Here is a 57,671-nt window from a genome sequence, read left to right as displayed (position 1 = left end):
TTTGTATTTTTAACATTAATTTGAGCTTTATTCACATTAATAATAACATTGTTATATTATTATTTTATAGGATTCTTACAAAACTAAACAATAATTTATCCAATAAATTTTCTATGTGCTAATTTTACATTACTTTGGTTTACCATTGCGTATTGCATTGTTGTATCGATTTGCACATGCCCTAATAATTTTTGTACTTGTTCTATTGGCATTCCCTTGTCGATTGCATTTGTTGCCATTGTTCTTCTAAATTTATGGGGATGTACTTTATTGATATTGCATTTTTTACCCAAATCCCTTAGTCTAGTTTCAACTCCGCTGATTCCTAACCGTTCATAGGGTTTGTTTAGTGAAACGAATAATGCGGGATTTTCATCATTTCTTTTTTGCAAGTATTCTATTAAATGTATCTTTGTTCTTGCATCGAAGTATACAATTCTTTCGCTTTCTCCTTTTCCGAATACTATACATTCTCTTTCGTAAAAATTTATATCCTCAATATTTAATCTTACTAGTTCTCCAACTCTTATTCCAGTGGATATTAATAATTCGACCATTGCCAGATCTCTTATTTCTTCACAATTGTCTCTTAATATTTCAAGGTTTTCATCGGTTAATACTTCTTTTACTACTCGTCCGGTCTTTACTCTATGTATTCTTCTTACTGGGTTTTTAATTATGTAGTCTTCATCTTCTAGCCAGGAAAAGAAGCTGGAAAATATTCTTCTAATGTTATCAATTGTGGTTTTTGATGATTGTTTTTCATTTTTGTGGTCAAAAAGATATTTTCTCAAATCATCCGTGTTGATGTTGTATACTTGTTTTTTAATTTTCATCAACATTTTTTCGATTGTGGATTTGTAATATGTGATTGTTTTATCCGAACATCCTTCCACTTGTTTTGCAGATAAAAAAAGGTTTAATAATTTAAAATTATCAATTTCACTCAATTCATTATTCTTGTCAATGATATCTATATCTTGAAGCGAATTTAATAATGAATTTGTTAATTTTAGGTATTGTCCCTGATTTAGGTAAGGTTTCATTTGATTTTGGATTTTTGAGATTATTTTTGTTTTCATGTTTAACACCTCTATTAATCTTATTTGAAGTGTTTTGAAAAAATTAGTAATATAATTTTTAAAATCACAATTTATCTTCGAGACATCAATCTCACCAGACATTAACTTAGGAAGTAAAGTATCTCTCAGTTTTGTCAAATTTGCAATTTCATCAGATATTTTATTTTTATAATCAAATATTGGTGAAACAAATTCATTGAATTTAATTATTAATTCATCATCTGGCATTGTTAATTCTAATGATTTAAATTCAGTTTTATTAAATTTACTTTGTACAGAACCTGCAGTAATTGTACTTATCAAATATTGTCCAAAATTTGATCTGAATAATAAAAACAAATAAAAATTAAGATAAATAGCATCATCATTAGATTTAACTAAAATCATATTATTTCCTAAAGTCATTGGTTTATCTAAGAAAGGACATAAAAATACCGATCCAACATCCCCTACATTTGATATTATTATTTCATTACCATACAATGAAGATTTCTTCAGAAAATTATAGGAATGCTTATTAACAAATTTTTCAAAGCATTTAGATTTTAAATCAGTGTTTCTTATAAAATAAGCATAATCTTCATAATCTAAAATAGATACATTTTCTTTTAAGGATGCAAAACTACCATTTGCCACGTAATCTGTGATAATTAATGGTAATTCCCCAATTTTTTTAATTTTCCAATCAGCATTATCATTGTTAAAATTATCAATGAAATGTTCTTTGAATAATAAATCTAATATTTTATCTAAATTTTTATTTAATGAGTTATTGGTTTCAATTTTTTTATCAATATGCTCTAAAATCCAAACAATATTTTTTAAATCTTGACTGTTAATTGGGACTTTAATTTCATAATCCGCAATTATATCTTTACTTAAATTTTGTTGTACTGATCCATTTGCTAAGAGTTCAATTTGGGGTTGAATTGACAACAAATAATAATAAAGATATTTTGACTTAATTTCTTCATCACAAATCATTGCACAACAAGCTTGATTAGTTGTTGCTTCAAATTTTAATAATCCCACTCTTCCAGCAGTTCCCTTCCCATATAAAGCCATTATCACAGAATTTATTGGTAATAATTTTGCAGAACTATTTTTTAAACCTTCTTCAGTTATATATTCCGAATTATTTAAAATTGCTGAATTATTAATTTCACCAGTTTTTAACCATGGAATTGTCCCATTTTCCCAATATTCTGCAATATTCCTACGAGGTGTGCCTCCATTCTTCATTTCAACAACATATTCCGAAATTTTTAATGTGTCATATTCTAAACTCAAATTTTTTATTAATTAATATAGTCATTTTTTAATAGAGGTTCGTATATAAATTGTATTAATTATGAAAAATTGTTTTCATTTAGAAATATTGATTTAAGCAGGTTTTTAATATGTCAGAAAATAACTTACAAGAAGATTCATTTTATAAATACTTAATTTCTAATGGTTATTATTTTGATAAGGGGTTGATAGAAAATTATCTTTTGTCTTTAAAAGTAAAGCCATTTGAGATATTGACTGGAAATTCAGGGACTGGAAAGACTAAATTGGCACAATTGTTTGCTCAATTTTTATTTATTTCTACTTTTCCGGAAGTTGAAATGTCATTAACTAATTCAGTATGGAATGAGAATTGGGGCACTCTTAAGCGGAAGTCTATAAAAGAGTATATTCCTATTAATGAATTTGGAGGCAATTTTGATATTCTTATTGATGATATGCCGGCAAATGGTAAAGTATACCTTCAAGTTCAACTACAATATGATGATGAAGAGTTAAAAAATTATTTTAAAGAATTGCATAAAAATTATAAGTCATATACTTTTAAAATTAATCCTGAATTAGTAAATAATTTTGTTAATAATGATATTGATGATTTTGAAAGTCCAATAATTGTCTCACAAACTTCAAATAGTTGTTCTTATGATAATAATGGTAAAAAACCTGAATGGACATTAAGTACTGATTATTATAATTACACATTATTCCCAAAAGGTTGGTTGAATGGAGAAATACTTGTCGACGGCAAATTATATTCTGCTAAAATTCGTGTTTTAGGAAAATTATATTATGATAAAGATGAAGAAATACAGGAATATCTTAAAAAAAATGATGGTAAAGATGTGAAAGTTGAAATTAAAGTAGATCCTGAATTATTTAAAAATATCACTCCGAATAAACATTATCCCAATTTAATTTATGAGATTTTACCTGTTGGTGCTAATTGGACAGACAATACAAATATCATAGGTTATCATAATGTTATTACAAATGATTATCAATCAACACCGGCTTATGAATTAATCAAACAAGCTCAAAAAGACTCTGAAAATCCTTATTTCTTAATTCTAGATGAGATGAATCTTTCACATGTGGAGAGATATTTCTCAGATTTCCTTTCAGCTATTGAAAGTGGTGAAGAAATCCCTTTATATGGTAATAATAAAACATTAACACTTCCGAATAACCTTTTCATAATAGGTACTGTTAATGTTGATGAAACTACTTACATGTTTTCACCAAAAGTGTTAGATAGGGCAAATACCCTAGAGTTTGATACATTACTTGCTGAGGATTACATGGCTTCGGATTCAAATGATGATGATTTTGATGGTGATATTAACTATCTCCAATCTCCTCTATTGGATTCGGATATTTCTGAATTAAATATTGAGGATTTAAAAGAAATTTTGGATGATATTTCATATAATGGCAAAAGTTTATGGGATATTTTAGCAAATGAACTTACATTATTCCAAAAGATATTAAAGAACTCAAGTTTTGACTTTGGTTTTAGAGTGATCAATGAAATTTTAAGATTCATGGTTGTTGCATGGAGATATGAAAACTCACCGAATGAATGGAAAAATTGGGAAAGATATTTTGATGCTCAAATAAAGCAAAAAATCCTTCCAAAATTACATGGTTCTGAGAAAGCTATTGGAATTGTATTGAAAGGATTATTCAACCTTTGTTTAGTTGAGAGAAATGGAAATGAATCTCCTAAAAACTTCAACATTAACAATGACAATTCAAGGTATGTAACTTCCGCTTTAAAACTCCAAAACATGTCTAAAGTATTGTCAGATCAAAGATATGTTTCATTTATTAATTAAGATTTAAATGATTGAGCAAAAAGTTATTATTCACTTGACTGATGAAGATTCAAATGAAATTGGAACATTAACAGTCAGTTCTCTTGATTATGTGGGCGATTTCGAATCCAACATTAACATCTCGCAATCATTAAGGTTAGTGAATATTCCGATTGTTGACGAGCCAGACAATATGACTCCAATTCAATATTGTCCGGATATTGGTGCTAATTTCGCTAAGCTAATGTTTTTAGAAGAAACTGAATATCAAATATTATTTGAATCTAAAGATGCCAATGCAAGCTATGATATTTTATATTCGTTAACAAAAATCAATGATAATCATTTTAAACCATTCAGATTCACATTAGGTGATGATAAAAACTATAAAATTGCCGGAACACTTAATTTTAGAAGCTATGTTGGAAAATCATTTTTAGATGTTAGAAAGGATGACATTAACTCAATTAAAATTCCTATTGAAGTTAGATCCAAAAAAATAGACTATTTCAATCAATATTCTGCAATGATTGCTGATTTGTCACAACATGCATTAAGTTTGATTTTTGAAGTCAAATCCCCCTTGTATCAAGAATTTGAGCTTGATTTAAGACAGAAAGAAACCTATTATGAAGATTTCATGTTTTTAGAATATCTTTTCAGACAGGAGAATTTACCATCAATATTTGAATATTTGACTAAAAACTTACATTCACAGCTTAAAAACCATGTGGAAACTGTTCCACTATCATTTGCTTCAAATGTTAATCAGAACACTCTTAAAAATATTGTTTCAAGACCAAATAACTTATTCAAATCAGACGCTGATTTTGAAATTGTTCGCAAATTAAATGGATATATTCCTCGTGAAATAGAACAAATTAAACATGAAGATGTCATTGACATTCCTGAAAACAGATTTTTCAAATATTTTTTAGAATTAGTACGAGATTTAATTGAAAAATTACTTGAAACATCCAAAGAGGGCTACATTAAAGATAAGTTATTGTCATTTGGGGATGAAATCGAATATTATTTGTCCGCTAAGTTTTTCAATCATATTTCGGCAATGGAGTATGTTCCGTTCAATTCACAGATTTTACAGAAAAAAGAGGGTTATAGGGAAATTTTCCAATACTTTTTAATGCTTGAATTCTCATTTAGGTTAAGTTGGGATGAAGTTAATGAGCAGTTTAAAGGATTTGAGAAAAAACTATCTGAATTGTATGAATATTGGTGTTACTTCAAGCTATTGAAAGTCTTAAATGATATGAGTGTTAATAAGATTAATTTTGAAGATGTATTTGAAATTAATAAAGACAATTGGTCAATAAGCATTAAAAGAGGGAAAAGGTCTCGTAAAAAATTCAAATTGTTTTTACATGATCAAGAAATTGATGTTGAGCTATTTTACAATTTAAGATTTTCAGAGGGGTCTGAATATAGGTCGTATTCCCTTGCATTTAGGCCGGATTACACTTTACGTGTTAAAATTGGCAAACATGTAAATTATATTCATTTTGATGCAAAATATCGCTCTGAATTGGAAATTGCTAATTTTTATAGTATTGTTAAATCTGATAAAGAGTTAGATGAAGAAATTGATGAAAGAGATTCTCTTGAAGAAAAAGATTATGTCTTTAAAGATGGGGATATTTATAAGATGCACACATATAAGGATTCTATTCTAAAAACTGAAGGGGCTTATGTATTATATCCTGGAAATAAACCTAAACAATTTTTTGAATCAAATAAAATTATTCCATCTGTAGGTGCATTTTCATTAACTCCTGGAAATGAAGGGGCTGATGAAGATGATTTAGAAAAATTCATTAGAGAAGCTCTTAAGACATTGTTATTTAATAATGGTTTGATTCCTTTGGTGTATGTTAGTGTTAATCCAAAATAAGTTATAATTCTATTAATATTGAAGTTTAGGAGATATGTCTCCTAAAATCAATCATGTTAATTAAATTTTAAAGAAGAGGCCATCTTGGCGGTTTCATTTGCATCGCGAGATCCAACTATAACTAATTTTTTCAAATCATTATTTTTAATAAATGAAACATATACTGGCGCACCAACATCCTCTCCAGTAGTTACAGATTCTGTATACACGATTATGCCATTAATTGTCTGGGATGGAGCGTTTTTATGGGAATTTAGCATGTTATCGAATAAGTTATTTTGTGAATCACTAAATTGACTAAAATCGAGGATATTTACATAAGATTTTCCAGTTCCATTTTCACTACTGTAATAATCGATATGGTAATATGTCTCATTTTTTTCACCTTTTTTCATGAAATCTGTTGCATTAGTTGTGTTGAATGTTATTCCATCAACTGTAATAATATTGTCCTGGTTTCCTTGACTTATTAATGTAGATGCAATTAAACATGCGAAAATAGCAATAATAGCAATCAACACTATAATAATAATTTTATTTTTATCCATTTGAACACCAATTATATATATAATCCTGCTTTTATTTAAATCAAGTATAATCTTTATAACGTAAGCTGCCAAATATTTAACCAAAGGAGAATACTAATGAAAACTTTAAATGTCGTTGCAGCTATTATTAAAAAGGACAATAAAATCCTAGCAACCAAAAGGGGCTACGGTGAATTCATTAACATGTGGGAATTCCCAGGCGGAAAAATAGAAACAAACGAAACCAAAGAGGAAGCCCTAATCCGAGAAATCAAAGAAGAGCTCGACTGCACAATCAAACCCACAAAATTCGCTCTGGACCTTGAATATCAATATCCTACTTTTTATCTTAAAATGTCCTGCTTTGAAGCAATTATTACTGAAGGAACTCCAAAGCTTCTCGAGCACAACGATGCCAAATGGCTCACAAAAGCGGAACTTGACGAAGTCAATTGGATTCCAGCAGACATCAAAGCAGTAGACTACTTAAAGGAAACAATGGAGGATTAAAAAATGCCTGACAATAGAATAAATCTAGCAATAACCAAAAGGGATGAACTTTTGGAAAAACTTGAAAAAGTCAGAGGAACTCCAAGAGAAGAGGAATTCCAACTTCAAATAGACAAGCTAAACGATTTAATCAAACACCTAGAAAACGAATAATATGAACTCGGAAGACATCTTAAATGGGGCAAGGACTGCATTCATCAGCAAGGACACCAACTCAAGCAAGGACTTTCGACCAAAGCTATTGTACAATGACAAGTCCACAAGGGTAGTCAATGCCATCTTGGATGAGCTCCATGTATGTGATGAGTTCGTAATGTCTTCAGCATTCATCACCATGAACGGCCTGATGTATTTTCTTGAGGAATTCAGGACCCTTGAGAAAAACAACATCAAGGGAAAGATTCTAACTACTGATTACCTATTTTTCACAGAGCCTCAGGCCTTAAGGAAGCTTCAGGAATTTTCAAACCTTGAAATCAGATTATACAGCCACAAGAAGGAAGGCTTCCACACCAAAGGGTACATCTTCAGAAAGGATGATACATACAAGGCCATTGTCGGAAGCTCCAATCTGACGGCCAATGCACTTACCACAAACAAGGAATGGAACGTTGAGTTCACTGCATTCGAAGAGGGCGAGATGCTTAAAAACATCAAGGATGAATTCAACAAGCTGTGGGATGAGGCCGACAACTTAGATGAAGTCCTTCCAGAATATGAAAAAATCTATGAGGACAACAAGAACTTCAAACTAATCAGACAAACCACTGAGGAGCTCAAAAAGAAAAGCATCAAGGATTTGACTCCTAATATCATGCAGGAGGATTTTCTTAAAAACCTCCGATCCCTAATCAAGCAAGGTGAAAACAGAGCTATTCTTGTTTCGGCCACAGGTACTGGTAAAACCTATGCTTCAGCTTTTGCAGTTAAGGACTTCAAACCTAAACGATTCCTGTTTTTGGTTCACAGGGAACAGATTGCAAAGCAGTCAATCAACGCCTACAAGAATGTCTTCAAGGACTATGAAAACTTCGGACTATTGTCAGGTAACTCCAAGGACTATGACAAGAACTATCTTTTCTCCACTATCCAGACAATGAGCAAGGATGACGTCTACACAAGATACGACAAGGACCATTTCGACTACATAATCATAGATGAGGTTCACAAGGCAGGTGCATTGAGCTATCAAAAGATTTTCCAGTACTTCCAGCCTAAGTTTTGGCTTGGAATGACAGCTTCTCCTGAGCGTACCGACGGATTCAATATCTATGATCTTTTTGACAACAACATTGCCCATGAAATCCGCCTGCAGGAGGCACTTGAAGAGGATTTATTATGTCCTTTCCACTATTTCGGAATCACCGACGTTGAGTTCGACGACAACACTATCGATGATGATTTCCATGATTTCAATCTTTTGGCATCCGCAAAGCGTGTGGACTATCTGATTGAAAAGTCAGAGTTTTACGGATACTCCGGTGACAGGAGAAAGGCTCTGGTGTTCTGCTCAAGAAAAGAGGAAGCCAGATTATTATCTGAAGAATTCAACAGGAGGGGCTACAAGTCAGTGGTGCTTACAGGTGACGACTCACAGGAAAAGAGACTTGAAGCAATCGACAGGCTTACAAATGATGAAAACCCTGATAAAATCGAATACATATTCACGGTCGACATCTTCAATGAGGGTGTGGACATTCCCGAAATCAATCAGGTATTGCTTGTAAGGCCGACAGAGTCTCCAATCATTTTCATTCAGCAATTGGGAAGAGGCCTCAGGAAATACGAGAACAAGGAATATGTAGTAATCCTGGACTTCATCGGAAACTACAAGAACAACTTCATGATTCCTATTGCCCTATCAGGGGACAGGTCATACGATAAGGACAAGATCCGCAAGTACCTGATGGAGGGAAACAAGATAATTCCGGGAGCATCTTCAATCAACTTTGATGAGATTTCCAAAAAGCGTATATATGAGTCAATCAACAACTCTTCCTTCTCAAAGGTGGCGCTGTTTAAGGAAAAGTACAACAATTTAAAGTACAAGCTGGGAAGGATCCCTTCATTATATGACTTCGCAATTAACGGAGAATTCAATCCTGAAATTATCCTAAATCACAATAAGTTCAGGACATACCATGACTTCCTTTTAGATGTGGATGACGGCTATGAAAGCGAACTTTCAGAGGAGGAGCTTTCAACATTGAGGTTCATCTCCAAAAAATTGATAAAAGGAATAAGGCCGCACGAGCTTGTGATTTTAAGCTGCCTTAAATACAATAAATATTTCACTGTCAGTCAGGTTGAAAGGTACTTAAGCGAGAAGTATGGCCTTGAAAACCAATTCGACTCAATCAGGAGTGCAATCAATGTATTGAGCATGAACTTCTATCGCAAAGAAACAAGCGATGACTATCAGGCGAATACCATACAGTTCATAACCGATGAGGATTTTGACATTGAAAGACTGTTTTTCAATTTCGACAAGTCAGTTTATGAGGATCTTGAAAACAATAAGGATTACAGGTTTGAGGTTTCAGCACTCTTTAAAAAGTGCCTTGCAAATCAAACCTATGTTTGCCACTTGGAGGATTGTCTTAAATATGCATTTTACAAGTATGGCAGCATCTACATTAATGAACAACAGTTCAAATTATATGAAAAGTACTCACGTGAGGATGTATTGAGGCTTATGAACTGGGAACGCTTCATGAACGGCCAGAATATCGGAGGATACAAGATAAAATACGGGACTTGCCCTATATTTGTAACCTACAACAAGAGGGAAGACATTTCAGAAACAATCAACTATGCCGATCATTTCATCTCAAAAGAGGTGTTCAACTGGATGAGTAGAAACAACCGGAGGGTCACAAGCCCTGAGCTCGAACCTCTGATCAATTATGACGGTTTGGATGTTGAGCTGTTCATCCAGAAAAGCAATGACGAGGGCATTGAGTTTTACTACATTGGAAAATTGACTCCATTGTCTTATAAGCAGGTATTCAGGACAATCAATGACAGGGAGCAGCCGATCGTTAATTTCAAGTTCAAAATCCATCAGGAAGTTAAGGATGAGCTTTACTCTTATTTTGTAAATGATTAACTTGTTTTAAAAAGCTAAGGGATTGCAAATCAAAGTCCTGATTTCATAGGAGGGTCATCTTGCTAACAATGTATCATATCGAAATTTTCTCGCTTATTGAAATCCTCTCGTGTTTACAGTTTCATTGTAAACCCTAATGCTGTCAGGGGGATCATGGAAAATTAACACGCACGTTATTGAATGCACAGTTAAGATAACCATTATTCCTTTTTTAATAATAGTTTCTTAAATATGATTTTTTAAATAAATAATTCCATAGTTAACGATTTATGGAGGTTTTTCGTGAAAGCAAAATATTTAGTAATTTTTAGTTTTTTAATTTTTGCCGCATTAACCATTGCTGCGGTCAGCGCTGAAGAGAATGTGACACAAGACACATCCGACAGTGCATTGGCCATTCCAGGCGATGGGGCAGATGACATTCAAACCTCAAAATTCTCTTCATGGGCTGAGGATGACCACCCGGATGAATCTTTAGTTGAGCCATCCATCTTTATGGATGACCAGAATCTTTTCATAGACGATCCGGTCTGTTTTTCAGCACATAAGAGTCTTGACAAGGATTTGAAGGCATACATTGACGGTGATGAAAAGCAGCATAAGAAAATTGATGGCAGCGACATGATGAACTGTTATCAGGTCGGCTCTGGCAACCTATCAATTGGAAAACACATCCTGGATGTCAAATCAAGCAACCTCACAAGGTCTTTTGTGTTTGATGTTCAGCCGATTAAGGTTTATGTGCCTGGTGAGGCAATTCTCAATGAAATGGATTCAAGTATACTCATTGAATTTCCTGAAGGGAATGCAACAGGCAAAATAGTGGTATCAAATGACGGAAAGGAGATTTTGAATACTATAGTGTCTGAAGAGAGGATGTGGGTTCAATTGGATGAGTCAAACCTGAATTTCCCTGCGCCGAACACTACAAACCATGTTGAAGTCAGATACTATGATGAAAGGGATAATCTGATTTACAGCGAGGATTTCAATGTCAGCGTAGGCTTTTCAATACCTCTTGACGATTTGGAAACCGTGGAAAAATATAAGAATTTCTATGATTTTTTCATGCTGGATTCACTTGATATGAATAAGATGACTGTCACAGTGGACGGCAGGAAGTCTGCACTCAAGTTAATCGAATATCTTGAGTGGGACAATTACATCAGGTACGGCGTCGATATCAGCAAGCTAGGCATAGGAAATCACAATATTACAGTCTCATATGCAGGTGACGATAAATTCTACCGGACAAGCTCAAGCGCAACCATATGCATAATGGGAGCCATCGAGCCTTCTAGCGGAAACTGGGCATTCGACGGGAAAAACATCATTTTCCTGAAATTGCCGAAGGATGCTTCAGGCAACCTGACCGTCACTGTTGACGGGAAGGAATTCGCTTCCAGAAAGCTGGTCGACGGCTATGCGGAAATCTCCCTCGCAGGTCTGATAAACTATCATAGAGTATATGCAAATTATTCCGCTGACGATTATCCTGTAAGGCCGCTTCGCGGTGCGGTCGATATAGATGCGTTCAAATTGACTGCAAAGGATGTGACCGGCTATTATGGAAAGCCTGTAGCATTCAAGGTTAAGGTTGTCAATCACAAGAAAAATGTTGTCAAATCAGGCAAGGTGGAACTCTACATAAACGGCAAGTTCATCAAGACAGTCAGGACAGACAAGAAGGGTTATGCAACTTTTAAGCTGAATAAGGTTCCAGGATCTTATAAACTCACTGCAAAACACGGCAACACCAAGATTGCCAAAACCCTGAAGGTCAAGCATGCCGTAACATTGAAGACAGTTAAGGTCAAGAAATCCGCCAAAAGGATAATCTTGAAGGCCACATTAAAGCAGGGCAAAAAGGCCTTGAAATACAAAAAAATAACATTCAAGTTCAAGGGCAAGACCTACAAGGCAAGAACCGACAAGAAGGGTGTTGCAAAGGTTACCATTAAAAAGTCCGTCCTGAAAAAGCTCAAGGTTGGCAAGAAGGTCACCTATCAGGCAACCTATCTTAAGGACACAGTCAAAAAGTCTGCAAAAGTTATGAAATAGGGATTGCTTCCCTATTTTATCCTATTTTTTAAAACAACCATATATTACTATTCTTATTTTAAGAATACTTCTTTAAATACATTTTAGCTATAATATAGTCATGTAATATATCTATTATAAATTAAGGTGTATAAATTGAAGTTTAATAAACTGTTTTTTGCCGGTTTGATTCTACTGGCAATCATAACACTCGGAGCCGTCAGCGCATCTGATGAGTCAGACAACATGACGGCCACCGATATAGGTCAGGATTCTGTAAGTGAATCCGTAGATGAAGTGGAATTAAGCGCTGAGGATGGCGATGTTCTCGGCGGAGATGTGGAAATAGCGGACAAGAACATTAAGGTCAATGCTCCAACCAGCATCAAGGCATGTCAGGAAAATGAAATCCAGGTGAGCCTGCCGAAGGATGCTGAAGGCTACATCACCCAATATGTTGATAATGAAGAGGTTGGGGATACTGATGTCTATGATGGTCAGGCATCCATCGGAATGAGAATTGATGAGTTGGGATTGCACACAGTCGGATTGAAGTATTGGGGCGATGACAAGTATGGTGAGAAGGTAATATGGTCACATGACTACAATGTCAAGGATTTCGTAATCGGCGTTAACGTAGAGGATGCAATTTACGGCGAAGATGGAACAATTGACCTGAGGTTTCCATATTCAGCCACAGGCAATGTCACTGTGAAGCTCAACGGCAAGACATATACAGAAGAGATTGAGAGTATTGACAGTTATGTCTCTATTAGAGTATCTGATTTGAAATACGGGGACAATAAGTTCACCGTCAGCTATTCTGGAGACGCCAAGCACCATGCGGCTACCGCAAATGGGGTGATTGCAGCAAATCCTTCAATATTTCTGCCGGCAGAGGCACCATACAATACTCCGGCAACCGTTAACCTGACTTTGCCAAGCAATGCAAAAGGAACTCTGGTTGTCAATTTCAACGGTAAGAAATACACCGGAAAGTTCACCAAGGGCTTTGCAAGCGTCAGCATTCCGACCAAGTTGAATTTCGGATATTATGACATTGAAGCATACTATGACGGAAGCGATTATGATGTTCCTACAGCTGAAGAATCTATCGGAATTGTCCCAAATATTGTTTTAAATGATTATATGTGGATTCAGGATAACAACAAGATTGTAGTCCAAGGTCCGACAACAGCCAAGGGAACAGTAAATGTCGAGGTTGACAATGAACAGTTTGCAAAAGTGAAAATGAGCAAGGGCAAAGCGGAAATCTCATTGAAAAACCTGGAGGCAGGTGAAAGGGAAATATCAATTTATTACTCTGAAGGAGATTTTGAATATGGAGGATATTCCAATGTCTATATGATTTCCCAAAGTCCTGATTCAGGTTTTGACGTGAGTATAGATGATGCAATCCTGCGCGGTTCCTACTTTGGGGTTTCTCCTGTGATGCCGGAATATGCAAGCGGAGATTTTGCCATGTACATTGACGGTGTAAAGTACGAAGTTGACTTTGGTGAGGATTATTATGACATAAACTCATCATCATTAAGCCTCGGAAAGCACACAGTGAAATTCGAGCTTAAAAACGACCCTTACTATAAGAATTCAACTAAAACATACTCATTCAATGTCTCTGATGTGATCATAAACATTCCGAAGCATGTCGTCATCAACGGAAGGCAGGAATTTGTTGAGATTTTTGTTGCTGAAAATGTCACAGGTAACATCACCATTTTGGCTGACGGCAAGAAATACAAGTTCTTCCCTATTCTCCACTCACATTACTACAGGCCGGGTGAATTGGGTGACGGCTATTACATAAGTATGGCCGAATTGGACATGAAGAATCATAAGATTGAAGTCAAGTATTCCGGAGATAAGCTGCACAAGGCGGTTTCAAAATCCGACAATATAGATATGTCATATGAGTTGTCTTTAACTTCCACCTTTTTCTATTATGATGAGACTATCGAGATGACAGTATTCCTGCCGAAGTATTCAACAGAAAACATCACTGTTGCAATCGACGGAAAGGCCTTCAAGAAGATTGTCTATAATCGTGATGGCCCTCAGAGGGAAGCAGTCCTAAACGTTTCCAAATTGACTCCTGGCAATCACACTGTCAAGATAACATATCCTGGCGATTCAAAATACGCTCGAAAAACAGTTTCCGAAACAGTGGAAGTGTATGAAGAGGTTTACTTCTTAAATGAAATCAGAATGGAATCAAACTCTTACAACCATGGAAAAACACATGTATTTTTAGAAACAGCAAAGGATGCAAAAGGCAAGCTGATAGTTGAATTTAATGGAAAAACATCTAGTGCAGTACTTAAGAACGGATTTGCCAATATAACTCTTGGAACATTGGCTGCTGGACATTATGAGCTAGAGGCAAGATATGACGGCGATGACTATGACATTGATGATTTTTACACAGAATTTGATGTCGGACCATATTATGAATATGAAATGTTCGATGCAAATAATGATGGATATTTCTACATTGAATTGCCGAAAGATACCAAAGGAAGTCTTGCAGCATACATCGACGGCAGCCTTTACAAAAAATTGTCATTATCCAAAGGTAAGGCAAACATGACCATTTCTCCATTGATTGGTGATCATGATATCCGATTTGTTTATGAAGGCTCAGATTATGAGTTCTCATATGATGATTCCACCTATGTGGATTTCTTCCAGAACATGGATGAGCCAGCATATGTGGGTGGTGAATTCAATTTCAATATTCCTAAAAACGCCAATGGCAAGCTGACCGTAATAATTAACGGCAAGGAATACTCTCCTAAAAACGTCAACGGTAATGTCAGCTTCATCCCCTCCAACCTCAAAATCGGTGAAAACTCTTTCATCGTATCCTATGAAGGCAATGATTACGGAAACTTAAATGAAACATATTCCTTCTGGGTTGATCCAAAGGTCACAATTGGAAATGGGGGCCCGGTCACAAAATGGGCAATGGATCTGTTTGATGTATCCCAGTCAGATGTCCTGACCATAGACCTGTCCAAGAAATTCAGCGGAAAATATACTGTTCTAATTGATGATGATTACTTCACCGAAGGTCCAATTACTGGAGGTGTCGGTAAATTCTCATTTAAGGATGCAAAGACTGGAATCCACACAGTATTCATTGACTATGAGTATGAGAAAAACAAGCATGATTCAATCAGCTTCTATGCTTTAATTAAAAAATCCGCAGACCTTAATGTAGAGGTAAGCGATATTAATGTTGGCGATAATGCAACAATCGAAATCACCTCCGCAATCGCAAAAGGCAATGTTATTGTCAGTTTAAACAATGAAAATCACACAGTTGCGATTGCAGACGGCAAAGGTCACTTAAGCATAGGTAACCTTAAGGAAGGCACATATCAGGTCTCTGTCAGATATGCCGGAGACGACCAGTTTGCAGCCCAAGAGGTTTCCGACTCATTCGCTGTCAAAGTGATTCCTCCAAGGATTGTCGCAAAGAACTTGTCCATGTTATACACTTCAGGATCCAAATTCAAAGCGACAGTCTACGGTAATGGAGGCGTCATTGCAGCTAATGTGAATGTTGTCATCAAAATCAACGGCAAAAAGGTCAAAACAATCAAAACTAATGGAAATGGTGTTGCAAGCTATAAGATAACCAATGCTCCTGGAACATATAAGATAACCGCTGAGGCATTGGGTGCAAGCGTGACCAAAAAAGTGACTGTAAAACATATCGTAACCCTAAAGAAGGTTGTTGTAAAAAGATCTGCCAAGAAACTTGTCATGACCGCAACACTCAAGAAGGTCAACGGCAAATACCTCAAGGCCAAAAAGGTCACATTCAAGTTCAAGGGCAAGACCTATAAGGCAAAGACCAACAAAAAAGGTGTTGCAAAGGTTACCATCAAAAAATCAGTCCTGAAAAAGCTCAAGGTGGGCAAGAAGGTCACCTATCAGGCAACCTACCTTAAGGATACTGTTAAAAGAACAGTTAAAATTAAAAAATAGGAAGCAGTAATCTTCCTATTACTTTTTTTATTTTTTATATATCGATTTAGATTAAAATTTCTAAAAGCATATACTTAGGAATCAATCAATTGTCCTTTTTTCAAAAGCAATGTTGTTTAAATAAAAGCAGACTAATTTAAAACGATGTTTATGGGAGATGTTGAATTTATATTCTATTTCAATTAAATTTAAATGACATCATAAATGTCGTGATTTTTACGATTAAAAAAAAGTTGGATGAAAGAAATGAATCTTTCATCACTGTAGTCCATTTTGAAGGACTGCTCCAATGGATTATGGGAATTGTTCACGCCATTTAATCATAGCCTTGAATCTTTCATTGTTGTAGTCTAGTCCGAAGGATTGCACCCAATAGATTACTCCATCAAGCTTGAATCCTGCGATTCCAATATACTGGCTTACCGGATTGAGCATGTTGCGTCTGTGTCCTTGGCCGTCATATGGGTCATTTAATTCTGTCCATGCCTCAATGACTTTTTTGCAGCTGGTATGTCTCATTGCAATGTTTTCTCCGGAAGGATAATACACATCTACCTCATTTGGATAAACAGTCCAGCATGAGTTGCCATCAGGTCTTGTATGGCTGTACTTTTCGACAAGCTCAAGCGCCCTGATTTGTGCGGTTCTTTCAAATTCTGTGTTGACCTCAAGGGCTTCGAGGGCATTTGATGAATTAGTATTATAATATGTTTTTGTCACATCATCTGGATTCCATACCCATACGCCTTTTTCTGCACGGAATGCGTTGAGAAGGTCATATGCCTCTGAAACGTCAACAAATCCGTTGTATGAGTAGTCGGAAGTGCTTCCAAGAACCGGCTTGGTCTTGACAGTAACTGTCTTTTTCTTTGCGGTTATCTTGCATGTCTTTTTGTCAATCTTGATTTTCAGGGTATTCTTGACTGCAGGGTAGTTCTTGTTTCCTTTGAATTTTAGAGTTCCGGTATAGCTTCCCTTTTTGGTCAGTCCCTTGATTTTTATGGTTGCAACGCCTTTGGCATTGGTTTTTGCATAGAAGGTCTTCTTGTATTTCTTGCCTGTGATTGTAAGATAGACATAGACCTTTTTCAATGCTTTCTTGTTGGACTTAAGTGTCACATAATATTTTTTGATGGCTGTCTTCTTTTTGTAGTTTTTTGTCTTGACGACAGTCATTGTGGTTGTCTTTGAAGGCTTGAGTATCTTTGAAACCTTGTGCAGGGTGAATGTTCCGGTCTGGGAGGATGAGTTGTATTCGTCATCGCCGGAATATCTTATTTCCCATTTGTGGTTTCCTGAGTTCAGATTGTAGCTTTCAACATTCACGTACATGTAATGTGTCTTTTTGCTTATTTTCTTTTCGGCCTTAAGTTTGCCGTCGATATAAAGGGATAGGGTTCCGCTCACGTATTTAGGGAACTGTATCTTGAAGTAGTCATTGCCCTTGGTGTCCTGTCCGATGTCATTGGTTGCATTTATCTTGTATATTGAGCTGTCGATCAGGTCCTTGGTGACGATGTATGCCTGCATCTTTGAATCCTTCTTGACAAATGAAGGGTCTGCAGGGTTCAATGTGAATGTTCCGTTCATGACCTTAGGCCTGTGGTCGTCATCTCCGCTGTATCTTATCTTCCAGGTATGATTTCCCTCGGAGAGATTATAGATTTTGGAGTTTATGAATAGGTAGTGGGTTTTTCCGGTTATCTCCCTGGTTGCTGAAAGCTTCTTGTCGATGTAGAGTGATAGCTTTCCGGAAATCCTTTCTGACATCTTCACCATGATGTAGTCGCTGTCATGGTCGTTTACGAAGATGTCCTTGTTCTCATCGATTGCATAAATCTTGCCGTTTTCGTCCTGGCTGACAAATCCGATTTTCAGGTCGGTGTCGTTTTTAAGGTTCAGGGCGAATGTTCCCTTGAGGGTTTTTGCACTGTAGCTGGCATCTCCGGAGTATTTCATCATCCAGGAATGTGTTCCCTCTGTCAGGTTATACTTGACGTCATTTGCAAACAGGTAATGTGTCTTTGCGGTAATGTTCCTGTCTGCCTTGAATGCATCGTCTATGTAAAGGGACAGCTTTCCGCTGACCTTGCTTGGAAATTTCACCCTGAGATAGTCCTTGTTGTAGACGTCTGCAGAGATGTCTTCCTGTTCGTCAATCTCATAGATTCCCTTGTCGGAATCCTGTGTCACAAAGTCGACTGTCATTCCGCTATCCTTTTTGGCAGACAATATGGAATCGTCTGCACTGGATGCTTGCAGTTCATCTTGTGATGCTGATATTGATTCGTCAACATCATCGGCCGCTAGGCTGTCGACGGTAGCATTGTCTTCAGCGCTAACTGCACCTAATGTAAGTATGGCCAAAAGAATCATGCTGGCCAAAATGATCTTATAGGTTTTCATGTGTAAATTTTTATAAAGGAATGCTTATAATGGGATATTATTAAATTAAGAATATTTCATTAAACAGACAATCATAACAAATGTCCATAAATTTGTTGTCGCTAGCCAACGGCACTAATTCTACATTGTTGAATTGTATTTGATCGCCCTCATATCCTAAATATCTGTGAAAATGCACGCCTAAGCTTTTAGCGAATACTTGTAGGTTTGGTCTTCACGGTTATAATATGATGTCATAGGTGACTCCTGATTTTTGATTCATCTTAGCTAAGAATTAAAATGTATTCAGACACAGTTAATCATATGTTAAAGCCAATATAAATCCTTTTTCTTGTAAATAAAGTAAATTTAACTGCTTTAATGAAATTCAATGTAATCAAATCAATTAAATACTATTATTTTCAATAAATATTATTGCTGAGCATATTTTGTGATATTATGATGACTATTCATGAGTTTGGACAGAATAATGCTAAAACTGTTGTAATGTTTCATCCGCTGGGCGTGTGGTGGGATATTTTTGAGTATGTGATTCCCATTTTGGAAAAGGACTATCATCTAATCATTCCGGCTCTTCCGGGCCACGACCCCGATCGGCCTGAAAGCGACTATACAAGCATGCAGGAAATCACAGACGAAATGACTGATTTTTTAAAGGATAACTGTTCAGGTCATGTCGACTGCCTTTATGGCTGTTCCATGGGCGGCGGTCTTGTAATCAAGCTTCTCGCCGAAGGCAAAATCAGGACAGACCTTGCAATCATCGATGCGGGAATGACTCAATACCAGCTTCCAAAGCCGATCACCTATCTAATTGGCGTCAGGGACTTTATGATGACAATGCTTGGCAAATACGCAAGCATCAAGATGCTCGCAAGCGTTTTTGATCCTGAAAAATACTCTCAGGAGGATTTATTATATGTCAAGAATGTTTTGAAATCCTTAAGCGCCAGGACAATCTGGAGAGGCTTTTATGAGGCAAACAACTATGATTTGCCGAAGGATATTGTCCGACCGGACTGCAGGATCCAGTATTGGTATGGCGATGAGGAGAAGGATGCGAGAGGTTGGGATATTGACTTTGTCAGGAGGACATTTCCGAATGCGGAGTTTGTTGAAAACGCAGGCCAGAACCATGCCGAGTTTTTCACCCTTCACCCTGAGGAGTTCTGCCGAAGGATTGGTGAACTGATGACATAAGATATATATTACATTATTTCCTTCACATCGAAACTTCAACAAAAATTTTCCACATTTTCAAATCCAAAATCCCCTCAGTTCCTTCCGGCCGATTTTCACATTTTAAGGGGTCATTTTTCAAAATGCCTCTCTAAATTTTGTTTTCTTGAAGCGAATTTTTTTACAGTAATTTCACAAAATTTCCCAAAAATCCAATTTTTCAGGAATTTTTTCATCATTTTTCAAATCATGCTTTTATTTTCGGCCCGAAAGTGATTTTGCCCGGAATCATATTCTGGATTTCGATTTTACAGATTTCATCTTTTAAGCCGTCTTGGGATTGCAGATTCGATTATGAAATCACATTAACATCGATGCAATATATTTTTTACATCAAATTCAAAGATCATGATTTTTGCCCGAAAATGATTCTCCTTAAATATTCATTGAATTTAAGAATTCATTTTCATCATTAATCTCAGAAAAGATAATTTTACATTTTAAACATGGTTTAAGGCAGTCACCTCAAGTTATTGTAAGGATTTCGATTGTGAGTAAGTCCATATTTTTGCCACATTTCAATCGGGTAATAACAATTTTGCTTGCTTTATAAATGCCCTGGCACAAACGTGAACTTTGTCAAAATGGATAATTGTATGCATTGGTTTAACAAGTTTGTGTTTTCATTCAGAAAAATCATGAATTATTGAAGTTACACTTGAAATGTACCTCTAATTGTGAATTCATTCAGATTTTCCAGGGTATTACATAAAAATTTTCAGTTCCTATTCAAAATCTCTCAGGATCGACATTTTCACATGTGTTCATCATGAATTTTTTGAAAAATTTCACCTGTATTGGCGAATTCGGCGATTTTTTAAAAAATCCTTCTTTTCATCCGATTCAATCCTTAAGCAAATATTGCTATAAAACAATGCTTTTTAAATCAATATTTTCAAAATTACCCTAGTTCATTCAACCAAAACGGAATTTAAAATGTAATGCCAACTTATTGGAATTTAATCTTTGCCGAGTAACTCTTGATTTTTTCCACATTTTGAATTTGGGACAACACCAAGTATTATTTTAAAATATAACATTTTCAAATTTCAATTGACAATTAAGGCACTAAATTCCATGGTATTTCAAAAAAAGCCCCTATCTGTCCTTTACACTTGAAATGTACCTCTCATCAAAAGAATAGCTTTCAGACATGATAATAAATTTATATATTATATTATAGGTATATAATATATTACAGTGATTAATATGAAATTTAAAAAATTAATTATATTGTCGATCTTCCTGCTGGCCATTTTGACTATTGGCGCAGTCAGTGCAGAAGATAATATGACCGGGGAGGCTGTTCCGACAGATGATACGGTCTTCCAGGATGACGCAGGTGAGGAAATTCCAAATTACCTTGAAGGTGATGACTGGCCTTCAGAAATAGATATTCGCTGTCGCTCTGATGAATCCGATGTCCTGAAGGGTGACCCGGTTTACTTTACAAAGACAATAACCGATGGTAATCTGGACGTAAGCATTGACGGCGTGAAGAAGGATGCAATATATGAATGGGCAGATGAGGTGGATGCAAAATACAAGGTGTCTACAACAGGTCTTGTACTGGGCAAGCATATTCTCAATGTCAAAGTTACCAATGCATCTGATTTTGCGGATGCTGAGAGGAACTTCACATTCTTCATCAAGGACATTGTCGTGAATGTCCCTAAAGCAATTGTTATTGATGATATCTCCAGTTATAATGATATGTCAGTTCGCGTGAATACGGCGGATGCGGGCAAACTGGTTGTTGCAATTGATGATAAGACATACACCTATAATGGCGTATCCAAGGCCGATAAGACATATTCCCTGAATAACTTGTCAGCTTTCGGCAATCCGCACATCATTAAGGTTAGCTTTACCACTGCAAATGGTGTCGTTTATAATGAGACATTCATAGTCAATACTACTTATATATTGATGTGGGATAAGGAAACTCGTTATGGTAATGGTCTACCATATACTTTCTATGTTCCAAAGGACTTTTCATCTGATAAGATAAAAGTGAGAATTGATGGCAATTCATTCGATTTCATCAATACGTATGTACCAACTACCTATAATGTTGTATTTGAGTCCAGTTTAACTTTAGGCAATCATACTATTGTCGTTTCCTATGATGGTGATGATAAATTTGGCCCATGTTCATCAAGTGCAATAATCTCCGTTTATCCTGATCTTACATTCAGCAGCACCAGTATAACTGCCGATAAGAATATTGATGTTTCTTGTAATGTGCCTATTTCAGGCTACACAATGTCTGTATATGTTGATGGAAAGTTATACGATTCAAAAGAACTGAATGGAAATCCAATTAGAACTAGTATCCCAGTTACCGGATTGAAGGTTGGAAAGCATAAAATTCAAGTAATGATTTCAGGAGAGGACTGCACTTACAGATACACAAAAACCGTCCACGTTTATGTGGACATCACAGAGGATCCCAAATTTAATATTTTGAATGTCGGCGAAAGCGGAAACTTCATCGTGAACTATCCATACGGCAACGGAAATCTCACAGTTGACTTCGGAAGTGAAAAGGTCATCGGCCAATTCATAAACGGAACAGCCAACGTCACAATACCTTCCACCTTAAAAGTGGGAAGATATGACGTGCGCTTCATTTATGATGATGAAGACCATCCGTTCAATGTTTCTAAATATTTGGCTATAGAACCTGTATTCCACGTGCCTAATCACGTAGTAAACGGCAATGGTGCAATTTACATGAAATTGCCTTACGATGATTCTCTCGGCAAATTCGTCGTCGAGGTCTACAACGCAAAGGACAAGTATTCATTTTCCGCCAAGTTCAAGAACGGAAAAGCTTCAATTCCAGTGACTAGCCTCAATGAGGGTAAATATACAGTTTTCCCAAAATATTTCAACGGCACTGACTGGTTCTACCATGGCGTTGTTGAAATGACAGTCAGAAATTCCAAACTGACCGCAAGCGACCTGACCAAATACTATGGAAGCTCAACCGGATTCAAGGTCAAGGTTGCCAATTACAACGGATTGGTCATGAAAGGCGAATACGTCAAATTCTACATCAACGGAAAATACGTCAAGAAGGTCAAAACCGACAAGCACGGATATGCGACCCTTAAAATAGGCAAGGCTCCGGGCACCTACAAGATTTCAGCAAAATACGGTAAGGTTATGATTACAAGAAACCTTAAAGTAAAACACGCAGTAACCCTTAAGACAGTCACAGTCAAGAAATCAGCAAAAAGCCTGGTTCTTAAAGCAACCCTCAAGAAAGGCAAAACACCTATCAGGTACAAATACGTAAAATTCTACTTCAACGGAAAATTCATCAAGAAGGTCAAGACCAGCAAATACGGCGTTGCAAAGGTCACAATCAAAAAGACTGTCCTCAAAAAGCTCAAGGTCGGCAAAACCGTCAAATATCAGGCAACCTATCTGAAGGATACTGTCAAAAAATCAGCTATTGTTAAAAAATAGGGTTAAATCTCTATTTTTCTTATTTTTTTTATAATATTCATATATATACAATATTAACCATACCTTTAATTGTATTTAAATTTTATAGGGCATATCATGAAAGTTAAAAAGATCATGTTGATGGGCATCTTTATTCTGGCCATTTTAACTATTGGCGTGGCCAGCGCCGAGGATGCTTCAGACATACTAACGAATGAATCAGGTGATGCGTCTGTACCTCTGGGTGACGTTGAAGATGCACATATTGAAGTGAATCAGGAAATTCAAGACACAGGCCATGCAGCAGACATTGAGGAAGATTTGAATGAGAAAACAGATTCGAAAGATGAGGGTGAACTTAAAGACCTAGAAATAGATCTGTCTGTTCCAAAAGAAATCATAAAAACCGAAACAATGGAAATCTCATACAATGTCCCAAATGAAAACAATGTCGACGGCAAGCTGGACATATACATTGACAATGAACTAGATAGAGAAACATACATCTATGCCATGGAAACAGGATATATGAACTTTAATTTAGAAGACCGGACAATCGGAACTCACACATGCAGCATTGTCTATTCGGGCAATGACTACTACAAGCCGTTCAACAGAACATTCGAATTTGAAATAGTCAATGCACGTATTCATGTCAATGAAGTGATGTATCGCGACAGCAGCATTAGAGCAATTTTACCAGGTGATGCAACAGGAACATTCACTGTCATCATAAACGGATCAAGCAGACAGTATAATGTTAAAAATGTGGAGGAGGACTACAATGGAAACAGGGTCATTTCTCATGAACTGTACAATCTGGAATATGGAAAATATGATGTTGAAGCCATATACTCTGGAAATTATGGAAAAATAACCAAAAGGATGAATATGACAATAGACATGCGCCTCTTCTTCTACACCCTTGATGCAAGTTTGGCATATTATATTCAACACTCCAATGAGGATTTCCTATTTTTCTTTTCCCCTTCAAATGTGACAGTGCTTATTGATGGCAATGACATACACTATGACATCGACCACAATAAACCGGGCAGCATTTCAAGAAGTGAAAATGAATATGATGGAATGATATTTGACAAAGCACCAATTTGGCTTAATGAAGTCTCATTATCCCAAGGTTACCATACTATAGAGTTAAGGGCAACAAGCAACGGTTACACCTCTTCAATCAGGGACATGTTTTATCTTGAAAATTCACGCCTTGCAGATAAAGAACCTCAACTGGTCAATCCTGCATATCCTATTGAATTAATGTTCGGCGATAACACAACAGGAAACGTCTCATTTTACCTGAAAGTGAAGAATGGAGACTTTTCACTGATAAACTGTGTAAACATTACTGATAATGTTGCAAAAACAATCCTCAACTGTTCTGAAAGTGGAGAATACCAAATAAAAGCTGTTTTAAATACGAATGAATACACTGAAGAAATTACATCCACATTAGAATTTGTCCCTGCAATTTTGAAATATAAAAACTGGTATGAACGCTTCCAGTTGGTGAATGAACCAAGCACAGATGTGTTCACATTGCAGACATGTGAAAACGCCACAGGAACATTTTCCATCTACATCAACAACAAGCTGTTCAAAGCCGTCAAAATCAACAGCCCAATCACAAAAATCACTGTTCCTGGAACAGCATTCAATAAAAAGGTCGGCGAGTATACAATCAAAGCAGTTTGGGATACAAACTATGGAAAAGGAAGCAAAGAGACAACACCATTATATATCGATGACTACACCTCATTGGATTACTGCTTTGAAAGAGGATATAATAAAAACATTCCGGAATATGGAGGCATTGTCATGTTCTATAACGATAAGTTATCCTTCAGTGTGCGGGCCATCTCAGAAAACTCAAATCCTGTCGGAAAAAACAAGATCGTCACATTCCAAATAGGCAAGCAGAAATTCAATGTCAAAACAAACAGCAAGGGCATCGCAACCCTCAAGATACCTAACACCATAAAGCCTGGAAAGTACACAATAAAGGCATCATACAAGGGAGTTTCAAAGACAGTAAAATATTACAAAAAGCTAACAGTAAAACAGGTATTGGCTTTGAAAAAAGTCAAAGTCAAGAAATCCGCCAAAAAGCTTGTCTTGACAGCTACCCTCAAGAAAGGCAAAACACCTATCAGGTACAAATACGTAAAATTCTACTTCAACGGAAAATTCATCAAGAAGGTCAAGACCAGTAAGAAAGGGGTTGCAAAGGTAACAATCAAAAAGACAGTCCTGAAAAAGCTCAAGGTCGGCAAAACCGTCAAATATCAGGCAACCTACCTGAAGGATACTGTCAAAAAATCAGCTGTTGTTAAAAAATAGAGTTCCAGCTCTATTTTCATTATTTTTTTTATAATAAACATATTTATGTAATATAAAACATACTCTATATCATATAATTATTAATTAGGGTCATATTATGAAAGTTAAAAAGATTATGTTGATATGCATTTTTCTGCTGGCCATTTTAGCGGTAGGTATGGCCAGTGCTGCTGATTCTTCAGATGTCCTTGCAAACGAAACGGGTGATGTGTCCGTATTTCCGCTGGACGATGTTGAAGTGGCCAAGTTCACTAATCAAAATGAATTGGCCGAAGCTGATGACTGCAGCATAAGGGTTGATGAGCTCTCTACCGATGAGATCAGTGCGGTTTCCGTAAGTGACATGCCGGGCGACGCTTCAGGAAACATCATCATTTCAATCGACGGCAAGGAAAGATACAATCATAATGTTTCCGTCGGAGGAAATGCATTGATTTTGAATGACTTGAATCTGCCGTTCGATTTCCATAACGTTTCAATAGCATATTCAGGTGACGGAAAATATGCAGGCTTTGTCAAAAACGCAACAATCGAGCCGTATTTTCAGGTAAACGCTCCTGAAAATAGTGGATGGAACTATCTTGAGGTTCATACCTGCTCCAATCTGCCAGGCAACATTAAGGTTGTGATTGACGATAAGATTGTTTTCAATAAAAAGTCAGGCAGCGGAAATGTTGAAATCGATTTGAGCAAATACGGCATTGGAACACACAGATATGAAGTGTTCTATGCAGGAAAATCATTCAAAAAAGGAAAATATGCAATTTCAGGCGTTGACATTGAATACGATTCCAACATAGTGTATGGGGATTCCGTGGAATTCGGAACTTATGAAATAAAAACAAAAGGTTCTGCAAAATTCAAAAATAAAATCTATCCGTTCATACTGGAGGAAGATGCCGAAGGATATAGCTATTACGCCCATCTCACCATATCCGATTTTGATGTGGGCGAAAACATCGTCGAATTCACATTCGGCAAAAAATCATTCAACAAGTCAGTTTTCGTTTCTCCGAAACTCACTTGCCCATCCAAATTATGGGTTAACGGCACCTATAATATTGTATTCAATGCATCCGAAGATTGCAATGGAGAATTGATATTGTCAGGTTTGATAAACGGCAATTACATGGTTGAAAACGGAAAACTGAAAGTTCCGATATCAGACTTAAGTCTGGGAGAATATAAGCTCAATGCAAAATATGAAAACTATTCATGGAACTATGACATAAAAGTACTCGATGTAACTCCAAATGTAATCATTGAGGATTACTATCCGGGCACAGTATGCATATGGGACTGGTGGTATAATTATGAGGATACATTCAATTACAAAATCATGGTTTTCGATGAAAACTATCCTCTTGCCGGAACTACAAAAATATATTATGATGGAAATGTTGCCCAAACCATTGAAGGGGATGTAGACTTTACCATGCCTCCTGTTTGGGATGACCTTGGAAACCACACAATATTCATAGAATACAGGGATGATTTCAATTCAGCAAACAGAACTGTCGATTTTGAAATCGTTGACCATGAATGCTATATTGGTGATGGCAGTATTATCATCCGCTTGCCTAGTGATGCTGTTGGCAATCTTATCGCCAAGGTGGATGGTAAGACCATTAAAACAACCAAGGTTAAAGGCAATGATGATTTTTACCAATATTTTGGAATACCTCTCGATGTTAAGAAAGGCCAAATCTACAGCATTGAAGTTGCATTCAAAGGAAACAATTATTCATTCACATATTCCTGCGATTATGAGGTGTCCTGTCCAATCAGAATCGATGCGGGCAATTATGATTTGGGTGATGAGAATACAGTCGCCATCTGGCTTCCTAATGACATCAGGGGCAAGCCGGTGGTAAAGATTGACGGCAAGACCTATAAGACTGCCAAAGTCGATTCAGGATATGACGTTCCGGAATACCATTATGAAGTTGACATTTCCAAGTTGGGACCTGGCCGCCACAGCATTAATGCCGCATATGCCGGTGATGAAAAATATCCTTCAAACTCCACCAATGATACAATAAACATTATTGCAAGAATAACCGGTCCTGATGAATCTTCATACTCTTACGAATCAAAGTTCGGCATAAGTTTATTCCTACCAAAGGACGCTAAAGGAGATTTGATAGCTGAAATCAGATATTATGATGGATTTGAAGTCAACTGCACCACTTCTGTGAAAAACGGCAAGGCTACTCTAAACCTGCCTTCCGACCGTGTTGGCAGTTATGACGTTAAAGCATATTTCAATGGAAACTGTGAAGTTGCACCTTATTCAGAATCATTCATAATAAAGCCTTTAAAATCTGACAATATAGTACAATATGGTGTTGATAAGAAAATAAAGATATCCATGGACAACTACAGAAATTCAGTGCTTGTTTTATGTATTTATGCATCAGGCTACATTCCTATTGCAGAGTTTGACTTAAGCAAAAGCAATTCAATCCTTATAAACAAGGCAGTGCTCAACAAGGCAAAATCTCTCATGAAAATCAAGCTGAATCAGGTGGTCAAGAACGGATATGGATCAGCACAATTCGGACTGTACCCATTTGTATACAAGGACGGCAAACTCCTCTCCAGGGTAGATTCAATTACATTCAAATTCCCTTCAAAAGTCACAGGCGCAGCCAACATCAACATGCTATATACTGCAGGAAAAGGATATGCCTTTAAGGTATATGACATATTCGGCAAACTTGTGGGAAGCGACGAAAAGGTAAAAATCCAGATAGGCAAAAAGACATTCACAGCAAAGACAAACAGATACGGCGTTGCCAAGTTCAAGATACCAAACACAATAACTCCAGGTAAATACAAAGTTAAGATAACCTATAAGGATTTGAAAATCACCAACAAAAAGCTCACAGTAAAACAGATATTGTCCATAAAGACTGTCAAAGTCAAAAAATCCGCCAAAAAACTGGTATTGACAGCAACACTCAAGAAGGTCAACGGAAAATACATCAGGGGCAAATGGATCAAGTTCAAGTTTAAAGGCAAAACCTACAAGGCAAAGACCAGCAAGAAAGGTGTTGCAAAATATACAATCAAAAAGTCAGTCCTGAAAAAACTTAAAGTGGGTAAAAAGGTCACATATCAGGCAACCTACCTGAAGACCACGGTCAAAAAAACTGCAAAGGTTAAAAGATAGGGGGTCATCAACTCTCTATTGATTTTCTTTTTTTTATAATGCTAACTTATAAGTTATTATTTATAATATATAATATATTGGTGTAATCATGAAAGTGAACAGGATAATCATTCTATCAATATTCATTTTGGCTGTTTTTATTATGGGTGCAGTCAGCGCCGAAGACAATGCAACGGACGCTGATGAAGAAATAGCTCAGGATATCAACGTGTCATTTCCCGAGAAGGTTTATGAGGAAGATTTAGGTGTTATTGATGTCAATCTTCCTGAAAATGCCGAAGGAAGACTGAAGGCAACGGTGGATGACGTTGAGATATACCATGAAAACATAACAAACAAATCTGTAAAGATACCGATAAGCATTCCGAAACCCAAGTTTCCATATCTTGTGGTAAACAGGTTGACAGACCACACAAGCCACAAAATCGACATTTTCTACAATGAGATTCTTTTAAACTCATCACATACCCTTAAGGTCATGAAATTCAAGCAGGACCATGACTATGGATTCGGAATCGATGAAATACTGAAGGATGACAATTCTAACTATCAGCATCCTGCAGTGATGTTCCCGCAATCCGCAAACGGAACCCTTGAGGTTTACATCGACGGCAATCTCTCAGAAATCCTTGAAACTCATCCGTTTACAGTCCTGAACATCACCAAGCTCAACAGGCTTGATTTGGGAAACCATACTTTAAGATTAGTATATTCCGGTGATGACTACTATCTTCCGTCAGACAGGACATTCAATTTCACAGTCGTTGACATGCTCATCGACATTCCAAAAGACATAGTCCTGGAACATGATGACTGCCTGACCGCCAAAATAGTGAACAATACCGACGGTACCATATTCGTCTATTTCGACAATAGGATGATTCTGTCCGGAAAGCTTGATAAGCGAGGAGAGTATTTGGAATCATTATTCAAGTATGTAAAATGTGGCCAGCATGAAATCGAGGTCATATACCTTGCAAAGAACTTCAAAAAATCCAAAAAGGAAATAGTGAATGTAAGCTATTATGTGGACTGCTGGGGAGACGGATTCACCTACGGCAGCGAGGATTATATAGAAATAATCGTTCCGATGGACTTTAAGAAGAATCTGATTACAATAACAATCGATGGCGTAAAATATGATAAGTTCACAATAGACAATTCCGGATGGATCGAGCTTGACATTTCAAAATTGAGCGCAGGAAACCACACCCTAAACTTTGACTTCAAGGGCAATGAGAAATACAACAGTTATTCATTGACCCATAACTTCACAGTGTCCTACAGAATCATCGGCCCTGAATGGTATATTGACGATTATTCAAAAGTGTCATTGACATTGCCAAGCACTGCAAAAGGCAGCCTTGACGTTTACGTTGACGGCAAGCTCTACAAAAGCCAAAAGCTTTCAAAAGGCAAGGCTTCAGTAAACCTTAAAGACTTGAAAAGCGGAGACCACAATATCACAGCAAATTATTCCGGCGATGACTTTGAAGTCGATGAGCTCAGCACAATCGTCCATGTGCCTGTTCCGGTAACAATCAAGGCAGATAACCTCAAAGTCTACTACACTGACAATGCAAAATACAAAGTTAAACTCATGCGCGGATTAGAAGAGGAAAGCTACATATATGCAACAGTCAAAATCGGCAAAAAGACAATAGAAGCATATGCAAATGAAAACGGCGTTGCAACATTCAAGCTTCCGAAATTGAAGCCTGGAAAATACACAATGACAATAACATGCGCCGGCGTTAAGCTGACCAAAACCCTGACAGTAAAACAGATCATGACCTTGAAAACCGTCAAGATTAAGAAATCTGCCAAAAAACTGGTTTTGACTGCAACCCTCAAGAAAGGCAAAACTCCAATAAAATACAAATGGATATCCTTCAAATTCAAGGGCAAAACATATAAGGCAAAAACCAGCAAAAAGGGCATTGCAAAGCTTACCATTAAAAAATCAGTGCTTAAGAAGCTTAAGGTCGGCAAAAAATATTCATATAAGGTCACTTACCTCAAATCTTCAGTCAGCAAAACTGCCAAAGTTAAAAGATAGGGGCATGATTTCCCTATTTTTCTCTTATTTTTTTTTATTTCATATCAAATTCCAATATCTGAATGTAAAAAATACTTTACTTGATTTTAACTAGTTTTTAATTAATTTGGAGAGCATTGCAATTATTTTAAAAATTATTCTATTTTTTGTTTTATTGTTAAATTGTGTATATCATATTTTATAGAATCATATAATTTTGCTTATAAATTTTGATTTTGCTTTTAAGTTTATTCAATTTTGAATGATAATTTATATATAAAATATTAAACAGAGATAAATAATGTATTCGAGTTGAATATAACATTTAACAAAAAAGGTTATAATATGAAATATAAAAAGCTGATGATAGTCGGCCTATTGCTGCTGGCTATCTTAACAATTGGTGCTGTCAGCGCATCGGAGGATGTCAACTCCACAGACACGCTGGCAGTTGAAACTATGGATGAGGTGTCAGTCGATGCTTCTGACGATGAAATAGTTTCTATAGAAGATGAACAGATACTAGAATCTAGCGATGCTGAAGTGCAGTCTGCTGGCAACTTTACTCTTATGGTGCCTGAGTTGGAGGTGTCTGTTTCAGATGTTGAATATGGTGAACCTGCTGTGGTTAATATAGAGATTGATCTCCCCCGTGAGGGTACTTTTTCACTGAATCTTGATGATGAGAATAATTATACGGTAGAGTTCGAGGAATATAATGCTACATACACTTTTGAAAATTTGGATGTGGGAACACATACACTAACCGTAACCTATGCAGGTAATGGATATTTCGAGTCAGTGACTGCCACAGCTTCTTTTGAAGTATTTGAAAAGGTAGAGCCGGGCAGCTATTTTGACGTTAACAGTGATTTGATCACATTTAGGGAAATCGTAACACTTTTACACTATAAGGTTGGAGATAATGCGACCGGTGTATTGACCATCAGGAATAAGGATATTCCGGCATGGGTATTTTTCCGTAAAAGCATTTCCGAAATGGAGTACAACTATCAGATGAAAGGATACAAATTTGACCAGTATGACGGATATGTTGTCTTTAAGGAAGATTTGGAAAATGCCACTACCGGAGAGTATAATCTTGAAATTACATATGAAGAAGATGGAAGGATTATAGACAGTGTTGAGACAACAGTCTATCTTGATTTTAAATCTGAAAGTATTAACGGCGAAACTGATATAAATAAAGATGAAAATATCTTAACCATTCATATCCCTCAAAGTTACAATAACGGTGCTTTGGTATTGAGTTGGGGTAATATACTTTATCCAAATGAGGCCGGAGATCCGGATTTAATGCTATGTAAAGTAATTAATATAACAAATGAGATGTTGGGCCAAGAACTCACCTTTAAAAGGTCTGATTTAGATTTAAGTGAGGAAGGCGATTATTCCCTTGATGCACGCTATGTCTCCTATGATGAATTCGAGTTCAATTATGTTGATTCTGTTGATGAATGGCCTGAAGATACATATCCTGAAGATACATATCCTGAAAATACATGTTGGACGGATATTGATAATGGAAAAATTCTATATTTTAAGTATATTGGCGATGAGAACGGCCATTATGCTTTCTACTGGAAAACAAGATACTTGCAGGACAGTGATTATGTAATTGTTGTCGACAATTCCAAATTCAGAGTGAAAGTAGAATCCACATCACTTCTTGATAAAAACGGTAAATTGCTGGTCTATTGTCCTGAAGGCACTGCCGGCGAAACTTTAAGGATTGAAGCGAACCAAATTCAAAATACATATACAGTTAATGAAGATGGAAAGTATGCAGAATTTGATTTAGCTGATTTCCGTTTTACTGATGTGGGCACTTATACATTTAGCATTTATGACAACGATAATAATCTAATTCTTGATTACGAATATACCTTTGAAAATCCACTTGAGATTCCTAAAAGGGCCATTATGGGAACCAATGATTTCATGCTCTCTACTGTAGTTTATTTGGTGGTTCCTGACGGCACTACTGGTTATGTCATAATTAAGAATGACAGTGGAAACCAATTATTTGTAGGTTTTGTAGATCAACTTGATGTTTTAACTGAAAAAGAGCAAATTGACAATCAGTTCTATGGTGAAGAGGGTATTTTAAACAGATATTATATATTAGATTCTAAATTGGATGGAAACTTTACCTCTGGCACTTACAATTTAACAGCAGAGTTCCAGGAAATTAATATGGGCAGTTTTAATGTTACTATGCCACAACAGTCTACTGCACACTTTTCAAAAAACGCTGAAATCAAATTGATTGAAAGAAAATACGTGGAATCCGATGGGGTAAGCATTGAATTGTTTGACTATGAAGACCATCGCTTCTGTGATGAGGAAGATTGGATTGCTGTAATACATGCCCACTACTTCAATGAGCACGGTACCGTTTGGGATCCATCACAGGATGATGTCATAATTAATGTCGGCCTCGTGGATGAAGAGGGTAATGAAAAAATATACAATTTCCAATTAGAGGAAGATGATGGCGATATGTCATGTGGTATTTGGATTGATGATGACGAATTGGCTCCAGGTGATTATGTCGTTACTGTAACCTATTATTACAATGGAACAGAAGGCAATTTCCTTAGTATAAGCTCAAACATGACCTTTGTCTATGATGACGATGATGAAGATGACGGTCCTCAAGAAGAAATTGATTTCTATTTTGCTGCTGAAGATGAAGGAGACATGGAATTTGACAAAGGAGATGTAACTGTAGCCTACCTGATAATTCCTAAAAAAGATGAAAATACTGTAGTTACTGTTGCCGTTACTAAAAATGATGAACCATTTGCTTCCATGATTTCATCCGATATCCAACCTAACTGGATTGAGGATAAGCAGGCTTGGGAATACCCTATCAATTTGGATTTATCTCAAGTCGAGGATAGGGACATTTTAGAGTTCTATGTTGATGTATTAGATTCAGAATTCCCTATTTATGAATATGTTGTTGAGGTCACAGACACCAATGCAATTCTCCATCAGCTTCATGTAGGCGTTGAACATTACATATTCTACGGTAACATCACTACTGGAGACCTCAACAGTCCTGATACTATGGGACCACGCCCTAACGGTGTTTTCATTGAATTCAGCATTCCTGATAGCTATGAAGTTATTGACGGTGGTGTTGTAATCAGTGATGGTGACACAGGAATTCGCACAATATCCCTGGAGGAATTCTACACTGAATATAACTATCGCATTTTAGGAAATAGATACAAGCTTTCTTTAGACGATTATGATTTGATGACTCTTCTTCCTGAAAATACTGTCGTAACATTCACATTAAATTATGGTGAAGATTCATTAACATTCAAACGTATAAGAATTGCCGATTACGTATATAAAGTGGTCACCCCAGATGACGTAAAACCGTTATTCCAAATTGAAGTCAGTAATGAGAATCCTCACTTCGGCGGCTATGATGCTAATCCGATTGCAATGATTTCTGCCACTGATGATGCAAATAGGCAAAGCATTTACATAGATATTGGTGGAGGCCAATTCAATGTATATGTAAATGATGAAAAAATAGAAGGTTTGGGAGAAAAAATCCTCAGAATTTGGATATATGACTCAGGTCTGTTGTATACAGATGATGATGGCTATTTGGAAGAATTTGGTATTAATCCTGATGAATTCTATCAATTGAGTGAAGATGAAAAATTCACATTCCTGCATGATATGTTTGCAGATGAATTCGGAAACGACCTTGATTTATTCCGCTTGTGTTCTGATAATCAAGGATGCAAATATATAAGCTTGAGTGTACAGGATTTAGGCATCACCGAAGCAGGCACCTATAACATTAAGATTACACATGTTCCTGACGAATATGAACCTGAACCGGGCATGCCTTCTGATGATTATATCTATCCTCAGGAGACTTTATTGGTTGAAAGAGATCTTGACGTTGTATTTGACCGTGTTGGAACTTCATTGTCAGCTGATGACTTGTTCATGACCTATAAAGACGGTTCCGCTTGGACTGTCACTTTGACTGATGTAAACGCTAATCCTATTGCTAATGCTATCGTTAAAATAGGCATATTAGACAGGGTTTATGACAGGAAGACCAATGCTGATGGTGTTGCCAGCCTACCTATCAACTTGGCTATCGGCATTTATGATATGACTGCAAGGTTTGAAGGAGATTTAAATTATGCTTCTTCATCTGTAAGTGCTTCCATATACGTTAATTATCCTCCGGCAACCTTATCAGCCGAGGACATCATTATGGTTGAAAATGACGGTACAGAATATACATTATTCGTAACAGATTCAAACGGCAACCCTATCGCTGATGTTCCAATCATGCTTGAAATGGGTGACGAAATGGTTTATATCCAAACCAACGAGGAAGGTAGGGCCAGCCGTCCTATTGACTTGTATGTTGGGGTTTATGATTTTACCGCCACATTTGAAGGAAGTGATACAGCAAGTCCTGCATCTATTGTATCTAAAGTAACTGTATGCAGACCTAATGCAGCTGTTTTATCTACCGGTGACCTTGAGATGTGCTATAAGGATGGTTCTGCTTGGACTGTCACCTTGACTGATGCCAGCGGCAATCCTATGTCTAACGCTATTGTTAAAATAGGCATTGTCGGCAAAGTCTACAACAGAAAGACTGATGCAAACGGTGTTGCCAACTTGCCTATTAACTTGGGTGTTGGCGTTTATGATATAAACGCAACCTTTGACGGCGATGCAAATCACCAATCTGCATTTGCAAGAGCCACAGTGACAGTTAAAAATCCTGCAGCTATCTTATCTGCTGAAGATGTTGTCATGGTTCATAGTGACGGCAGTGAATATGCAGTGACCTTAACTGATCCTAACGGTAACCCTATTGCCAATACTATTGTCAAAATCAACATTGTAGGTATCACATATGACCGCAGAACCGATGAAAATGGTGTTGCTACCTTGCCTATTAACTTGGGTGTTGGTGTTTATGATATTACCGCAACCTTTGAAGGAAATGCAAGGTACAGTTCAGCATCCATTGCAAATACTGTGTTCGTAAACACTCCGGATACCACTACATTATCCGCAGACGACCTTGTGATGTGCTATAAGGATGGTTCTGCTTGGACTGTTACCCTGACTGATGCCAGCGGCAATCCTATTGTCAATTCTGTCGTTAAAATAGGTATTGTCGGCAAATATTATACCACTGTAACCGATGCTAACGGTGTTGCCAGCTTGGCTATTAATTTAAGGGCTGGAGTTTATGATGTCAACGCTACATTTGAAGGCGATGAAATTCATGAAGCTGCCTTTACAAGTGCTTCAATAACAGTTAAACAGCCTGCAGCTGTTTTAACCGCTAATGATGTTGTCATGAACTATCGTGACGGTACAAGCTATGATGTCACTTTAACCGACCCTAGCGGCAGTCCTATCGCCAATAGCATAGTAAAGATTACAGTAGTCGGTAAAACCTATAGCATCAGAACCAATGAAAATGGTGTTGCAAGCTTACCTATCAATCTGGCTGTGGGCACTTATGATATTTCAGCTAAATTTGAAGGAAACGGCCAATATAGTGATGTTGAAATAGCTAACACTATTGTTGTAAATAGGGTTTAGAAAATTTTCGGTGAAGGTGATGTTTTCGGTGATGAAAACATCTCTTCTTAATCTTTTTTTTAAATAATTTCAAAAGAGACATATTATCTCAAAGCATAATTTTATTAATTTTTAAAATAAAAGTATTATTATGGATAAGAGATATCTTCGAGAAAACAGGAATTCATTCAATATTGTCAAATCATCCAAGATTTATGCTAAAGTGAGTGATTTGGATGACGCCATATTCATTAGGGATTTGTTGATTCAATGTGACTGGGATTTAAACAGAATTCCTCAGGCAGTTAAAAGGGATGATGATTACCTTGTTTTGGCGATTATTGATGATAAGCTCCATCTTCTTTCCAAGGACAAAAGCATGCCGGATACCCTGAGGATTGTAAGGCTTGTTAAGAATTTCAAGAGAAACCCGAACGGTTCGAAATACGGATTGAACATCGCCAGGGTATTCGACACTTTCACAATCAAAAAGCAGATAGCAGGTGATGACTATATCTTCGGATATTATGATGCTTTTGAGGATGCCAGATTCGTCAGGAATTTCCTTCTGGACAACGATTGGGATGTAAACAGGTTCAAGGAGATAGAATTTGACGATGAAACGAATTCCTATAGGGTTGTCAGCGTAATTGATGATTATGTTTATGTATTGGGCAACTTCACATTCAAAAGCCAGATAGATCTTCAAAGGGTCTATGAAGGGTTTCTTGCAAAGATATCCAAGCACAAATATGGCCTCGCAGATTATCCTCACCTTGATTTGCTGAAGGACAGGATTCCCGAGCTTGAAGACAGATTCCATGTAAAGACCAAGGACAAGAACTGGTCATTTGACAACGTCAATGAAAATGAATCCATTTTAAGCCAGGTAATCTTCAATTTGACTCCGTTCCAGCAATCAGTTCATGATTCTATCGATTCAAACACATCATTTGATGAAATCAAAAGATCCCTAATCAGATACAGGTCCAAAAATTTCGAAAACAAGATTCAAAGAAACATCGATGAGCTCATCGAACTGAATCTGATTGAAAGAACTGGCGAAAATTCCTACTCCAAAACAAATAGTTAAATATGATGCAACATTAATATTTAATTGTATTCAAGAAATTGAATGCAAGTTCTTTTTTGGTTTGAACTTTAAAAGGGGAGTTTGGTCGTTGTATCTCCCCTATTTGATTTAAATTACTTATTCTCTGTCGCTCAACAATCCTCCGGCCACGCCAATGTCCTCTTTAGCGTATGGTTGGACGAGCACGGTAATGGCTTCAATAGGCAAGCCATATGCGTCAGCAACTACTTCAGATACTTTTTTAACCATTTCTCTTTTCTTTTCTATAGTAATTCCGTCATTTCCAGCTATTGTAATTACAGGCATTTTATCACCAATTAAAATATATTAAGTATTGAATATAAATAGATTATTAAAAGGATTTGATAATAATGCTCGGTGAAAAAGAACTTGTTAAGCTGTTTCCAGACTTTGCTGATTTGGTGCAGCCCTCAGGAATTGATTTGGAACTAGATAAAATATACATTCAGGAAAGCGGTGGGTCACTCATTGACAATGAAAAGAATCTGCCTGAAATCAGGGAAATGGAAGGCGACATCTATACATTGAAACCGCATACAGCATATCTGGCAAGCATCAGAAGGAAAATCAAGATACCTAAAGGATACACCATGCTTTACCTTCCAAGGTCAACCCTCTTAAGGTCATTCATATCCGTTCAAACAGCGGTTGGAGACCCTGGATTTTACGGAACATTGATGTTCATGATTTACAATCACGGTGAATTCGAATATAAAATAAAATCAGGCGACAGAATTGCACAGGCGGTCGTATTTCCGGTGGAAGGCTCAGGCGAGTATAACGGATCATACCAGGAGGAGGAAGAGTGAACGTAGCGGACAGGTTCGTAGAAATCCTTGAAGAGGAAGGAGTCGAAAATGTTTTCGGAGTTCCGGGCGAGCAGATAACACCTATTTACAAGTCACTTTCAGCATCAAGCATCAATCATATACTGACAAGGCATGAACAGGCCGCAGCCCATGCCGCCGACGGATACTACCGGTCCACAGGAAAGCTTGGGGTATGCATTGCAACAGCATCTCCGGGAGCACTGAACTTCACAATGGCGCTTGCAACAGCTTTCAAGGACAACGTTCCGATTCTGGTCCTGACAGGGGATAATGAATTGGAATACAGAAACACAGACCATTTCCAGACAACTCCCCAATTCGAAATGTTCAGGCACATAACAAGAGCATCATATAATCCTTTGAACGGAACTGAAGCTTTGTATGCATTAAGGGCAGCCATTTTTGAGCTTAAAACAATTCCGAAAGGTCCGATTCATATCAATCTGGCAAAGGACGTTCTGCTTCAGGAGGATTTTGATGACATTAAGCTCTGCTACCTCTGTGAAGACGACATGTCAAACATCACAAGGGCTCAGGAGCTGATTGACAAATCCGAAAGGCCGCTGTTTATCCTGGGAGCCGGAGCCATTTCACAGAAGGAGCGCCTTGAAGAAATTGCTCTAAAGTACAGGATTCCCGTCACTACAACATTCCACGGGAGGGGAATCATTTCAGAAGATGATGATTTGAATTTGGGAATGGTCGGTATCCGCTCAGCTCCAAGGTCAAAATATGCATTTGAGCATGCGGACTGCATAATTGCACTGGGCATAAGGGCATCTGAGAGAACATTTCAGGAAGTCCCGGAAAATCTCATTCATGTAAACATCAACAGGGATGTTCTGGTAGGTGACTGTCCGATTCATGGAAAAGTCGAGGATTTCCTTGCCGAAATCACTTTCAAAAAGGTCGATTGGATTGATGAGATTTTAAGAATCGACAACACCATTGAAATTGAAGGTTCGGATGATGACTTGAAGCCGCAGGCAGCCATCAAGAGGATTTTAAGCAGATTCTATGACAATATCACAGTTTCGGATGCAGGCTCACACACAACATGGACAACACTTTTCAAGAAATGTCTAAGGCCAGGACATTTGTTGTTTTCAGGGTCAATGGCACCTATGGGTTATGGCCTTCCGGCCGCAATCGGTGCAGCCATTGCAAGCGATGAGAAAATCATCCTCATCAATGGTGATGGTGATTTCCAGATGAATGTCCAGGAGCTGGCAACACTTAAGGAAAATGACCTGGACGTCATAGTGTTCATCCTCAACAATTCTGAATTTGCAATCATAAGGCAATGGCAGGAGGATTTCTATGACATGGAAGCATATCAGGTTGAGCTGAAAAATCCAGATTTCGTAAAGTTGGCCTCAAGCTATGGAATCGATGCGGTGCGTGTCGAAAATCTTGAAGATCTTGAAATGCTTCTTCAAAATGAGTTGGCAGGACCTCTTGTTGTTGAGGTTGTTGTGGAAAGTGAAAAGGTTCCTCTTCCTAAATGATTTCCTTTTCAACATAACTTTTTATAACTTCCTCTATCTCAATGTCATCATATAGGGGTGCCAGGTAAAATTCACCATTTTCTTCGTAAATTATTCCGACAGGTGTGATTGATGCTGAAGTGAGTTGATTTCTCATTCTTATGAACTCGCTCTTGAATGCAAATGTAAATCCATATAGCTTTCGAAAATCGTATTCCACAATCACATCAAAGTTCAAAGCGTCATGAATGAAATTTTTGATATTCTTATCCATTTCTCACACCTTTTATTAATGCACGGACTTCTTCTTTTAATATCAATCTTATGGCTGCAGGAATTATCTTTAGAATGTTTATGTCAATCTCATTGTTGCCCTTGGCATCCAATATGCTTCCGTTAAATGAAGGCTCTGCTGTCAATCTTGCATTTTTATGGGCATCATTCACTATCGTAAACAGGCTCCAGATATAGCCGATATATTTTCCGGTATCCGCATATGAGTCAAGTCCAAAAATCAGATGGTTGTCCATTTTCTTGACTTTAATGCACTTCACGAATGAATTCAAGAATTCCTTGAAGTAGCCGAGACAGGGTTTTGCCAGATTGAATATCCCTTTCAAATCACTTTCGCTGTCCTCTTCCGGTTCATCCTCCTCTTTCGAATCTTCGGATTCATCTTCGCTGGGAAAATCAATGGAATAGACCTTAATCTTTTTTAAAATAAGTATTTTTAAACATCCCTTAAGGGACCAGTTTTATCATAAATCAATATGATTTTAATCCCAATAAAAAGTAGAATAATAATGAATAGGATGATTATTAAAATAATCATCAGCAGGATGTTTAACATATTTGTTCCTAATCGTCGTCTTCAATTTCAACTTCGGTGGTGTATTCAGGCTCAATGTATTCTGATTCGTCGTATTCGTTGTCATTGGAGTTGAGGTACTTCTTAACAATATCTCCGATCATCAAACCTAAATCTGATAATGCTTTGTTTGTAGTGTTGCCTTTGCTTAAATCAAGAACACGAACTCCTTCAGCGTTGTTTCCTTTTTTAGGAATCAATACCATTGAGATTGGTTCTACCCCGGCACCGGCACCGGCAGCTCCGCTTCCTTCTTTGCCGGTAAGGTTTTCACCAACACCAAAACCGACTCCCATTCTTATTACAGGAATTAGAAGTTTGTCTTCAGTTTCTATCGGGGTACCGATAACATTGTCAACATTTATGAGCTTATGCAATTCTTCAACAGTTGTTTTTATATTGTTTGTCATAGTTTCACATCCCAATCTATAGGTTTATATTTGTTTTTAACATTTTAATAGTTATTGTGAAAAAAATTCGAGTAATACTTTTTTTACAAATTAGACATATGTTTCAAGTGTAAGTTTTTAGTTATAACTTTTAAGGCACATATTTTAGACATCCATTTCAAGTGTAACTTTTAACTTATAATGTATAAGCAGGCATATTTTTTTGACACGTCCATTTCAAGTGTAACTTCTAACTTATAATATGTAAAAAATATATTACTTTTTTGGCCTTTTGTTAGAATTTATAAGTTATAAGTAGGTATCATAAAATAAAAAAAGAAGTTAACAGAATCATAAGTATGATTCTGCAATGGATGCTACACCAGCGCCAGCGTCTTCGATTACGCCTAAACCTTTTAAGGTCATACCGATTGCAGCAAAGGTTTGAGTTAATTCTTTGTAGGAAATATTTCCCATGTGTCCGATTCTGAAAATGTTTCCTTTCAAGTGGTCTTGTCCACCAGCCAATTCGACACCATATTTGTCACGAGTAGTGCCTCTGAATTGATCATCTGTAATTCCTTCAGGCATTTTAACTGCAGTTACGGTTGCAGATGACACTGCTTCGTCTGCGAATAATTCTAAGCCTAATGCTTTGACTGCAGCTACACTAGCTTTAGCTGCTTTGTGGTGGCGTGCGACTCTGTTGTCAAGTCCTTCTTCCATAACCATTTTCAAAGCTTCGTTCATTGCATAAGTTAAGGATACTGATGGAGTGTATGGAGTTTGAGGAGGTACTTTAGAACCGCTTTTTTTAGCTGCTTTCAAATCTAAATAGAAAGTATTGGTTTCTACTTTTTCAACTGCAGCCCATGCATCGTCGCTTAAGGTAATTGCAGCCATTCCAGGTGGTGCAGCTAAACATTTTTGAGATCCGGTGAGACAAACGTCGATTCCGAATTTTTCCACATTAACTTCATCCCCTCCAAGGGAGGATACGGTATCTACGATGTATAATGCATCATAGTTTTTCATTACTTTACCGATTTCTTCAATAGGTGCTGCTACACCGGTAGAAGTTTCGTTGTGGATTACGCTAACTGCTTTGATGTCTTCATCAGCATCTAAAGCTTCTTTGATTGCTTCAGGTGTTACAGCAGTTCCCCATTCTACAGCCAATTCTTGTGCGTCAATTCCATGGGTTTGAGCTATTTTCATGAAACGTTCACCGAATTTTCCACCTACTACATTTAACATTTTTTCTCCAGGAGCTACGGTATTAGCAATTCCAGCTTCCATAGCAGCAGTTCCAGATCCAGTTAATAAATAAGAATCATTTGGGGTTTGGAAAACTTTACTCATTAATTCAGTTGTTTCAGTTAAAATTTCTCCATATTTTGCGCCTCTGTGGTTAACAACAGCTTGTGACATTGCATTAAGCACTCTTGGGTGCACTGATGTTGGTCCAGGAAGCATTAATAAAATATCGTTCATTCAATTCCTCCAATTGTATAGCTTACATTAAGCTATTTATATCTATTGTCCTTATACTTATTAAATATTTTCAATATGCTATTTTATTCAATTATAGGGTAAATCCATAATACATTTTAAGACAATGTTTAAAATAAGAGTAAGTTTTTTAAACACTGGTTAGCATATATGATAGTATATGGAATTTAACGGCGAAGAACTCACATTTAAGAGAATTTTCACATTTGTTTTCGGATTGTTCGTAATGTCCTTTGGTGTGGCATTTTCAATCACATCAACACTTGGAACAACACCAATCAGTTCAATAGCATATGCATTGGCGCTGATTACCAATTTAAGTGTGGGGATGACTACTTTTATTTTCAATGCGGGACTGATACTGGTCCAATTTCTGATTTTGCAGTCAAGATTTGAGAAAAAAAGGCTGCTCCAGCTGATCAACTGTATTGTGTTCGGCTATTTTACGGATGTTGCACTGTATTTCGTTTCATTCATTCCCTTTGATGCATCTGTAATGATGTGCATTGTCTATTTGGCATTAAGCATCTTTTTAATCGCTTTGGGAATATTCATTTATATGCCGTCAAATATCGCGCCTCTTCCGGGAGAAGGATGCGTTGAAGCCATTGCAATAGTAACAAACTGGCGCTTTTCATCAGTAAAAATAGGATTTGATGCGACAATAGTTGCTGTTGCCCTGATAATGTGTGGATTATGGTATACTAACATATTCGGTGCGGTCTATATAGGAACTGTAATTTCAGCATTCCTGATTGGTTTTACTTTAAGACAAATCAACAATCTCTATGCACATATTACCGGCGCCCATATCGATGTTGTGAAATAATGTAGGACTTTGGCCCTAATCAATGCCTTAAACTTCTTTTTTCTTTGATTTGAAATTTTCATATATACAAAATTATTTAACAAACTAAAGGCTAATAATTATTATAGTGAGGTTTAAATATGGAATTTGGGCTTTGGGAAAAATATTATACTGAGATACTTGAAGATTTCGGATTTTCAAGAAGTGCCGATGAGGAATCTGCAAAAATGTTGGATGAAATCCTATCAATAGAAGGATGCCTTACATTAGATGATTTGTCACAAATTGTAGGCTTTTCAGATAAATTCATCGTATTTGGTGCTGGACCGTCCTTAAAGAAACATATAAAAATGTTAAAGGAAGATTATGATTTAAAGGATTATGTTTTGGTTTCAGCAGATGGTGCAACAACCGCTTTGGTCGAAGAAAAGATTTGTCCGGATATTGTCGCAACAGATTTGGATGGAAATCTTGATGATATACTTTTAGCCAATCTTAGGGGAGCAAACGTTGCAATCCACGCTCATGGGGACAATATTGATAAGATTACATCATTGACTGCATTTTTCACCAATGTGCTTGGAACTACACAGGCTCAGCCTATCGGAAACCTCTATAATTTTGGAGGATTTACCGATGGGGATAGGGCAATATTCTTGACTGTGGCTTTAGGTGCATCTGAAATCATATTGGCGGGAATGGACTTTGGAACTAAAGTAACCAAGTATTCAAGGCCAAACCTTGAAGTCGAAGTTGCCGACGCTGATGATTTCAAAAGGAAAAAACTGATGTATGCAGAGATGCTTACCGATTGGATTCGTGATAACGAGCCTGTTAAGCTAATCAATTTGATAGATTATAATAAATAATAGTTAATATAAAGTGAATAATATGGGAATTGAAGATATTTTAATGTATGATGAGAGTCTTTTTCAGAATATAAATGCATTTGACCCTGATTATATGCCTCCAAATTATAATTTCAGGGATACTCAAATGGAAGCCATGGCAATTGCAATAAGGCCGGCAATGAGAGGAGGTCAGCCATCAAATGCTATCGTTTTAGGTTCTCCTGCGACAGGAAAGACAACAGCAATGAGGAAGGTTTTCGAACTTGTAGAAAAAAGTACAGATAAGGTTGTTTGTGTTTATATTAACTGTCAGCTTCACACAACACGTTTTGGAATATTTTCACAAATTTTCAAAAAGCTGTTCGGACATATCCCTCCTGAAACAGGTGTTCCGTTTTCCAGAATCTATGACCAAATCATGCAGTCACTTCAAAAAAATAACAAATCCCTGATTATCGCATTGGATGATGTTAACTATTTATTCCAATCAAAAAATGCTAATAAAGTATTTTATGATATATTGAGAGCATATGAGGAATATCCTGGTGTAAAAACAGCAATATTCTCTATTCTTTCCGATCTTGAATTCAGATATGCTTTCGATAAAAACGTCAACACTGTTTTTATTCCGCAGGAAATCAATTTCCCATTATATTCCTACTCTGAAATAGAAGCTATTTTAAGAGATAGGGTAAAAGCAGGATTTTTCCCAAATGTTTTGCCTGATGACATTTTAGAGCAAATCGCAATGTTCACTGAAGAGAAAGGCGATTTGAGAATAGGCATCAATCTTTTAAAGTCTTGCGGCAATATTGCGGAAGCTTCAGCAAGCCGTGAAATCACACAGGAACACTTTGACCAGGCAATCGATTCCTTGGTGTCAATCAATGTGGCCGAAACAATAAACTCATTGAATGATACTGAAAGGGGATTGCTTAAGATGATTGCGGGCTGGGAAGATGTCTGCAAAGCCGGCGAATTGTCTGAGAAATATATAGAAAAAACAGGTTCCAGTTATTCATCCTTTAACAGGACTTTGGATAAATTGGAATTTGTAAGGTTAATCGACTTTAAATTTACAGGAAAAGGGGTTAGGGGAAATTCTAGAGAAATTATATTGCGTTTTAACCCCGATGACTATGATATATAGTTTTTTCCTGTAGGGGAAATTAGTTTCTGTTAACATTAGATTATTGCATGGTAAGCTTGATCTAATGTAAGCAGCCAAGGGTTTGGTATTGTAAAATCAAATTAAATCCTTAAATGATGTAAGGATTTTGAGCTGCTACAACAGAAATAACAGATAAAAGTAATGCTGCTATTACAACAAGCATTACCATGCAAGATTGAACGTCAATGTTGCTGTACATGATTTCGTCTTTTATACTACTTTTTTTCCTTAAATCTACTTGAATTGTGGTGTCATTATTTCCGAACATGTTAATCACTATATTTTAAATTGTCAAAAGTTAATATATAAACAAAGAGCGAGAGAGCATTTGAAAAGTAATATTTTTGAGGTAAATTCATGAAAAAATATGAATATTTTGAAGTAACTGCCGATATTGGTCTAAAAGCTTATGGAAAAGATATTAATGAAGCTTTTGAAAATGCAGGATTGGCAATATTCAATATAATTTCTGATACTGATAATATTGATGCAACAAAGGAGATCTCCTTCGAAGTAACCTCTGAAGACGACGTATCTCTTTTATATGATTACCTTGAGGAGCTTCTGTTTTACCATGAAGTCGAATTCATGCTGTTTTCGCAGTTCCATGTTGAAGTCGGTGATGGGTATAGTTTAAAGGCAACAATCAGAGGTGAAGAAATCAACTGGGATAAGCATGAAAGGAAAACCGAAATAAAGGCAATAACCTTCCACGAGATGTATGTCAAAAGGAACGGTCATGTGGAGCTTCAGGCTATCGTTGATTTATAAATTTATATATAATATATAGAACATATGATTAAACATGAAAAGAACTAGAATAGTATCAAGAACTTTTGAAACGATATTTGGTGTTATCGGATCAATTATCGGAATATTTTCAGGTTCATTCTTGATATTCATTGAAAGCCTTGGACATGCACACACTCCTTTTTTAGGTGTTGTAGCCATTATAGCATCACTTTTGGGTATTGTGTCCAGCTATTACGTCAACAAGAACAGTGAGATTGCAGGTGTAGGTTTCATTATCGCAACCATGTTTGTCATTGTCGGATCTGATTATATCAATGTATTGAGCGCATCATTCCTGCTTATTGCCGGAATATCCGCATTGTTTAGAAAATGATTCTTTTTTTGTCCGGTGATTTATCATAGGCCAAATTGTTTAAATCACCAAAACTTTATTAAAACACTATCAATAATATAATTAATTATAATAATTCAGTGATTCTTATGAGTATTAAAGATGAAATTAAAAAAGTTAGAGATAATGTTTATGAAATTCCAGGCTCTTACGATAAGACAATGAGGGCTTCCGGAAGATTTTACATTGCTGATGAATTCTTTGATGAACTCGAAGAAGGTGCAATCAAGCAGATTGTCAATGTCGCATGCCTTCCAGGTGTTCAAAGATACTCAATCGGTCTTCCAGATATTCATTTCGGTTATGGATTTCCGATTGGAGGAGTTGCAGCATTCGGCTTAAGAAACGGTATTGTATCTCCGGGAGGAGTCGGTTTTGACATCAACTGCGGTGTCAGATTAATCAAATCCAATTTGACCCTTGAAGATATCGAGGAGCACTTGGATGAGCTCACAGAAAAGCTATTCAAAAACATCCCTTCAGGCGTTGGAAGCAAAGGTAAAATAAAGCTTAAGGAAAATGAAATCAATGATGTGCTTGATTACGGTGCAGAATGGGCTGTAGAAAATGGATACGGCTGGAAAGAGGATTTGGAAGTTCTTGAAGAGAACGGAAGAATGGTTGATGCGGATTCAAGCATTGTTTCAGACAAGGCTAAAAAAAGAGGAATTCCGCAATTGGGTTCTCTAGGTTCAGGTAATCACTTCCTTGAAGTTCAGATTGTCGATGAAATCTATGATGAGGAAGTCGCAAAGGTCTTTGGCCTTGAAAAGGGAATGATTGTCATTATGATTCATTCAGGTTCCAGAGGATGCGGACATCAAATCTGTTCCGATTATTTGAGGGTGATGGATAAGGCATATAAGAAATACAAAATCAACCTTGGCGACAGGCAATTGGCATGCGCTCCGCTTGATTCCAAGGAAGCTCAAAATTATATACAGGCCATGGCTGCCGCAGCTAATTATGCATGGGCAAACAGGCAAATGATGACTCATTGGATTCGTGAAACCTTCGAAGAGGTCTTGGGAAAATCCGCAAAGGACATGGAAATGGACATTGTTTATGATGTGGCCCACAACATTGCAAAAATGGAAACTCATAAAATCTATAACCGTGAAGAGGATGTTTTGGTTCACAGAAAAGGAGCTACCCGTGCATTCGGTCCGGGAAGGGAAGAGGTCCCTGAAAAATACAGGGCTGTAGGCCAGCCGGTATTGATTCCTGGAACTATGGGAACAGCTTCATACGTATTGCATGGAACTGAAACCGCAATGGAAGAGACTTTCGGATCCACAGCTCATGGTGCAGGAAGGGTATTGTCCAGGTCCAAAGCCAAAAAGCAATATGACGCTGATGAAATCACCAATGATTTGCAGTCAAAAGGAATTAAGATTAAAGCTACCAGCAAACATGTAATTGAGGAAGAGGCACCTGGTGCTTATAAGGATGTTGACAGTGTCGTTAGGGTTTCCCACGAAACAGGCATCGCAAAATTGGTTGCAAAGGTCAAACCGCTTTCAGTTTGTAAAGGATGAGTGCATATGATTGGAATAATTGGTGGCAGTGGAGTATATGAAATAACTCAAAAGGCAGATTCATGCACTGAACAGTTGGTAAAGACTGATTATGGTGAGGTGGAGGTTTCAATCTTGGATATATTCTCCAAAAAAGTTGCTTTCATTCCGCGCCATGCATCTGGCCATTCCATTCCGCCTCATAAAATCAATTTCAGGGCAAATATCGATGCGCTGAAGCAGGTTGGTGTCACTCAGATTATTGCAACAAACTCTGTCGGCTCGATGAATATCGAAATGCCGCCGGGATCATTTGTCATTCCGGATGACTTTTTGGATTTTTCACAGAATAGGGCCAAAACTTTTTATGAAGATAAGGTAGTCCATATAGATGTAACCGAAGCATATTGCCCAACTTTGAGGGATATTTTGGCAAAATCCGGTGATGTGATTTTGGGCGGAACATACGTATGCACTGAAGGTCCGCGCTTTGAAACTCCAGCGGAAATCAGGATGTTTAAAATGCTTGGCGGAGATTTGGTCGGAATGACAGGGCTTCCTGAAGTTACTCTTGCCCGTGAAAGGGAAATGTGCTACAATTCCATATGCATCGTTTCAAATTACGCATCAGGAATATCTGAAAACGAGCTCACAATCGATGAAGTTTTTGAAATGGTCGCTCAAAAGGAAGGAGAGCTACTTGAATTGATATATAATTTCATAAGAAACACTGATGATTCATCTGATTGCACATGCCGTCATGCTTTGGACGGTGCTGAAGTGTAGCCAATATGATTTTCATTCAGTTTTTTAATTAAAATAGGGGGTTTACTTATGCGTTTGGCTGTTGTATCATCTGATGGAAAAAATGTTGACTTGCATCTAGGAAGGGGAAAATCAGTTTATGTCTATGACTATGCTGATGAACTGAAATTCGTAGAACGTAGGGATGTTGAAATTTCCGAAGACGCTAAACATCAGGGCGGTAAAGTAATCACAGCTTGTCATGATTGTGATGTTTTGATTGCTGTCCAGTTCGGATTCAAATCCAAAATCAAAGCTGACGATGCAGGAATCAGACTTGTGATGGATGAGGGTCCTGTTGATGAAGTATTGCAGAGATACATAGATCATTATAACTTCATGAACAGCTGATTTCAATATTGATGCTGAGGGCTTTATTTTAAATTTCAAGCCCAAATTTTCATTTTATTTTTTCTATTGTATAATCTATTGGAAATTTATTTTTTTTAAAATTATCTAAAATTTATGATATTTTACAAATTTTGATAATCTTTATATAGTATGAATAAAAAAAGTAATAACAACCTTAATGGGCGGGTTTTATAAATTAAAACTTTATTACAAATATTTTCTTTAAATAACGTGAGAATATCTCACAATAGTCGAATAAACGATTGTAAATCTATACTTATTTAAAATCATTTTTACAGTTTAGTTTAGGTTTTATATTTAATTTAGAGACTATTTTATAAAATTTTATGGCGATAACGCTAGATTACTATATATTAAAAATATAAATATTAAACGGTTGATATAATGGCAAAAGCAAAAGCAAGACGTAGAGTACGTGATACATGGAAAGAAAAATCCTGGTATACTATCAAAACACCAGTGAACTTTGAAGATAAAGAAATTGGAGAAACTCCAGCAAAAGATCCAGAACTTCTCATTGGAAGAGGCGTAGAAGTTACCATGAGAGAATTAACAGGAGACTTCTCAAAACAATACATAAAACTCAGATTTGAAATCGATAATGTTGCAGGTGATGTTGCAAACACCAAATTCACCGGACACAAAACAACTACCGATTATGTAAGAAGCATGATTAGAAGAGGAACTTCCAGAATCGACGCTTCCGCAATCGTTAAAACTAAAGATGATCGTAAATTAAAATTACAAGTTTTAGCTGTAACTACCAGAAGAGCAAAATCTTCCCAACAAAGATACATGAGAAAAACCATTGAAGAATTGCTCGTTGAAGCAGCAGCTGAAAGATCTTTCGATGATTTGGTAAAAGTTTGCGTAAACGGTAAATTAGCATCTGAAATTTACCACAACGCTAAAAAGATTTACCCTCTCAAAAGAGTCGAAATCATCAAAAGTAAAGTAATCAAATAGATTACTTCAATTCTTTTTTTATTTATTTTATTCATTTTATCAAAAATTTTTTATTTTTTTTCGTATTTTGTTTAATTCTATTTTTTATATTTATTTTGTGTTTAAGTTGGATTTACTGCTAATGAAACATGTTTAATTTATGTTACATTGGTTATATTCATTTCATTATTTTTTATTTTTATTTTGAATAATATTTGTTTAATTTAAATTATTTTATTAATTGTTTATTTTTTTCCCATTAGTTATGATAAAATGTACAGTTTTTTATTGTTTGTTAATAAAGAAACTTTATATATTATGATTATCTTAAATAAATATCACGGTAGACTCTCCATGATAGGTTAATATATAACCTATGTTATAAAATGGAGGGGGTGTATTATGAATAAGAAAGAGATATTAATGATATGTTTAATCATATGTTTTATTTTCTCACTTCAGGCAGTTTCTGCTGCTGATGTTGAGCTAAATACAACAGATGATACAATAATGGCAGTTCAAAGCGACGATACTGTCAGCATAAGTAATGATCTTTCGTCATACTCACTCCCTGAAGACAATTCAATAGTAAGGGGTGAAAATGATGGCGCAGGATCATTTTCGGAATTACAAGAAAAGATAGATAATGATAATACTGGTACAATTAGTCTTGATAAGAATTACACATATAATAGTAGTTCTGACTCTGGATTGACAAATGGTATTGTTATTTCTAAAAATATTAACATTATAGGTAATGACTTTACTATTGATGCTCTTAGCTCAGCTAGGATATTCAACATAGAAACTGGAAGTACTGTTACATTAACAGGAATTAATTTTGTCAATGGTGGAAGTGCATCCGTAGATTACGGAGGGTCTATACATTCAGATGCACAAGACTTAACCATTGATGACTGTACTTTCAAAGGATCTTATGCTAGTGAAGATGGTGGTGCATTATTCATTTCAGGCAATGGTTGTAAATTATCTGATTCCACTTTCATCGATAATGCTGCGGGTGATGATGGTGGTGCTATATGTTGGAATGGTGATGATGGTACTATCTATAATATTACTTGTAATAATAATACTGGTATTTGTCATGGTGACTCTAGTTCTAGAGGTGGTGCAATATCACTTACTGGTGATAATGTTAATATTAGTAAGTCTACCTTTACATCTAATCATGTTATTTATAGTGATGGTTCTGATATTAGTAAAATTGATGGTGGTGCAATATTCGCCACTGGTCATGATGTAACTATTACTGACTCTACCTTCACTGATTGTACTGCATCTAATATGGGTGGTGCAATATATACCTTAGGTGATAATAATATAATTAAGAATACTACCTTTACCAATAATAAAGCTAGTGAAGATGGTGGTGCATTATATGTACTAGGTAATGGTACTAAGTTATATGATTCCACCTTTACTGATAATGTTGCAGGTGATGATGGTGGTGCTATATGTTGGAATGGTGATGATGGTACTATCTATAATATTACTTGTAATAATAACACTGGTATTTGTAATGGTGACTCTAATTCTAGAGGTGGTACTATATCACTTACTGGTAATAATGTTAATATTAATAAGTCTTCTATTACTTCAGGTCGTGTTGTTTATAGTGCTGGTTCTGATAGTAGTAAGATTGATGGTGGTGCAATGTTCATTACCGGTGATAATATTATAATCAGTGATACTAACTTCACCGATTGTACTGCTTCTAATGATGGTGGTGCAATATATGCTTTAGGTAATAATGTTGAAATCATTAATTCCATATTTACCAATAATGAGGTTACAGAAGATGGTGGTGCATTATATATCAGTGGTGAAAACTGTAAAATATATAACTCTACTTTGAATGATAATCGTGCTGGTGATGATGGTGGTGCTATATATTGGGAAGGAGCTAATGGTATTATAGATGGATGTGACTTTACAGATAATAAAGGTCTAAGTGCTGGAAATCCATCTGATCCAAGTACTTCCAAAGGTGGTACACTTAGTGTAACTGGTGATAAGCTATCTATATTAAACTCTAACTTTACTAGAAGTATCACCTATAATAGGGATGATAATAATGTTGGTGGTGCAATATTCATCACTGGTGATGATGTAGATATAGAAAGTTGTAACTTTGATGAATGTACTGCTAGTGATGCAGATGGTGGAACAATATATATTATTGGTGATCGCACTACAATCACAAACTCCAATATTAGTGATTCTACCGCAAGAGCAGGTGGTGCAATATATATTGATGGTGTATATGCATCTGTTATAGATTCATCCTTCACTAACACCTTTGCTAAGACAGGTGCTGTCTATGGTACTGATAACTTAGGTGGTGCAATATACATCAAAGGTAATTATGCTAAAATTTCAGGTTCTGACTTCGATGAGTCTGCTGCATACTCTGGTGGAATAATTTACCTCGAAGGTAATTACTGTAATGTTTCCGATTCTTCATTCAATGGAGGTTCTGCATCTAATGATGGTGGTGCAATGTATTCCACTGGTTCATATTCCACTGTAACCAATTCTAACTTCACATATAATGGTGCTCAAGGTAACGGAGGAGCTATGTATTGGTATGGTGGATCTAATTCCAAATATAATGATATTCTCGGTTGTTTATTTGAAGAGAATGTTGCTTATGCAAGGTCCAGTTCCAATACTAGAGGTGGTGGAGCTATCTATTGGTCCGAAGGTGGAGCTCACGATTCCATTAAAGATTCCAAATTCATCAGAAACTCTGTCCAGTCCGATAATAAGGCTGACGGTGGAGCTATCCTATGGGATAGAAGTAATTATGTTGTAATAGACAACTGTATTTTCGATGGTGATTACATTACTACATCTGCAACAGGTAGTGTTTGGGTTCAAGGAGGAGCTTTATATTTAAGAGTTGACTCAAAAGCTGTAATCAATAACTCAGTATTTGTCAACTGTTCATCCGACAAGGAAGCCGGAGCATTATATGTCCAAAGTAAAAGCAATTTAGATATTAATAATCCTATTTTAATTGAAAACACAAAATTCATCAGCAACGTTGCTAAAGCAATTGCTCCAAACGTATATGGTGGTGGGGCAGTTCAAGTTAAAGAATGTAATAATATATTCTTTACAAATGATTCATTTATCAATAACACCGCTAATAATGGTGGTGCTTTATCCGTTTACAATGCTGCCGAACCTGTTAAATTTATTGACTGTGTTTTCATAGGAAATAATGCTACTCAAAACGGTGGAAGTATTTGGTTTAATAAACGCCTTTACTTATATAATGTTACAATTTCCGACAGCTATGCCGAAAACTTCGGTGGTGGAATGTATAATGAAAATGCGGAATTGATTCATAATAACTTGACTTTCATAAACAACACCGCATTGAATGGTGGTGGAATATACTGGAATAGGAATAATATCAATATTCATGATATGGTATTCTTAAACAACACTGCACTTCAGTATGGTGGTGCCATTTACATTTCCAAAGGAGGAAATTCACTTTCAAATGTTAACATGACCGGCAATAAGGCATTCTCAGGTTCTGCAATTTATTCAACTGCAGCATTTACTTTGACTAATGCGTACCTTATTGAAAACCAAGCAAATTCAAGTTCACTTACATTCGATAGTTATGATGAAAGTACTGGTAAAATCGTATTGCTGTTCAAAGGTAAAGACAAGTACTTGAATGCAATATACATAACCGGTTCAAATAGGCCAACATGTACTAATGTGACTTATTGGAGTGAAAACGGTGTAGACAACACCGGATCTTCTGCCGTTACATTGCCAAATGCGGCTGACCCAACTCCTGAAGCAGGTCAAAACATAACTGTTGGTGTATATGATGATAAAGGTAATTTATTAAACCCTGACAATCAATATTTCATAACAGATAAGAATGGTAAGATTTACTTAGACTTCCATGACATCGTTCCTGGCGTACCTTCCGAGCAATATGGTGAAATTTATGTTGAAGCGATATTGACTAATGATGACTATTACACAATAATCAAATTGACTTCAAGAGCACCTTCAAGCATAAATGCATCCGCAACAAATACAACATATCACTCAAATTCAACTCTTAGTGTAAATGTAACTCACGGTGCAACTGGAAATGTATCAGTTTATCTTAATGACACTTTCCTTGGAAATATAACATTAGACGACTCCAAAGGATCCATAAACATTTCCACTTTAATTGAAGGCAGCTACTTGCCAGCTGGCAACCACACCCTATCCTTTGTTTACGGTGGTAATGCAAAATATGATAAATCAAATACAACTGCAATATTGGAGATAAGCAAAATCACTCCGACCCTACTGGTTAACGTGACAGGTATAGGATATAATTTAGTAGTCAATGTCACTGTCATGGATGGAAGATATAATATATCCGATGCAACCGGAAATGTGACTATTGAGGTTGCTGGCAGAACCACAACCATATACTTAGCTAACGGTCAAGGAATGACAGTCATTTATGGATTGCCTATTGGAAACTACACTGTAAATGCTACATATAATGGAGATAACAATTATTACAGCACATCCAATTCAACTTATGGTAACGTAACTGAAAAGACACAGACTGTTCTCTTGCTTGAAGTTGATAATGATAGAACCTACTTCATTAATGAAACAGTTCCTATTAAGGTAATCATATTGCCTAATGCTGAAGGAAACATCACTCTCTACATAAATGGTGAACCTCATGTCTTAGCTTTACAAACTGTTGACAATTCCACTTTCGTCGAATTCAACGCAACAGATCTAAAAGATGGAATAAATCATGTATTCGCCACTTATGAAGGTACTGGATTATATGCGCCTTCATGGGCACAAGACACATTCAACGTGACAAAATTCAATGCAACTGTTGAAATAAAAACAGAAAACATCACTCTCGGAGATACCGAAGTCATCAACATAACTGTTCCAGAAGATGCAACAGGAATACTAAACGTGACTGTAAACGGCACTCCATATTATATTGAAATTATTAACGGCAATGCAACCTTGCCTATCTCAGGATTAAGTGTTGGTGTATACAATGTGACCGTAACATTCGTTGGGGATAAGAAATATTATAATGCAACCAATTCAACTTTATTCAATGTAAGCAAAGCAACTCCAAGCATCAATGTTACTGTTGAAAACATTACCTATGGTGAAGATGCGATTGTTATCGTAACCGTTCCTGAAGGTCAAAGCGGTAATGTAACTATAAAATTAAACGAAACTGTTGTATTTACACAAGAACCTATAGATGGTCAAGCAACATTTACTCTTAAAAACTTATCTGCTTCAAATTATACTATTGAAGCGACATTTAATGGAAATGAAAATTACACTAATGCATCTAATAGTACCAACTTCACAGTATTCAAGGCAACTCCTGAACTCAATGTGACAGTTGAAGATATCTACTATGGTGATGCTGAACATATAATAATTAAAGTTAACACTGACGGCAATGTAACAGTCAAAGTCAATGGTACTGAAACCGTTCTAAACATTACCTCTTCAGGCAATGAGACTTATGTCTATGATCTTGCTGTTGGCAACTATCCTGTTGAAGTCACATTCAACGGAAATGAGAATTACACTGAAGTCACTGTAACAAAAGACTTCAACGTATATCAAGCTAATACTACCTTGGATGTTGATGTCCATGACATTGTGGTATGGGATAAAGAGTCAATTAATGTAACCCTTGCTAAGAATGCCACTGGAAACGTAATAATCAACATCAATGGTGTAAATCATACCGTACCTATTACAAATGGTACTGCTCAATTGAACTTAACTAATTTGACTGTTGGACACAAAGTCGTGTGGGTATTCTATGATGGGGATAGAAACTACACTGCAAACAGAACAATGGCTGAATTTGATGTGGGTCAAAGAACTCCAAAAGTAAATGTGACTGCTTTAAACATCACTGTTGACCAAGACGGAAAAATCACAATCAATATTCCTGCTAATGCAACTGGATTTGTAATTTTAAGCGGAAACTTCACAAAACACCCAATTTATGTAGACGAATTCACTAACGGTGTTGCTGAAATTACTGTTGATGATTTGGCTGTTGGAAAATACAGTGTGCACATCAAATACTATGGAGATGCACTTGACAACTACACTGTGGCTGAAAATGACACTACCTTCACAGTAGGCAAGATAAATGCTACCGTAACTATTGACGCTGACAATGTAACCTACGGAAACGATACAACTATTGTAGTGACAGTTCCTGACGGTGTCACCGGCAACATCACACTCAAGCTTAATGATACTGCTGGAAGAAGCGTTACATTGCCAATTGTTGACGGAAAAGTCACTTGGATTGTTGACGGTTTGGCTGCAGGAAACTACACAGTCAATGCAACTTACAATGGAAATGACGATTATAATATTAATGATACAGAATCCGCCAAATTTGAAGTTAAAAAAGCAGATCCTGACTTGAACTTCATTGTCAGCGGAACTGTTCATGATAATGCTACCGTACTAATCTTTATTAATGATGAAATTCATGGAAAAGTGGTAAATGTCACTGTTGATGGCGTGCTATATCCTAACGTTTCTGTTGATGATGAATTTATCACTCATGTTCTCACAGAATACAAACCTTACACAATCATTGTGGAATACGGCGGCAACGAGAACTTCACTGATGCTAGAGTGGAACACACATTCACTCCTTCAAAGGTTACTACTTATGGCATTAATATAACTGCAATGAATATCACTGTTGGCGATGATGAGATAATCACTGTCGAAGTTCCTGATAATGTTGATGATGTGGTTATTTGGGTAAATGGAACTAAGTACAGAAATACTTCATTCTCCGATAATAAAGCTACATTCAATGTCACTGGACTTAAGGAAGGAATTTACACAGTCACTGCCACTGTAAATGATACAGAATTTGAACATTATAACTTCACTACCATATTCACTGTAAGTAAAACTTATCCTTCAATCAACATCACTGTGGTTAATGAAACCAGCATATATGTTAACGACACTGTTAAAGTGATTGTAACAGTTCCTAGTGATGCAACTGAAGATGTGACTATTGAAATTAATGGTATGAAATTCACTAACAGTACAGTTAATGGTAATGCGACATTCTATATCCCTGAAATTACTTTTGGTAATAAGACTGTTGTTGCTACCTATCCTGGTGATGACAAGTACAGATTCAATTCAACTACTGCTAACTTCACTGTTAACAAACGTC

Annotated in this window: 35 protein-coding genes and 1 pseudogene; 26 read left to right on the top strand and 10 right to left on the bottom strand. The window is 36.6% G+C overall.

Annotated features, from left to right (window positions below; all coding sequences use genetic code 11):
- Positions 1-95: 95 nt before the first annotated feature.
- Positions 96-1,082, bottom strand: coding sequence for a site-specific tyrosine recombinase/integron integrase (xerA, locus tag QZU81_RS10920; protein WP_369333910.1), 987 nt, complete (start codon positions 1,080-1,082; stop codon positions 96-98).
- A 225-nt stretch (positions 1,083-1,307) separates the two neighbouring features.
- Positions 1,308-2,324, bottom strand: a pseudogene (locus tag QZU81_RS10915) (restriction endonuclease subunit S); the annotation flags it as partial.
- Positions 2,325-2,482: 158 nt separating this feature from the next.
- Between QZU81_RS10915 and QZU81_RS04590 the strand changes: the two are divergent.
- Both QZU81_RS04590 and QZU81_RS04585 read left to right on the top strand, forming a co-directional pair.
- Complete coding sequence (locus tag QZU81_RS04590; RefSeq protein WP_295589661.1) at positions 2,483-4,207, top strand: McrB family protein; 1,725 nt, start codon at positions 2,483-2,485, stop codon at positions 4,205-4,207.
- A gap of 7 nt (positions 4,208-4,214) precedes the next feature.
- Positions 4,215-6,095, top strand: coding sequence for a DUF2357 domain-containing protein (locus tag QZU81_RS04585; protein WP_295589659.1), 1,881 nt, complete (start codon positions 4,215-4,217; stop codon positions 6,093-6,095).
- A gap of 56 nt (positions 6,096-6,151) precedes the next feature.
- Here the strand turns inward: QZU81_RS04585 and QZU81_RS04580 are convergent, their stop codons facing one another.
- Positions 6,152-6,643 carry a hypothetical protein gene (locus QZU81_RS04580; RefSeq protein ID WP_295589657.1) on the bottom strand — a complete coding sequence of 164 codons (492 nt, stop codon included), beginning with the start codon at positions 6,641-6,643 and terminating at the stop codon, positions 6,152-6,154.
- 96 nt (positions 6,644-6,739) lie between these two features.
- On the opposite strand from QZU81_RS04580, the gene QZU81_RS04575 reads away from it, so the two are divergent.
- From QZU81_RS04575 to QZU81_RS04555, 5 genes are all read left to right on the top strand, one after another.
- The gene (locus tag QZU81_RS04575; protein ID WP_295589655.1) at positions 6,740-7,132 is read left to right on the top strand and encodes a (deoxy)nucleoside triphosphate pyrophosphohydrolase; all 393 of its coding nucleotides are present in this window, start codon (positions 6,740-6,742) and stop codon (positions 7,130-7,132) included.
- Between the two features lie 3 nt (positions 7,133-7,135).
- On the top strand, positions 7,136-7,285 hold the full coding sequence (locus QZU81_RS04570; RefSeq protein WP_295589653.1) for a hypothetical protein: 150 nt from the start codon (positions 7,136-7,138) through the stop codon (positions 7,283-7,285).
- A 1-nt stretch (position 7,286) separates the two neighbouring features.
- Entirely contained in the window at positions 7,287-10,241 is a 2,955-nt protein-coding gene (locus QZU81_RS04565) for a DEAD/DEAH box helicase (protein ID WP_295589651.1), read from the top strand.
- Positions 10,242-10,523: 282 nt separating this feature from the next.
- Positions 10,524-12,302: an Ig-like domain-containing protein gene (locus QZU81_RS04560; RefSeq protein WP_295589649.1), complete on the top strand. Its 1,779-nt coding sequence runs from the start codon at positions 10,524-10,526 to the stop codon at positions 12,300-12,302.
- A gap of 135 nt (positions 12,303-12,437) precedes the next feature.
- Positions 12,438-16,295 (top strand): hypothetical protein, encoded by a 3,858-nt coding sequence (locus tag QZU81_RS04555; protein WP_295589648.1) that lies wholly within the window; start codon positions 12,438-12,440, stop codon positions 16,293-16,295.
- A gap of 294 nt (positions 16,296-16,589) precedes the next feature.
- Here the strand turns inward: QZU81_RS04555 and QZU81_RS04550 are convergent, their stop codons facing one another.
- Positions 16,590-18,701: a CAP domain-containing protein gene (locus QZU81_RS04550; RefSeq protein ID WP_295589647.1), complete on the bottom strand. Its 2,112-nt coding sequence runs from the start codon at positions 18,699-18,701 to the stop codon at positions 16,590-16,592.
- A gap of 438 nt (positions 18,702-19,139) precedes the next feature.
- On the opposite strand from QZU81_RS04550, the gene QZU81_RS04545 reads away from it, so the two are divergent.
- From QZU81_RS04545 to QZU81_RS04515, 7 genes are all read left to right on the top strand, one after another.
- The gene (locus QZU81_RS04545) at positions 19,140-19,901 is read left to right on the top strand and encodes an alpha/beta fold hydrolase (protein ID WP_295589646.1); all 762 of its coding nucleotides are present in this window, start codon (positions 19,140-19,142) and stop codon (positions 19,899-19,901) included.
- Positions 19,902-21,149: 1,248 nt separating this feature from the next.
- Positions 21,150-23,417 (top strand): Ig-like domain-containing protein, encoded by a 2,268-nt coding sequence (locus tag QZU81_RS04540; protein ID WP_295589644.1) that lies wholly within the window; start codon positions 21,150-21,152, stop codon positions 23,415-23,417.
- A 96-nt stretch (positions 23,418-23,513) separates the two neighbouring features.
- Positions 23,514-25,751 (top strand): hypothetical protein, encoded by a 2,238-nt coding sequence (locus QZU81_RS04535; RefSeq protein WP_295589642.1) that lies wholly within the window; start codon positions 23,514-23,516, stop codon positions 25,749-25,751.
- Between the two features lie 97 nt (positions 25,752-25,848).
- The gene (locus tag QZU81_RS04530; protein ID WP_295589640.1) at positions 25,849-28,926 is read left to right on the top strand and encodes an Ig-like domain-containing protein; all 3,078 of its coding nucleotides are present in this window, start codon (positions 25,849-25,851) and stop codon (positions 28,924-28,926) included.
- 88 nt (positions 28,927-29,014) lie between these two features.
- On the top strand, positions 29,015-30,985 hold the full coding sequence (locus tag QZU81_RS04525) for a hypothetical protein (protein ID WP_295589639.1): 1,971 nt from the start codon (positions 29,015-29,017) through the stop codon (positions 30,983-30,985).
- 324 nt (positions 30,986-31,309) lie between these two features.
- On the top strand, positions 31,310-36,601 hold the full coding sequence (locus tag QZU81_RS04520) for a hypothetical protein (protein WP_295589637.1): 5,292 nt from the start codon (positions 31,310-31,312) through the stop codon (positions 36,599-36,601).
- Between the two features lie 130 nt (positions 36,602-36,731).
- Positions 36,732-37,673: a hypothetical protein gene (locus QZU81_RS04515; RefSeq protein ID WP_295589635.1), complete on the top strand. Its 942-nt coding sequence runs from the start codon at positions 36,732-36,734 to the stop codon at positions 37,671-37,673.
- A 117-nt stretch (positions 37,674-37,790) separates the two neighbouring features.
- Here QZU81_RS04515 and dmpI read toward each other — a convergent pair whose 3' ends face one another.
- Entirely contained in the window at positions 37,791-37,979 is a 189-nt protein-coding gene (dmpI, locus tag QZU81_RS04510; protein ID WP_292827119.1) for a 4-oxalocrotonate tautomerase DmpI, read from the bottom strand.
- Between the two features lie 65 nt (positions 37,980-38,044).
- On the opposite strand from dmpI, the gene QZU81_RS04505 reads away from it, so the two are divergent.
- Together QZU81_RS04505 and QZU81_RS04500 are read left to right on the top strand one after the other, a co-directional pair.
- Positions 38,045-38,503: a deoxyuridine 5'-triphosphate nucleotidohydrolase gene (locus tag QZU81_RS04505; RefSeq protein WP_295589633.1), complete on the top strand. Its 459-nt coding sequence runs from the start codon at positions 38,045-38,047 to the stop codon at positions 38,501-38,503.
- Positions 38,500-40,032, top strand: coding sequence for a thiamine pyrophosphate-binding protein (locus QZU81_RS04500; RefSeq protein WP_295589631.1), 1,533 nt, complete (start codon positions 38,500-38,502; stop codon positions 40,030-40,032). The genes QZU81_RS04505 and QZU81_RS04500 overlap by 4 nt, the downstream gene beginning before the upstream one ends.
- On the opposite strand, the gene QZU81_RS04495 is transcribed toward QZU81_RS04500, so the two are convergent.
- The 4 genes from QZU81_RS04495 to QZU81_RS04480 form a co-directional block, all read right to left on the bottom strand.
- Positions 40,025-40,285 (bottom strand): hypothetical protein, encoded by a 261-nt coding sequence (locus QZU81_RS04495; protein WP_292827110.1) that lies wholly within the window; start codon positions 40,283-40,285, stop codon positions 40,025-40,027. The genes QZU81_RS04500 and QZU81_RS04495 overlap by 8 nt on opposite strands.
- Positions 40,278-40,631 (bottom strand): DUF2953 domain-containing protein, encoded by a 354-nt coding sequence (locus QZU81_RS04490; protein WP_295589629.1) that lies wholly within the window; start codon positions 40,629-40,631, stop codon positions 40,278-40,280. The genes QZU81_RS04495 and QZU81_RS04490 overlap by 8 nt, the downstream gene beginning before the upstream one ends.
- Positions 40,632-40,869: 238 nt before the next feature.
- Complete coding sequence (locus QZU81_RS04485; protein ID WP_295589628.1) at positions 40,870-41,289, bottom strand: GerW family sporulation protein; 420 nt, start codon at positions 41,287-41,289, stop codon at positions 40,870-40,872.
- Between the two features lie 330 nt (positions 41,290-41,619).
- Positions 41,620-42,762 carry an alanine--glyoxylate aminotransferase family protein gene (locus QZU81_RS04480; protein WP_295589627.1) on the bottom strand — a complete coding sequence of 381 codons (1,143 nt, stop codon included), beginning with the start codon at positions 42,760-42,762 and terminating at the stop codon, positions 41,620-41,622.
- Between the two features lie 178 nt (positions 42,763-42,940).
- Between QZU81_RS04480 and QZU81_RS04475 the strand changes: the two genes are divergently transcribed.
- The 3 genes from QZU81_RS04475 to QZU81_RS04465 all read left to right on the top strand — a co-directional run bounded on the left by QZU81_RS04475 (position 42,941) and on the right by QZU81_RS04465 (position 45,589).
- Positions 42,941-43,609, top strand: coding sequence for a YitT family protein (locus QZU81_RS04475; protein ID WP_295589626.1), 669 nt, complete (start codon positions 42,941-42,943; stop codon positions 43,607-43,609).
- 119 nt (positions 43,610-43,728) lie between these two features.
- The gene (locus QZU81_RS04470) at positions 43,729-44,457 is read left to right on the top strand and encodes a 6-hydroxymethylpterin diphosphokinase MptE-like protein (RefSeq protein ID WP_295589625.1); all 729 of its coding nucleotides are present in this window, start codon (positions 43,729-43,731) and stop codon (positions 44,455-44,457) included.
- Positions 44,458-44,470: 13 nt separating this feature from the next.
- Positions 44,471-45,589: an ORC1-type DNA replication protein gene (locus tag QZU81_RS04465; protein WP_292827091.1), complete on the top strand. Its 1,119-nt coding sequence runs from the start codon at positions 44,471-44,473 to the stop codon at positions 45,587-45,589.
- A 109-nt stretch (positions 45,590-45,698) separates the two neighbouring features.
- On the opposite strand, the gene QZU81_RS04460 is transcribed toward QZU81_RS04465, so the two are convergent.
- Positions 45,699-45,878 carry a hypothetical protein gene (locus tag QZU81_RS04460; protein WP_292827088.1) on the bottom strand — a complete coding sequence of 60 codons (180 nt, stop codon included), beginning with the start codon at positions 45,876-45,878 and terminating at the stop codon, positions 45,699-45,701.
- Positions 45,879-45,967: 89 nt separating this feature from the next.
- Between QZU81_RS04460 and QZU81_RS04455 the strand changes: the two genes are divergently transcribed.
- From QZU81_RS04455 to QZU81_RS04425, 7 genes are all read left to right on the top strand, one after another.
- Entirely contained in the window at positions 45,968-46,381 is a 414-nt protein-coding gene (locus QZU81_RS04455; RefSeq protein ID WP_295589623.1) for an archease, read from the top strand.
- A gap of 34 nt (positions 46,382-46,415) precedes the next feature.
- Positions 46,416-46,736: a hypothetical protein gene (locus QZU81_RS04450; RefSeq protein ID WP_295589622.1), complete on the top strand. Its 321-nt coding sequence runs from the start codon at positions 46,416-46,418 to the stop codon at positions 46,734-46,736.
- Positions 46,737-46,843: 107 nt separating this feature from the next.
- Positions 46,844-48,292 (top strand): RtcB family protein, encoded by a 1,449-nt coding sequence (locus QZU81_RS04445; RefSeq protein ID WP_295589621.1) that lies wholly within the window; start codon positions 46,844-46,846, stop codon positions 48,290-48,292.
- A gap of 6 nt (positions 48,293-48,298) precedes the next feature.
- Positions 48,299-49,057, top strand: a complete 759-nt coding sequence (gene mtnP / locus QZU81_RS04440; RefSeq protein ID WP_295589620.1) for an S-methyl-5'-thioadenosine phosphorylase — start codon at positions 48,299-48,301, stop codon at positions 49,055-49,057.
- Positions 49,058-49,105: 48 nt separating this feature from the next.
- Entirely contained in the window at positions 49,106-49,426 is a 321-nt protein-coding gene (locus tag QZU81_RS04435; protein ID WP_295589618.1) for a NifB/NifX family molybdenum-iron cluster-binding protein, read from the top strand.
- A 405-nt stretch (positions 49,427-49,831) separates the two neighbouring features.
- Positions 49,832-50,413, top strand: coding sequence for a 30S ribosomal protein S3ae (locus QZU81_RS04430; protein ID WP_292827070.1), 582 nt, complete (start codon positions 49,832-49,834; stop codon positions 50,411-50,413).
- Between the two features lie 381 nt (positions 50,414-50,794).
- Positions 50,795-57,671: Ig-like domain repeat protein (locus QZU81_RS04425; protein ID WP_295589615.1), on the top strand; the 6,877-nt coding region annotated here is incomplete at its 3' end.

The organism is uncultured Methanobrevibacter sp. (genome assembly GCF_902770715.1).
GTDB lineage: Archaea > Methanobacteriota > Methanobacteria > Methanobacteriales > Methanobacteriaceae > Methanocatella.
This window is presented reverse-complemented; position numbering and strand designations above follow the sequence as displayed.

What these genes read in the sequence shown, in the direction of transcription:
- QZU81_RS04565 (WP_295589651.1), top strand. Translation starts at nt 7,287, where the DNA reads ATGAACTCGGAAGACATCTTAAATGGGGCAAGGACTGCATTCATCAGC.
- QZU81_RS04540 (WP_295589644.1), top strand. Translation starts at nt 21,150, where the DNA reads ATGAAATTTAAAAAATTAATTATATTGTCGATCTTCCTGCTGGCCATT.
- QZU81_RS04475 (WP_295589626.1), top strand. Translation starts at nt 42,941, where the DNA reads ATGGAATTTAACGGCGAAGAACTCACATTTAAGAGAATTTTCACATTT.
- dmpI (WP_292827119.1), bottom strand. Translation starts at nt 37,979, where the DNA reads ATGCCTGTAATTACAATAGCTGGAAATGACGGAATTACTATAGAAAAG.
- QZU81_RS04505 (WP_295589633.1), top strand. Translation starts at nt 38,045, where the DNA reads ATGCTCGGTGAAAAAGAACTTGTTAAGCTGTTTCCAGACTTTGCTGAT.
- QZU81_RS04590 (WP_295589661.1), top strand. Translation starts at nt 2,483, where the DNA reads ATGTCAGAAAATAACTTACAAGAAGATTCATTTTATAAATACTTAATT.
- QZU81_RS04445 (WP_295589621.1), top strand. Translation starts at nt 46,844, where the DNA reads ATGAGTATTAAAGATGAAATTAAAAAAGTTAGAGATAATGTTTATGAA.
- QZU81_RS04535 (WP_295589642.1), top strand. Translation starts at nt 23,514, where the DNA reads ATGAAAGTTAAAAAGATCATGTTGATGGGCATCTTTATTCTGGCCATT.
- QZU81_RS04575 (WP_295589655.1), top strand. Translation starts at nt 6,740, where the DNA reads ATGAAAACTTTAAATGTCGTTGCAGCTATTATTAAAAAGGACAATAAA.
- mtnP (WP_295589620.1), top strand. Translation starts at nt 48,299, where the DNA reads ATGATTGGAATAATTGGTGGCAGTGGAGTATATGAAATAACTCAAAAG.
- QZU81_RS04515 (WP_295589635.1), top strand. Translation starts at nt 36,732, where the DNA reads ATGGATAAGAGATATCTTCGAGAAAACAGGAATTCATTCAATATTGTC.
- QZU81_RS04430 (WP_292827070.1), top strand. Translation starts at nt 49,832, where the DNA reads ATGGCAAAAGCAAAAGCAAGACGTAGAGTACGTGATACATGGAAAGAA.
- QZU81_RS04570 (WP_295589653.1), top strand. Translation starts at nt 7,136, where the DNA reads ATGCCTGACAATAGAATAAATCTAGCAATAACCAAAAGGGATGAACTT.
- QZU81_RS04545 (WP_295589646.1), top strand. Translation starts at nt 19,140, where the DNA reads ATGATGACTATTCATGAGTTTGGACAGAATAATGCTAAAACTGTTGTA.
- QZU81_RS04520 (WP_295589637.1), top strand. Translation starts at nt 31,310, where the DNA reads ATGAAATATAAAAAGCTGATGATAGTCGGCCTATTGCTGCTGGCTATC.
- QZU81_RS04525 (WP_295589639.1), top strand. Translation starts at nt 29,015, where the DNA reads ATGAAAGTGAACAGGATAATCATTCTATCAATATTCATTTTGGCTGTT.
- QZU81_RS04435 (WP_295589618.1), top strand. Translation starts at nt 49,106, where the DNA reads ATGCGTTTGGCTGTTGTATCATCTGATGGAAAAAATGTTGACTTGCAT.
- QZU81_RS04470 (WP_295589625.1), top strand. Translation starts at nt 43,729, where the DNA reads ATGGAATTTGGGCTTTGGGAAAAATATTATACTGAGATACTTGAAGAT.
- QZU81_RS04460 (WP_292827088.1), bottom strand. Translation starts at nt 45,878, where the DNA reads ATGTTCGGAAATAATGACACCACAATTCAAGTAGATTTAAGGAAAAAA.
- QZU81_RS04495 (WP_292827110.1), bottom strand. Translation starts at nt 40,285, where the DNA reads ATGGATAAGAATATCAAAAATTTCATTCATGACGCTTTGAACTTTGAT.
- xerA (WP_369333910.1), bottom strand. Translation starts at nt 1,082, where the DNA reads ATGAAAACAAAAATAATCTCAAAAATCCAAAATCAAATGAAACCTTAC.
- QZU81_RS04585 (WP_295589659.1), top strand. Translation starts at nt 4,215, where the DNA reads ATGATTGAGCAAAAAGTTATTATTCACTTGACTGATGAAGATTCAAAT.
- QZU81_RS04530 (WP_295589640.1), top strand. Translation starts at nt 25,849, where the DNA reads ATGAAAGTTAAAAAGATTATGTTGATATGCATTTTTCTGCTGGCCATT.
- QZU81_RS04580 (WP_295589657.1), bottom strand. Translation starts at nt 6,643, where the DNA reads ATGGATAAAAATAAAATTATTATTATAGTGTTGATTGCTATTATTGCT.
- QZU81_RS04450 (WP_295589622.1), top strand. Translation starts at nt 46,416, where the DNA reads ATGAAAAGAACTAGAATAGTATCAAGAACTTTTGAAACGATATTTGGT.
- QZU81_RS04485 (WP_295589628.1), bottom strand. Translation starts at nt 41,289, where the DNA reads ATGACAAACAATATAAAAACAACTGTTGAAGAATTGCATAAGCTCATA.
- QZU81_RS04455 (WP_295589623.1), top strand. Translation starts at nt 45,968, where the DNA reads ATGAAAAAATATGAATATTTTGAAGTAACTGCCGATATTGGTCTAAAA.
- QZU81_RS04480 (WP_295589627.1), bottom strand. Translation starts at nt 42,762, where the DNA reads ATGAACGATATTTTATTAATGCTTCCTGGACCAACATCAGTGCACCCA.
- QZU81_RS04550 (WP_295589647.1), bottom strand. Translation starts at nt 18,701, where the DNA reads ATGAAAACCTATAAGATCATTTTGGCCAGCATGATTCTTTTGGCCATA.